The sequence below is a fragment of the Streptomyces sp. NPDC003036 genome, from assembly GCF_040611175.1.
Classification (GTDB): Bacteria; Actinomycetota; Actinomycetes; order Streptomycetales; family Streptomycetaceae; genus Streptomyces.
Genome location: NZ_JBEXNO010000016.1, coordinates 56,545 through 111,660 on the forward strand (window position 1 = coordinate 56,545; position 55,116 = coordinate 111,660).

Sequence of the window (55,116 nt, forward strand, 5' to 3'; positions counted from 1 at the left end):
GCCCGTCGTCCGCTTCCGCAGCTCGCGCCCCGACCTGGTGCTGTGCGGTGTCCTGCTCGTCGCGATCCTGCTCGTCCAGGGCTGGAACATCCAGCAGTACCCCACCCTCAGCGACGACGAGGGCACCTACCTCGCCCAGGCCTGGGCCGTGCAGAACGGCCGCGGCCTCGCCCACTACACCTACTGGTACGACCATCCGCCGCTCGGCTGGATGCAGATCGCCGCCCTCACGTGGATCCCGTCGCTCCTCGCCCCCGAGTCGATGACCGTCGCCTCCATGCGCTTCGCGATGCTGCTGGTCGCCGCCGCGTCCGCGGTGATGCTGTACGTGCTGGCGCGCCGCCTGTGGCTGCCGCGCTGGGCCGCCGGTCTCGCCATGGCGCTGTTCGGGCTGTCCCCGCTCTCCGTCGTCCTCCAGCGGGAGATCTTCCTCGACAACCTCGCCGTGATGTGGATGCTGCTGGCCTTCTGCCTCGCCGCCTCGCCCAGCCGCCACCTCTGGCATCACTTCGGGGCCGGGCTCGCCGCCGCCGTCGGCGTCCTCACCAAGGAGACGATGCTCGTCGTCCTGCCGGCGCTGCTGGTGACGATGTGGCGCCACAGCCACCGCGACACCCGCAAGTTCGCCGTCACCGGCGCCATCACGGCCTGCGTGCTGATCGGCCTCACCTACCCGCTCTTCGCGCTCCTGAAGGGCGAGCTGCTGCCCGGCGCCGGACACGTGTCGCTGTGGGAGGGCATCACCTACCAGATGAGCCGCCCCGGCTCCGGCTTCATCCTCACCGAGGGCACCGGCTCCCACGGCGTCCTGGAATCCTGGCTCTACTACGACCGGGTCCTGCCGCTCGGCGGCCTCGCCGGCGCCGCGCTGCTCCTGGCCACCGTCCGCTGGTCGGTCACCGCGCGGGCGCTCGCCGGACCCGCGCTCGCGGTCGCCATCCTGGCGCTCGTCGCGATGCGCCCCTCCGGCTACCTGCCCGCCATGTACGTCATCCAGGCGCTGCCCTTCCTCGCCCTGGTGCTGGCCGGGGGAGCGGCGAGCGTCGCCCACGCCGTCCTGCGCAAGGGCCGCCCGCTGCCGAAGCTGCTGCCCGTGCGCCGGACGGCCGCCGTCCTGCTGGCGGCCGCCGCCGCGGTGTACGTCGTCCCGCGCTGGTACGACGGAGACCGCACCGCCATGACCGCCGACGCCAACGCCCCCTACCGGGCGGCCGCCTCCTGGCTCGCCCGCGAGGTCCCCGACCCGGCGCGCACCCGCGTGCTCGTCGACGACGCGCTCTGGCTCGACCTGGTCCACGCCGGGTACGAACCCGGGCTCGGTGCCATCTGGTTCTACAAGGCCGACCTCGACCCGGCGGTGACGAGGACCATGCCCGACGGCTGGCGGGACCTGGACTACGTCGTCGCCTCCCCGACCGTACGGCGCGACGCGCGTGACCTGCCCAACGTCAGGGCGGCGCTGGAGCATTCGACGCCGGTCGCCACCTTCGGCGAGGGCGAGGAGCGGATCGAGATCCGGAAGATCGGCGAAGACCGGAGCGCCGGGGCCCGGACCACCGAAGACCGGACCGAAGAGGCCCGGACCACCGGAGCGGAGGCCCCTTGACCATCCAGCCCACCGGCGCCGAGCGCGTCGCCCCGGTCACCGGGGACGTACCCCGGCCGGGAGCCCTCACCGGCGTCACCGTCGTCATTCCCACCTTCAACGAATCCGGCAACGTACGGGAGCTGCTGCGCCGCATCGCCGACGCCGTGCCCCACCGCGTCCCGTGCGAGGTCGTCTTCGTCGACGACTCCACCGACGACACCCCCGCCGTGATCGCCGACGCCGCGCGGGACTGCGCCTTCCCCGTCTCCGTCCTCCACCGCGACACCCCCGAGGGCGGCCTCGGCGGCGCCGTCGTCGAGGGCATCAAGGCCGCCACCGCCGAGTGGGTCGTCGTCATGGACGCCGACCTCCAGCACCCGCCCGCCCTCGTCCCCGAGCTCCTCGCCACCGGCGAGAAGCAGGACGCCGACCTGGTCGTCGCCAGCCGCTACCTGCCCGGCGGCAGCCGCGCCGGACTGGCGGGCGGCTACCGCGTCGCCGTCTCACGCGGGGCCACCTGGCTCGCCAAGGGGCTGTTCCCGCGCGCCCTCGCCGGCATCAGCGACCCGATGAGCGGCTTCTTCGCCATCCGGCGCAGCGCGGTCACCGCGGACGCCCTCAAGCCCCTCGGCTACAAGATCCTGCTGGAGCTGGCCGTACGGTGCCGGCCGGCCGGCGTCGCCGAGGTGCCGTTCGTCTTCGAGGAGCGGTACGCCGGCGAGTCCAAGTCCACGGCGAAGGAAGGCCTGCGGTTCCTGCGCCACCTCGTCGAGCTGCGCACCGCGTCGCCGCTCGCGCGCATGGCCGCCTTCGGACTGATCGGCCTCACCGGCTTCGTACCGAACCTCGCCGCCCTGTACGTCCTGACCGGTGCCGCCGGGGTGCATTACCTCCCGGCCGAGATCCTCGCCAACCAGCTCGGCGTCGCCTGGAACTTCCTCCTCATCGAGGTGCTGCTCTTCCGCGACCGCCGCCACCACCGCCACTGGGCGGACCGCGTCGGCCGCTTCGCGCTCCTCGCCAACGCCGACCTCGTCCTGCGCATCCCCCTGATCGCCCTGTTCGTCGGGCAGCTCCACCTGGCGGTGCTGCCCGCCACCGCCCTCGCGCTGCTGACCACCTTCGTCCTGCGGTTCGCGGGGACGGAGGCGCTGGTCTACCTTCCGCGCACCGCGCGCCGGGCCCGCACAGGAAGGAACGTCCGTTGACACCGACCCCTCGACGACGGCGCGGAGCGGCGCTGCTCGCCATCGGCGCCATGACCTCCGGCCTGCTCCTAGCCGCCCAGCACCCGGCCGCCGCCGGGATCAACCTCATCAAGAACCCCGGCTTCGAAACCCCCGGCACCGGCCACGACGGCATGCCGTCGTGCTGGTCCAAGTCCGGCTGGGGAGACAACGACGTCACCTTCACCACGACCACGGACGCCCACTCCGGCACCGGCGCCATGAAGGTGGAGCTGACCCGCCGCGTCGACGGCGACCGCAAGGCCCTGATCACCGAGTCCGACGCCTGCGCCCCGCCCGTCGTCGCCGACCGGCAGTACGACCTGTCCCTCTGGTACAAGTCGACGACCCCCGACACGGCGATCACGCTCTTCCGGCACGACACCACCGCGGGCTGGCAGTACTGGACCGACCTCAAGACCCTCCCGATGGCCGGCGCGTACACCCGCGCCGAGGTGCGCACGCCCGTCGTGCCGCCGGGCACGGACCGGATCGCCTGGGGCGTGTCCGTCTTCGGCACCGGCAGCGTCACCACCGACGACTACGTGATGGAGGAGGTCGCGGCCCCCGCGCCCGACCCGGTCTGTACGGGCACGGCCGAGGAGTGCGCCAAGGGCAAGTGGGAGGTCCTCGCCACCAAGAACCCGGTCCGCTCCATGCACTCCGTCGTCCTCCATGGGGGTACCTCCCAGGCCGGAGGCTCTGGGGGAGGCAAGGTGCTGCTGATCGCGGGTTCCGGCAACGACCCGGAGATGTTCAAGGCGGGCACCTTCACCTCCGCCGTCTACGACCCGGCCAACGGCTCCTTCAAGACCATCCCGACCCCCGTCGACATGTTCTGCGCCGGCCATGTGCAGCTGTCCGACGGCCGGGTGCTGGTCATGAGCGGCAACAAGGGCTACCCGTCCGCCGACGGAAAGATCGGCTACCAGGGCCTGAAGGACTCGTACGTCTTCGACCCGGCGACCGAGTCGTACATCAAGACGAACGACATGCACGACGGGCACTGGTACCCGTCGGCGACGATCCTCGGCAACGGCGACGTGATCTCCTTCGGCGGCCTGAAGGAGGACTCCACCGGCAATGTGACGGCGGAGAGGTTCTCCGCCGCGCAGAACAAGTGGCTGCCGGTCAACGAGGTCAAGCAGACCTGGTCGTACTGGGGCCTGTACCCGTCGATGATCCTCATGCAGGACGGCCGGTTGTTCTACTCCGGCAGCCACACCTTCGGCAACGGCACCCCCGGCACCGGCGCCTCCATCTACGACTACGACAAGAACACCATCACCGACGTGCCGGGCCTGCGGAACAAGGACGAGCGCGACGAGTCCGCCAGCGTGCTGCTGCCCCCGGCGCAGGACCAGCGGGTCCTGACCATCGGCGGCGGCAACAACGAGCGCAACCCCGCCGCCAACCGCCTCACCGACATCATCGACCTCAAGCAGCCCAACCCGGCCTACGTCGCCGGCCCGCCCATCCCGCAGGGCCTGGTCGACCAGGGCGCGGGCAAGCGCCCGCAGACGGGCGACGAGGGCAAGATGTACGTCTCGGCGGTGCTGCTCCCCGACGGCAAGGTCCTGGAGACCGGCGGCGCGCTGCACGACCGGGCCGACCCGGTGTACGAGGCGTCGCTCTTCGACCCGGCCACCGACACCTACCAGGCGGGCATGGCCGCCGACCCGGTCCCGCGCGGCTACCACTCCTCGGCGTTCCTGCTGCCCGACGGCCGGGTGATGGCGGTCGGCGACAACCCCGGCAACGGCTCGTACAACCACGACGTGTCGGTCTACACGCCGCCGTACCTGCTCAAGGGCCCGCGCCCGAAGATCACCTCGGTCATCGACAGCCGCTGGAACTACGGCGACACCCAGCGGATCACGGTCGACCGGCCGATCGCCAAGGCGGAGCTGATCCGCCCGGCCGCCGTCACGCACTCCTCCGACCCCAACCAGCGCTTCGTCGACCTGCCGCTGTCCGTCATCGACGACCGGACCGTCGACCTGAACGTCACCGGGAACCCGAACCTCGCCCCGCCCGGCTGGTACATGCTCTTCGCGGTCGACGCCAACGGCATCCCGTCCATCGCCCAGTGGGTGCACCTCGGCGGACCCGCGGCGATGGCGGCGGAGGCGGAGAAGTCGGCGCACGTCCACGACTTCGCCGGCGATCTCGCCGCCGCGCCGAAGAAGCCGCTGAAGAAGCGGGACGCGGCTCCGGTCAGCCCGCGGATAGCGGGGTGCGACCGGCACTACGGCTCGGCCGGGGTGTGCGTGCCGACGGCGTTCCCGGCGTCGGTGAAGGCGACGACGAAGGCCCGCTGCGACTGGCTGGCGGCGCACGACTACGGCCGCCTGCAGGTCAACGGCAAGGACGACCCGCTGCGGCTCGACCCGGACCGGGACGGCCTGGCCTGCGGAAAGGGGGACTCCGCTACAGCGAAGGGCCGCCGCTGAGCGTGTCGAACGCACGGTCGATGAGCGTGATCAGATCGTCCCGCTGATCGCGCTCCGCCCAGTGCAGCAGCACCTCGCGCAGAGCGCCCATGACGGCGGCGGTGAAGACCCGCACTTCGAGGTCGTCCGCCGCCCGCCCGGTGCGGTCGGCGAGAACACGGGACAGCAGCTGGGAGGTCTCGGCCATGGTCTCGGTCATCCGGGCGCGTACGGCCGGGACCTCCACCAGCAGCCGGGCGCGCTGCCGCATCTCCTCCGGCTCGCGCTCCAGGAGGTCGGCCGCGGCCTGCGTGATCACGGCACGGAGCGACCGCAGCGGCTCCTCGCCGACGGGCCGGGCGCGCAGCGCCGCCTCGATGACCGGGTCGTACTCATCCGTGAGGACGATGTCCTCCTTGGCCGGGAAGTACCGGATGACCGTGCTGGGCGAGACCTCCGCCGCCTGGGCGATCTGGTCGATGGTGGTCGCCTCGTACCCCCGCTCGGCGATCAGCCGGTAGGTGGCCCGTCTGATCGCGATGCGGGTCTTGAGCTTCTTGCGCTCCCGCAGGCTCATGGGGGGACGCGCGGTGAGGAGCGAGGTGCGGGCGGCCATGGAACCCATTGTTCCGGTCATTCTCCCGGCGTTACGCGTGCTGGTACGCCACCAGCGAGATCCCCACGTAGTGGGCGACGAACGCCGCGAGCGTGAGGGAGTGGAACACCTCGTGGAAGCCGAACCACCGCGGGGACGGGTTCGGCCGCTTGATGCCGTACACCACGCCGCCCGCGCTGTAGAGCAGGCCGCCGACGACCACCAGGACCAGCACGGCGACGCCGCCCTTGTGCAGGAAGTCCGGCAGGAAGAAGACGGCCGCCCAGCCCATCGCGATGTAGCACGGCGTGTACAGCCAGCGCGGGGCGCCGACCCAGAACACCCGGAAGGCGATCCCCGCCACCGCAGCCGCCCAGATCGCCCACAGCAGCACCCGCCCGGTGGAGTCGGGGAGGAGGAGCAGCGTCAGCGGGGTATAGGTGCCCGCGATGATCAGGAAGATATTGGCGTGGTCGAGCCGGCGCAGTACGGCGGTGGCGCGCGGGCCCCAGTCGCCCCGGTGGTACAGCGCGCTCACGCCGAAGAGCGCGCAGGCGGTGAAGGCGTAGATGCCGCACGCGATCCGGCCGCGCGTGGAGTCGGCCAGCGCGGTCAGGACGATGCCGGCGATCAGCGCGGCGGGGAACATCCCGGCGTGCAGCCAGCCACGCAGCTTCGGCTTCAGCACGCTCTGTGTTATCTCGGTCACGTCGTCAGTGTCATCGGGCATGGCCGCTGCAGTCATGTCGGAATGCTACCGACGCCTCCGTACGTGGGGTGTTGGAGGCCGATGAGGGAGGTGTGGGGGCGTAATGAGTGGCAATGCTCACGTGAGAGGCCCTCTGGACATATGCGCACCGGACGCGGATGATCAGATGAGTGCGGTCGGCACCGGATGAGCGCCAGGAGATCAATGCCGTGAAGCATCCGGGTCGCAGCCCCCACGGGGCAGACAACCTCAAACCCCTCAACAAGGAGCAATCGTGGCGCGCGACAACGCGGCTCCCTCCACCGTCGTCCCCACCAACCACCGGGAACTGATCTCCTGGGTCGACGAGATCGCAGCAATCACGCAGCCGGACAACGTCGTCTGGTGTGACGGTTCCGAAGCCGAGTACGAGCGTCTGTGCGAAGAGCTCGTCGCCAAGGGCACCTTCCGCAAGCTGGACCCGACGCTGCGCCCGAACTCGTACTACGCCGCCTCCGACCCCTCCGACGTCGCCCGCGTCGAGGACCGCACCTTCATCTGCTCCGAGAAGGAGGAGGACGCGGGCCCCACGAACCACTGGAAGGCCCCCGCCGAGATGCGGGAGATCTTCACCGGGGACAAGGGAATCTTCCGCGGCTCCATGAAGGGCCGCACCATGTACGTGGTCCCCTTCTGCATGGGCCCGCTGGGGTCGCCGCTCTCCGCCATCGGCGTCGAGATCACCGACTCCGCGTACGTCGCCGTCTCCATGCGCACCATGACCCGCATGGGCCAGGCCGTCCTCGACGAGCTCGGCGACGACGGCTTCTTCGTCAAGGCCGTCCACACCCTCGGCGCCCCGCTCGCGGAGGGCGAGGAGGACGTGCCGTGGCCCTGCAACAGCACCAAGTACATCTCGCACTTCCCGGAGTCCCGCGAGATCTGGTCGTACGGCTCCGGTTACGGCGGCAACGCCCTGCTCGGCAAGAAGTGCTACGCCCTGCGCATCGCGTCCGTCATGGCGCGCGACGAGGGCTGGCTCGCCGAGCACATGCTGATCCTCAAGCTCACGCCGCCGCAGGGCGAGGCGAAGTACGTCGCCGCGGCCTTCCCGTCCGCCTGCGGCAAGACCAACCTCGCGATGCTGGAGCCCACGATCTCCGGCTGGACCGTCGAGACGATCGGCGACGACATCGCGTGGATGCGGTTCGGCGAGGACGGCCAGCTGTACGCGATCAACCCCGAGGCGGGCTTCTTCGGCGTCGCGCCCGGCACCGGCGAGCACACCAACGCCAACGCGATGAAGACCCTGTGGGGCAACGCCGTCTTCACCAACGTCGCGCTCACGGACGACGGCGACGTGTGGTGGGAGGGCATGACCGAGGAGGCGCCCAAGCACCTCACGGACTGGAAGGGTAACGACTGGACGCCGGACTCCGACACTCCGGCCGCTCACCCCAACGCCCGCTTCACCGTGCCCGCCTCGCAGTGCCCGATCATCGCGCCCGAGTGGGAGGACCCGAAGGGCGTGCCGATCTCGGCGATCCTCTTCGGCGGCCGCCGCGCCACCGCGGTCCCGCTGGTGACCGAGTCCTTCGACTGGCAGCACGGCGTCTTCCTCGGTGCGAACGTCGCGAGCGAGAAGACCGCCGCCGCCGAGGGCAAGGTCGGCGAGCTGCGCCGCGACCCGTTCGCGATGCTGCCGTTCTGCGGCTACAACATGGGCGACTACATGGCCCACTGGATCAAGGTCGGCAAGACCGCGGACCAGGCCAAGCTGCCGAAGATCTACTACGTCAACTGGTTCCGCAAGAACGACGCGGGCAAGTTCGTCTGGCCCGGCTTCGGCGAGAACAGCCGCGTGCTGAAGTGGATCGTGGAGCGCCTCGACGGCAAGGCCGAGGGCGTCGAGACCCCGATCGGCATCCTGCCGACGCGCGAGGCCCTCGACACCGACGGCCTGGAGCTGCCCGAGGAGGACCTCGACTTCCTGCTCAAGGTCGACACAGAGGTCTGGCGCGAGGAGGCCGCCCTCATCCCCGAGCACCTCAACACCTTCGGTGACCACACGCCGAAGGAGCTGTGGGACGAGTACCACTCGTTGGTCGCCCGCCTGGGCTGACCGCCGGAAGACCTCGTGGCGGGTCAGCCCGACATCCGCCCTGACCTGTGGGTTCACGAATGACCCGCCGCGACGCAACCGGCCCCCGGAGTCCCCTCAGACTCCGGGGGCCGGGCGTTTTCCCGCCGAGGCGGGTCGGCAGGTGGGTTGGCAGGTGGGTGGCACCCGGCCCGCGCGCCTGAGACGGCCGCGGGCCGGGGCCGATCATGGGGCGCCGGTCAGAGGGCGGCGACCGGGCGGAGCTGCTCCAGCGCGGCGCTGTGCGCGTCCATGCGCTCGGCGGCGAGGATCGCGGCGGCCGTGTCGGCCCGGGAGGCGGCGACGACCAGGGCACGGCCCGCGAGGGTGTGGGCGCGGCGGTGCAGGTCCGCCGGCTCCGCGCCGGTGAGGCCCGCGTGCCGGGCGGGCGGCGCGCCGCGCAGCCGTGCGACCTGCTGGGCGATGCGGTCGGCCGCCGCGTCCTCGCCGAGCTCGTCGGTGACGGCGAGCAGCGCGGCGAGGTGTCCGGCGAGCTGGATGTCCAGCTCCTCCTCGCGCGAGCGGTGCGGGATGCGGTCCTGGGTGTCGCCGGCCATCCGGTGGACCGACTTGGTGCGGATCGGTTCGTACATGGTGGACGGCCTCCTGCTCTTGGACAGGAGACCATCCTACCTTGGATTCTGTCTAAAGTTGAGTTCGCCCTAAGTGCAGGGGTCAGGGCTGGCTGTAGCCGTCCAGGAAGTTCCCGATACGCGTCACCGCGTCCGCCAGATCCGTCGCGTTCGGCAGCGTCACGATCCGGAAGTGGTCCGGCTCGTGCCAGTTGAAGCCCGTCCCGTGCACCACCATGATCTTCTCGGCCCGCAGCAGGTCGAGCACCATCTGCCGGTCGTCCTTGATCGGGTAGACGTTCGGGTCCAGTCGCGGGAAGAGGTACAGCGCGCCCTTCGGCTTCACGCACGTCACGCCCGGGATCTGCATCAGCAGGTCGTACGCCACGTCCCGCTGCTCGAGCAGCCGGCCGCCCGGCTGCACCAGCGCCTCGATCGACTGCCGGCCCTGGAGCGCGGCGGCGATCGCGTGCTGCGCCGGCATGTTGGCGCACAGGCGCATGTTGGCGAGGATCGTCAGGCCCTCGATGTACGAGGAGGCGTGCGCCTTCGGGCCGCACACCGCCATCCAGCCGCTGCGGTAGCCGGCCACCCGGTAGTTCTTCGACATGCCGTTGAACGTCAGCACCAGCAGGTCGGGCGCGATCGCGGCGGTCGGGGTGTGCGTGGCGCCGTCGTAGAGGATCTTGTCGTAGATCTCGTCCGAGCAGACGACGAGGTTGTGGCGGCGGGCGATCTCGGTCAGGCCGCGCAGCATCTCGTCGTCGTACACCGCACCCGTGGGGTTGTTCGGGTTGATGACGACGAGCGCCTTGGTGCGGTCGGTGATCTTGCGCTCGATGTCGGCGAGGTCCGGCATCCAGTCGGACTGCTCGTCGCAGCGGTAGTGCACCGCCGTACCGCCGGCGAGGGAGACGGACGCCGTCCACAGCGGGTAGTCCGGCGCCGGTACGAGCACCTCGTCGCCGTCGTCCAGCAGCGCCTGCATCGACATCTGGATGAGCTCGGAGACGCCGTTGCCGATGTAGATGTCCTCGACGGAGAGGGGGATGCCCTTGGTCTCGTAGTGGCTCATCACCGCGCGCCGCGCGGAAAGGAGGCCCTTCGCGTCGCCGTAGCCGTGCGACTCGCCGAGGTTGCGGAGGATGTCCTCCAGGATCGCGGGCGGGCACTCGAACCCGAAGGCGGCGGGGTTGCCGGTGTTCAGCTTGAGGATCCGGTGACCTGCAGCCTCCAGCCGCATCGCCTCCTCGAGCACCGGACCGCGGATTTCGTAACAGACGTTGGCGAGCTTCGTGGACTGGATCACCTGCATAGCGCGAGCTTACGGCGGTGGCGGATGGGGCGCCTCGTGTTTTCTGCCACTCGGCGCCCGTCCCGGGCCGTCACTGCCGACGGATTCAGCGGATCCGGCGGGGTCGGCGGAGCGCGGATTCAGCGGACGAAGAGGCTCATGCCGTCGACGTCCTCCTCCCAGTCGTCCGCCTCGACGATCTCCTCGACCTCGCCCCTGCATCCGGGGAGCTCGTAGACGATCACGACGTCGTTCGTCAGGTTGTGGACGAGCGGCTCGATGGCGTCGAAGTCGTAGCAGCCGCTCGGGTTCGGCAGCGCGGTGCGGTCGACGTAGAGGGTGCCCTGAGCGCCGAAGGCGGTGGTGGCGCCGGAGACGGCGAGGGCCGCGGCGGCGGCCAGGGTGACACAGACGGTGGCGATGCGGCGCATGGCGCCTCCCTTGGGGTGAGGGGTGGATCGCGTGGATCACCACTCACGGTAGGCGCGCGGACCCGCCCCGCAACCGTGGCTGCTCCGAAGCGAGAGCCCTGACGCCAGCACCTAGGCTGGCCGGTCATGTGGGACATGAGCGCGGTCGGGTACCGCCGACTGGGTGCGGCCGGGGCGGTCGCGGTGGCCGGGGGCGGCTGGGCGGCCGGATCGCTGCCCTCGCGCGACCCGTGGGGCCTGTGGGTACCGCTCGGCACCGCGACGACCGTGGCCGCCGCCGTCCTCGCGTACGCCGGGCTCACCCTCCTGATCGCCGCCTGGTGGGGGTACGGGCGTGCCGCCCGCGAGGTGCCCGTACGCGAGACCCTGCGCACGCTCGGCTGGTGGGCCGGGCCGCTGCTGCTCGCGCCGCCGCTCTACAGCGCCGACGTCTACAGCTACATCGCCCAGGGCGCGATGGTCCTCGAAGGGCACGACGTCTACGGCGCCGGGCCTTCGGTGCTCGACCCGGGCGGGCTCGGCGGGGACGCGGCGGCGAGCGTCGGTGGGCACTGGACCGACACGCCGGCACCGTACGGCCCGGTCTTCCTGGTGCTCGCGCAGGCGGTGGCCTGGGGGACCGGCGGGACGATCGTGCCGGCCGTCCTCGGCATGCGGCTGATCGCCGTCGGCGCGCTGGCGCTGACCGTGTGGGCGCTGCGGAGTCTCGCCCGCGACCGGTGCGGCAGCGAGAGCGCCGCCCTGTGGCTCGGCGCGCTCAACCCGCTCCTGCTGATCCACGTCGTGGGCGGCGTCCACAACGACGGCCTGATGATCGCCCTCATGCTGGCGGGCATGGTGTGCGCCCTGCGCGGCCGCTGGATCCTCGGCAGCGCGCTCGTCGGCCTCGCCGCCATGGTCAAGTCACCGGCCGCCGTGGCCCTGCTCTTCATCGGCGTGATCGTCGCCCGCGCGGCGGCGGGCCCCCGCACCCGGCGCCTCGCCAAGGGCCTGCTGGCCCCCGGCCTGGTCGCCGCGGCGGTCGCCGCCGCCGCGACGCTGCTGACGGGCACCGGCTTCGGCTGGCTCCGCACCCAGGGCGTCGCCGGGACGATCCACACCGCCCTGTCCGCCACCAGCGACCTCGGCCTCGGCCTCGGCGAACTGCTGCACCTGCTCGCGGGCACCGACCCCGCCCCGGTCAAGGCCGCCGTCCAGCAGCTCGGCCTCGCCGCCGCGCTCGCACTCATCGCGTACCTGGCGTGGCGGTCCCTGCGCGGCCTCCTCCACCCCGCCCACGCCCTGGGCCTGGCCCTCCTCGCCCTGGTCGCCCTCTCACCGATGGTGCAGCCCTGGTACCTGCTGTGGGGCATGACCGCCCTCGCCGCCACCGCCACCGCCGCGCCGGACAGCCGGGTCGTGGGCGTCCTCGCCGTCCTGTCGGCCGCCCTGCCGTACGAGACCCAGCCCTCGGGCCACACCCCGGCGTACGGGTTCGTCCTGGCCGGGCTCGTGTGCGTGGCCGGGACCTGGCTGGTACGCCGGGAGCGCCGCGCGCCGGTCAGCGCCTCGTACGCCGCACCGCCCGCCCCGCCAGCACGTCCGTGCGACGGCCGTCCGCGATGACGAAGCGGCCGTCGATCAGGACGTACGGGATGCCCGTCGGCCCGGTGCGCGGGGCGTCGAAGGTGGCGCCAGCCGCCACCGTGTCCGGGTCGAAGAGCACCAGGTCGGCGCGGTGGCCCTCGCGCACCAGGCCCCGGTCGGGCAGCCGCAGCCGGGCCGCCGGGCGGCCGGTCAGGTGGGCGACCGCCTCCTCCAGCGAGAGCACGCCCAGCTCGCGCGCGTACCGCCCGAGGTAGTGCGGGAACGTGCCGTACGCGCGGGGATGCGGCTTGGCGCCGCGCAGGATGCCGTCCGAGCCGCCCGTGTGGGCGCGGTGGCGCATGATCGCGCGCACGTTCTCCTCGTGGCCGACGTGCTGGAGGATCGTCGGGGCGAGCCGGTCCGCGAGCAGCAGGCGGCGGGCCGTCGTCCACGGCTCCTCGCCGCGTGCGTCCGCCGACCGCTGGATGCTCCTGCCGACGTACGCGGCGAGCGCCGGGTCGCCGACGCCCGAGATCTCGACGGTGTCCCACTCGACCGGCACCCCGTGGCAGCCGTCCGAGCCGAGCACTTCGAGGTCGTGGCGGATCCGGGCGGCGGTCGCCTCGTCGCGCAGTCGCGCCAGCGTCGCCTCCGGCCCGCCCTCGCTCGCCCAGCTCGGCAGCAGCGCCATCAGCGTCGTACAGCCCGGCGTGTACGGATACGTGTCGAGGGTGATGTCCGCGCCCTCGGCCAGCGCCGCGTCCAGCAGCGCCAGCAGCTCCGGCGCCCGGCCCTCGTTGACGCGGAAGTTGAGCGTGGCGTGCGCCAGGTGCAGCGCGCAGCCCGCCTCGCGCGCGACCGCGATCATCTCCTCGTACGCCCGCAGCGCCCCGGCGCCGTAACTGCGGTGGTGCGGGCAGTAGTAGCCGCCGTACGCCGCGACCACCCGGCACAGCGCGGTCAGTTCGGCGTCGCGCGCGTACATCCCCGGTGTGTAGGTCAGCCCGGACGACAGGCCGACGGCGCCCTCCTCCAGGCCCCGCGCCACCAGTTCCCTCATCCGCGTGAGTTCGGCGTCCGTGGGCGGCCGGTCGTCCCAGCCCATGGCGTACGCCCGGACCGTCCCCTGCGGGATCAGGTACGCGGCGTTGACCGCGATGCCCTGGCCACCGAAGCCCCGGTCCAGGCGGTCGAGGTACTCGCCGACGGTGCGCCAGTCGAGGTCGACGTCGGAGCCGTCGCCGTTCCAGCCCGCGATGGCCGTGCGGACCCCGTCGAGCGTGCGGTCGTCGACCGGCGCGTACGACAGGCCGTCCTGGCCCAGCACTTCGAGCGTGACGCCCTGTGCCGCCTTCGCGCTGTGGTCGGGGTCGCGCAGGAGGGCGAGGTCGCTGTGGGCGTGCATGTCGATGAACCCGGGCGCGAGCACCAGCCCGTGCGCGTCGAGCACCCGCCGCCCCCGTAGCGGTGGCTCACCGACCCGGCGCAAGGCCGCGATACGGCCGCCGCTGACGCCGACGTCGGCGCGGTACGACGGTCCGCCGGTGCCGTCGACGACGCGTGCGCCGCGTATGACGAGGTCCATGGCCCGTCAGAAAAAGGTACGGATGTAGTCGACCACCGTGCCGTCCGCCTCCACCAGCGGGATCAGCTGCCACTTGTCGAAGGAGGTGCACGGGTGCGACAGCCCCATGCCGACCCAGTCGCCCACCTCCAGGTCCGCCGCCTCCTCCGTCGTCTCCAGCCACGCGTGCTGGTCCGACAGGCGCGTCACCGTGATCCCGGTCGCGGGCCGCACCGACCCGTCGCGCGCCGAGCGCACCACCTGCGCCTCGGGGAGGTGGAGGTCGTACGCCGCGTCCCGCTTGCCCGCGTTCACGAACGCCTGCTCCGCCGTGGGCCGGGACACCACCTGCGCCCACAGGCGGAAGGCGGGCTGGAGAGCGCCCTCCTCGGGGACCCGGTTGAAGGGGGTGAGGTTGCGGTACTGGCCGTCGTCGTGCGACACGTACGCGCCCGACCGCAGCAACTTCAGGACCGGGCGGGACAACGGCGGCAGCTCGGCGAAGACCTCGGCCACCGTGTCGAACCAGGCGCTGCCGCCCGCACTCACCACGATCTCTTCCAGACCGGCGGGGAAGCGCCCCGCCTTGTCGAAGTCGACGGCGAGCGCGGTGAGCCGGCGCAGCCAGGCCCGTACGGACTCGGGCGTGGCGTCCGGCACCTCGCCCTCGTAGCCCGCGACGCCGACCAGGCGCAAGTGGCGGGCCGCGGCGACGGCGTCGCCGACGGCGGCGCAGTCCGCCTCCGTACGCGCCCCGGTGCGCGCGCCATCGCCCGCGCCGAGCTCGACCACGACGTCGACGGGGCGGGCGCTGCCCTCCAGGGCCTCGTCCATCAGCTCGACGCCGCGCACGGAGTCGACGTAGCAGACGAAGTGGACGTCCGCGTCCCCGGCGAGCTCCCGCGCCAGCCAGCGCAGGGCGGCGGCGTCGACGAGTTCGTTGGCGAGGAAGATCCGCCGGATCCCGAACGCCCGGTACACGCGCGCCTGGTGCGGCACCGCCGCCGTGATGCCCCAGGCGCCGTGCTCCAGTTGGCGCTCGAAGAGCCGCGGTGCCATGGAGGTCTTGCCGTGCGGGGCGAAGGCGAGGCCGTGGCGTTCGGAGTACGCCTCCAGGAGCGCGAGGTTGTGCTCGACGGACTCGGCGGAGAGGGCGAGGACGGGCGTGGTGAAGCCGCCGGTGAAGAGGTTGCGGCGCTGGGCCGCCAACGCGCCGACGGTCAGGCCCTCGGCGTCGATCGGCAGTCCCTTGAAGCGGTGGTCGACGCGCTCGTCCCCGAGGTCGTCCGTCATGGGCCCCTCCTTCTGCCGTGGCGTTGCGTGGTGCGCAATGCTCATTGCGTATATCGCTTGACGCTGTCTAACATCCGGCTCAACACCGGGTCAATGGATCCGGATCCGCGTGGCCCGTGAGGAGCCCCCAGCGTGACCGATGTCGTCTGTCTCGGCGAGTCCCTGGTCACCTTCCTGCCCTCCCGGCCGGGCCGCCTCGCCGACGTCCCCTCCTTCACCCGCGCCATCGGCGGCGCCGAGTCCAACGTCGCCTGCGCGCTGGCCGCCGCCGGGCACCGCGTCCGCTGGGTCAGCCGCGTCGGCGCCGACGCCTTCGGCGACCACCTGGTCGCGGCCATCGCGGCGTACGGCGTCGACACCGGTGCCGTACGCCGCGACCCGCACCGCCCGACGGGCGTCTACTTCCGCACGGCGACCGACCGCGCCGACCAGGAGCACGAGGTCGTCTACTACCGCGCCGGATCGGCCGCCTCCGCGATGTCCCCGCAGACCGTGGCGTACGACGACCTCCACTCGGCGCGCGTCCTGCACCTCTCCGGCATCACGGCCGCCCTCTCCGCCGGCTGCCTCGCGCTTCTGCGCGACCTCACCCGGCGGCGGCCCGGTCGCCCGCTCGTCTCCTTCGACGTCAACCACCGCCCGGCGCTGTCCGCCGACCCGGAGGTCCTCCTGGAACTGGCCGGGGGCGCGGACCTCGTCTTCGTCGGCGAGGACGAGGCGGAGGCGGCGTGGGGGCTGCGGGGCGCGGCGGCGATCCGGGAGGTGCTGCCGGAGCCGTGCGTGCTGGTCGTGAAGCGGGGCGGTTCGGGGGCGGTGGCGTTCAGCCGCTGCGCGGGGCCTTTCCCCACCCCGCCGCCCCTTCCCGAAACCGGGGCTTCGCCTCGGACCTTGTACGGCCTTCGGCCGTGTCCTCAAACGCCGGACGGGCTGAATCAGCCCCGCCGGCGATTGAGGCGCGGGGGCCCGGGGGCAGAGCCCCTGGTTCGGGAAGGGGCGGGGTGGGGGACAGCCCCGCGCAGCGGATCCGCACCGGCCGACGCCGTCGTCTTCGTCCCCGCGCCCCGAGTCCGCGTCGTCGCCCCCACCGGCGCAGGCGACGCCTTCGCCGCCGGGTTCCTCTCCGCCACCCTCCGCGGCCTCGACATGCGGCGGCGGCTGCGCCACGGGCACCTCATGGCCGCTGCGGCGCTCACCGTCCCCGGCGACCTCGGGACCCCGCCGAGCACCGCGCACGCGGACCGGCTCGTGGAGCTCGACGACGCCGCCTGGGGGAGACTGCACCTCGGCCCGGGGTGGACGGGGACGACGCCGGGGAACGACCAGGAGGTACCGACGCCATGAGCCAGACCGTCGACCGCGCGCTCAGCATCCTGCCGCTGCTCGCGCGCGGCCCCGCCGACCTCGGGCAGGTCGCGGACGCCCTCGGCGTGCACAAGTCCACGGCCCTGCGCCTGCTGCGCACGCTCCACGAGCACGGCCTGGTCTACCGCCAGGAGGACCAGCGCTACCGGCTCGGCGCCCGGCTCTTCGCGCTCGCGCAGGAGGCCGTCGAGAGCCTCGACGTCCGGGAGATCGCCCACCCGCACCTCGTACGGCTCGGCGAGCAGACCGGGCACACCGTGCACCTCGCCGTGTACGAGGACGGCGAGGTGCTCTACCTCGACAAGGTGGAGAGCCGCTACCCGGTCCGGATGTACTCGCGGATCGGCAAGCCCGTCGCGATCACCGTCGCCGCCGTCGCCAAGCTGCTCCTCGCCGACCTCCCCGAGCCGGAGCGCCGCGCGCTCGCCGCGAAGCTGGACTACCCCATGTACACGGCCCGTTCGATCCCGAACGCCGCCGCCTTCCTCAAGGAGCTGGCGACCGTACGCGAACAGGGCTGGGCCACCGACCTCGGCGGCCACGAGGAGTCCATCAACTGCGTCGCGGCGCCCATCCGGGGCGCCGACGGCCGCGTCGCCGCCGCCATGTCCCTCTCCGCCCCGAACGTCGTCGTCACCGCCGACGAACTGCTCGCCCTGCTCCCGCTGGTGCGCCGCACCGCCGACGCGATCACGCGGGACTACTCCGGCACCACGACCCCGAAGGACGCCGCATGACCGAGAAGACCGCCATCACGCCCCCGACCCACACCGCGCCCCCGGCCGCCTTCTCCCACGGCGTCCGCAAGGGCAACATCCTCCAGGTCGCGGGCCAGGTGGGCTTCCTGCCGGCCGACCCGGCCGCCGAGGGGCAGGCGCCCACGGTCGCGGGTCCCACGCTGCGCGAGCAGACCCTCCAGACCCTGGCCAACGTCGAGGCCGTCCTCACGGAAGGCGGCGCGACCTGGGAGGACGTGGTGATGATCCGCGTCTACCTCACCGCCACGGACCACTTCGCCGAGATGAACGAGATCTACAACGCGTACTTCAAGGACCTGAAGGCGCCCCCCGCGGCCCGCACCACGGTCTACGTCGGCCTCCCCGCCGGCCTGCTCATCGAGATCGACGCCCTGGCGGTCCTGGGCTGAGACGCACGCGACCGCCGTGGCACGGCAGGGAAGTCCGTGCCACAGCGGCCTCGGGGACCACTACGCGCAGTACTGCTGCTCCTTGCCGATCGACCGGTACATGCAGTCCGCGTTCTCGATCAGCTGCAGCACCGCGTCGCGGTTGCGGCTGGTCTCGCGCTCGATCACCTCGTCCGGCGGGTAGAAGCCGCCGCCGCTGGACCCGCGCGGGTACATCTCGAAGGTGTAGCCGAAGATCTTGTGCGCGCCCCACAGGTAGTCGTCGATCGACCCGTCCGTGACGTAGAGGTCGCTCGACTGCTGCGGCGTGTAGCCGTTGCTCGCGGCCATCTTGCGGCCGACCGCGGCGAAGGCGTCCCGGTCGTCCTGGGTCAGGCCGGGGGCGGTGTCGTTGTACGTGTAGCCGTAGGGCCAGAGCACCAGCTCGCTGTACGTGTGGAAGTCGATGCCCGCCTTGATCTGCTGCGTGCCGCCGACGACCCGGGAGCGTACGAAGTCGGCGACGACCTTCACCTCGGGCGCGGACTCGGGGGCCGAGCCGCGGTAGGTCTCGGAGCCGTACGAGCCGGAGGAGCCGCCGCAGCAGCCCCACTTGAAGTTCCAGTTGCGGTTCATGTCCGTGCCGACGGACGTCGAGCCCGCGTTGGGCTGGCGGTTCTTGCGCCAGCTGCGGTAGGAGCCGGAGGCGATGTCGTACTCGCCGCCGTCCGGGTTGAGGTCGGGCACGATCCAGATCTCGCGGTTGTTGACGGCGTTGGTGATCCTGGAGTCGGAGCCGTAGCCGGCGCCGAGCTCGCGCAGGAGGTAGAGCGCCATCTCGACGGTGAGGTGCTCGCGCGCGTGCTGGTGGTGGGTGAAGAGGATCTCGGGCTCGTTCTCGTCCGTCGCCACGTTGTCGCTGATCTTGATGGCGACGATGTCGCGGCCCTGGTAGCTCTTGCCGATGACGCGGCGGCTCATGATGCTCGGGTACTGCTGGAGCCGCTGGCTTATCTCCGCGTTCATCTCGGCGTAGTTGTGGTAGCGGGAGTCGGCGGAGGGGAAGTCCAGGGCGCCGAGGGAGGTGCCGGAGGCCTTGCCGCCGGTCCGGTCGGGCGGCCCGGGCAGCGCGTCGAGCTTGTACCCGAGGGCGCGCAGGCGCCGCGCCTGTTCGGCGTTGGCGCTGACGACGACCGCGTGGGAGTCGGCCTCGTCGATCGAGACGCCGGTGGCGGCGAGGGCGGTGCGCTCGGCGGGGGTGGAGGGGCCGTGGATCTCGTACTGGCGGATGACCTCCTCCGCGGTGGCGGCGGGGGCGGCCGGTGTGCCGGTGCCGGTGGTCGCGCCGGTGCCGGTCGCGGCGCCGAGGGGCACCACGACGGCGAGCGCCAGTAAGGCCGTGAGGGTGGCGGACCTTCTGCCGCGCGAGCCGCGTATGCGAAGTCGCATGCTGAGTCTCCTGGGTGGGGGGTACGGGGTGGCTCTCCCCGTGCGAGGCATCGTCGGGCCATGGCATGACCGCGTCAAGGGTCTGACTCAGGCCAAGGTCGCCCGAGGTCGTCCGGGGGCGCTGCCGCCTCACCCCCGCACGGCCCCTTGCGCGATCACTCCGCACCCGGTTACGTGACCTGACGTCACATGAGCGCGAGGGGAAGGTGGCCGGACATGACCGATGCGGACACGACACGGACGGAGGGGACCGGGGAGGGCGCTTCCGGCGCATCCGCCACCCCGGGAGCCCCCGGATCCCCGGGCACCGCACCCCGCAAGGCGACCTGGCGCTCCATCGGGCCCGGCATCGTCGTCGCCGCCACCGGCGTCGGCGCCGGTGACCTGATCGCCACTCTCATCGCGGGCAGCAAGTTCGGCTACACCCTGCTGTGGGCGGCCGTCATCGGCTGCCTCGTCAAGATCTCGCTCGCCGAGGCCGCCGGCCGCTGGCATCTGGCCACCGGCCGCACCCTTTTCGACGGCTGGCGCAGCCTCGGCGCCTGGACGACCGTCTACTTCGTCGGGTACGTGGCCATCTGGGGCTTCGTCTACGGCGCGGCCGCCATGTCCTCCAGCGCGCTGCCGCTGAGCGCGCTCTTCCCGGGCGTCATGGACCTGAAGTGGTGGGCCGTGCTGTGCGGCCTGGTCGGCCTCGTCTTCGTCTGGTTCAACCGGTACGCCGTCTTCGAGAAGGTCATGACGGTCCTGGTCGGCGTGATGTTCCTGGTCACCGTCTACCTCGCCGTCCGCGTCACCCCGAATCTCGGCGACGCCGTCGCAGGCCTCGCGCCCGTCCTCCCGGAGGGCTCGCTGATCTACACCCTCGGCCTGATCGGCGGCGTCGGCGGCACCATCACGCTCGCCGCGTACGGCTACTGGGTGAACGCCAAGGGCTGGACCGACATCAGCTGGATCAAGGTCATGCGGTTCGACAACCGCGTCGCCTACCTCACCACCGGCGTCTTCGTCGTCGCCATGCTCTTCGTCGGCGCCGAGCTGCTGCACTCCTCCGGCGTCGCGCTCGCCAAGGGCGACAAGGGGCTGCTGGACCTGGGGAAGATCCTGGAGGACCGGTACGGCGCCGCCACCGCCAAGCTCTTCCTGATCGGCTTCTTCGCCACCTCCTTCACCTCCCTCATCGGCGTCTGGCACGGCGTGAGCCTGATGTTCGCCGACTTCGTCGCCCGCTTCCGCACCCGGCACTCGGCACAGGGCGGCGAGGGCGGGGGCGCGGGCGGCGCGGCCGCCGTCGTGAAGCGCGAGAAGTCGCTGCCGTTCCGGGCGTACCTGCTGTGGCTGACGTTCCCGCCGATCAGCCTGCTCTTCCTGGACCAGCCGTTCGGCCTGGTGATCGTGTACGGCCTGATCGGCGCGTTCTTCATGCCGTTCCTGGCGCTCACCCTCGTATGGCTGCTCAACTCCGACCGTACGCCGCGCGAGTGGCGCAACGGCTGGCTGAGCAACGGCATGCTCGTCGCGGCGGGCGTGCTGTTCCTGGTGCTGTGCGTGCAGCAGGTGCGCGAGCTGCCCTGGTAACGCCCCTGGTAGAACTGCGGCATGAGCATGCCGCCCCAGCCGCCCCCTCCGGGCTTCGGCCCCCCGATACCCGTACAGCAGCCCGTACAGCCGCTCCACCCCACCGGCCCCGAGTTCGTCGCGCACGACAAGCACAACTCCGTCATCGTCGACACCTCCGGAGTCGCTCTGGAGGTCAACGGCTACACCATGGACTTCCCGTGGGCGGCGGTCGCGACCGTGCACTTCGCGCCCGCCCCCCACGGCCACGTGCTGATGGTGGCCGTCCGCCACCCCGGCGGCATGCTCTACGAGTGCCGGATCGCCGCGCGCCGCAAGGCCCAGCTCCACCAGTGGCTGGCGGAGCTGGGCCCGGTCCTGCACTACTACCTCGCTACCGGACGGCAGTAGGAAGGCGGCGGTGGCTACGGCAGGTTGTGGACGTGCGGGCCCACCGCGTTGGACCAGGCGTTGCCGGCCGTCGCGTCCCAGTTCGTGGACCAGGTCATCGCCCCGCGCAGCGCCGGGTAGGTCTTCGACGGCTTGAAGGAGCCGCACCCGGTGCCGCGCGTCAGGCAGTCCAGCGCGTTCTTCACGACCGACGGGTCGACGTAGCCGCTGCCCGCGCCACGCGGTGAGGCGGGGACGCCGAGGCCGACCTGGGAGGGGTCGAGACCGCCCTCCAGCTGGATGCAGGCGAGCGCGGTGAGGAAGTCCACCGACCCCTGCGCGTACACCTTGCCGTCGCAGCCGAGCATCGAGCCGCTGTTGTAGTACTGCATGTTGACCACCGTGAGGATGTCCTTCACGGCGAGGGCCGTCTTGAAGTACTCCGTCCCCGTGTTCTGCATGTCGATGGTCTGCGGCGCCATCGTCAGCACCATGCCCGGACCGGCCTTCGCCGACAGCTGGCGCAGCGCCTTCGTCAGGTACGTCGAGTTGATGCCGTGCTCCAGGTCGATGTCGACCCCGCTGAAGCCGTACTCCTGCATGAGGGCGTACGCGCTGTTGGCGAAGGCGGTCGCCGACGCGTCGCTGTTGATGGTGACGTTGCCCTTCTCGCCGCCCACCGAGATGATCACCGACTTGCCGGCGGCCTTCTTCGCGGCGATGTCGGCCTTGAAGTCGGCGACCGAGGCGTAGCCGACGGCCGGGTCGAGGTTGAAGACGATCTGGCCGGGCGTGGCGGTCGAGTCGGCGAACGACACGGCGATGATGTCGTACTGCGCCTGCACGTCACGCAGCTTCTGCACGGTCGCGCCGTTGTCGAAGTTCTGCCAGTAGCCGGTCACCGCGTGGCGCGGCACGGCCGGGTTCGGGTTCGTCCCGCCGCTTGACGTCTTCCCCGTCACCGCCGCCGACTTCGCGGACTCGCCGGCGGCGTTGACCGCGCTGACCTGGAAGCTGTACGCGGTGTTCGCCGCGAGCCCGGTCACGGTCGCCGACGTGCCGGTGACGGTCTGCGCCTTGGTGCCGTCCCGGTAGACGTGGTAGCCGGTGGCGCCCGCGACCGGGTTCCAGCTGAGGGCGACGGACGACGCGGTCACCGCGCCGGTGGTGAGCCCGGCGGGCGTGGCGGGCACGACCGGGTCGGGGTCGCCGCCCCCGCCGCCGTCGGGGCCGAAGACGGAGACGTCGTCGGCGTAGTAGGCGGACTGCCCGTACCAGCCGTGCGTGTAGACGGTCACGGAGGTGGTGTTCGCGCCGGTGGTGAAGCGGGTGGTCAGCTGCTGCCAGCCGGTCGAGCCGGGCGTCCATGTCGAGACGTCGGTGGTGCCGGTGCCGCTCGCGCCGAGGTACGCGTAGCCGCCCTGCACCCACGCGCTGAGCGTGTACGTCGAGTTGGGCTTGACGGCCACGCTCTGGGCGCAGCGCGCGTTGTCCTGGCCGCCGGGCGTGGCCTTCAGGGCGGACACCCCGCCGTGCACGGGGGTGGAGACGGTGGCGCCGCTGCCCGCCGAACAGCTCCAGTGGGCGAGACCGGCCTCGAAGCCGGCGTTCCTGGCGACGTTGACGTCGGCGGCCTGCGCGGTGCCGGCGCCGCCGGTGAGCGCCAGCCCGGACCCGGCGGCGAGCGCGAGCGCGCCCCCGAGCCATCTGCGTGCGCGAATGCGGTCCACTTACTGCCTCCGGTGGGGGAGTCGGGGGTACGGACGGAGAACGGTGGCCACCGCTGCCGTAAAGCTGGTCCAGACCAATCGCGTTGTCAAGGGTTCGGACACGGCTCAAGTCCCGTCCCGCCGTCACCCGTTCGGCTGATTTGGATGACCGGAAGCGGAGGTTGCGCAGCGCCCCGGCGGGGGACGTGGGCCCTGCGGGCCCGCTCGCGTTCCGAAAGGTGTTCTCCGTCACGTAGGACGTGGATAAAGTGCTGCTGCAGGAGCAGCACGGAAGCACGACGTAGCAGTACGTAACTGCGGCTGCCGGAACCCCGGTGGCCGGAGCCGAACGGGGAACCAGCGTGCCGACCGCAATAGCCGTGACCAGCGCCGACCTGGTGCTGCCACCGACCGATCGCCAGACGCCCACCGCGGCGCTGCTGCCACCGCCCGAGACCCAGCCGCTGGACGCCGCGCTCGCCGACATGCAGGCGCTGGTCGAGCGGCACGGCTACGTCGTCGCCCTGTACCCGGCGTCCATCCCGGTCGCGCACCAGCGGCGGCTGCACACCGTCCGCTCGGTCCTGGAGAGCGACCGCATCGCGCTGCTCAAGCTCGACCTGCCACCGCTGGGCGTCGCCGTCCTCGTCCGCCAGCTGCGCCAGCTGTCGGTCTGCGACTTCAGCCCGGGCGTCGTCGCCTCGGCAGCGCGGCTGCTCGCGCACTACATCTACGCGGGGGCGCTGCTCAATTCGGTCACCAAACTGGACCGGGTGCCGGTGAGCCTGAAGACGCACGCCAAGTCGTGGGTGCCCGGCTCGCAGTTCGGGGTGCTCGCCCATCCGAACCCGCAGCTGGTCAAAATCGGCGGCGGTGAGCTCGCCGGACCCGAATTCGGCACCCGGCTCATGGTCGCGAAAGGGCAGGTGCAGTCGGACTGGGTCACCGCGGTCCTCGCGCCCGCGTGGCGGGTCCAGGGTGTTCAGGAATCCCCGCTGCCGGCCGATTCGCCGAGGTGGTGGGGCACCGCGAAGATGATCGAATTCGCGGCGTTCCTGCCCGACACCTCCGTGCTCTACCAGCTGGTCTCCTCGGTACGCCGGGAAACGTGCACCTGGTGCGGGATCGAACTCATCGGAGACCGCTGCGGATTCTGCTCCGCGCCCCTCGTGCCGCCCGAGAACCGAAGTCTGCCCGCCGGTGTCCTGAACCATGGAACACCCATGCGCCACGGGTCGTGACGCGCGCACCGCCGGCTCGGCACGTCCGAATCGCCCGTCGGATCGAAAGTCCGGATCGAACTCCGAATCGCCCGCTCGTCAGCCCCCGTCTCCCACGAGGTTGTCCTGCCCATGAATTCACGGCAACGCCGCGGCGTCATTCTGCTCCTCCTCTCCGTGCTCTGCGCGATCGGCGCTTTCGCCGGAGTTCTCTCGGTGATCAGCGATGTGAATTCGAAGGTGGGGCCGGAGGTGACCGCGTACCGCGTCAAATCGGATGTGGCCGCCTATACGGCCCTCCAGCCGGGCCAGTTCGAGAAGATCAAGATGCCCAAGCGCTGGCTCTCCGACAACGCCGTGACCGACCTCGGCGTACTCGACGGCAAAATCGCCGTCACCCAGCTCCGCAAGGGCTCCCTGCTCCAGAACGACATGATCGTCAAACGCCCGGCGCTGGAGAACGGCCAGCAGGAGATCGCCATCATGATCGACGCGGCCACCGGCGTCGCCGGCAAGATCACCCCCGGCTCGCTCGTCAACATCTTCGCCACCTTCGACGACGAGGGGAAGGGCAAGGGCGCCCTCGCCGAGTCCCGCATCATCGTCACCAACGCCCGCGTCATCGACGTCGGCCGGCTCACCGCCCTGGAGCCGAGCCGTGACGACCGCGGCAGCCGCGCCACCGAGGCCGTGCCCATCACCTTCGCGCTCAACACCCTCGACGCCCAGCGGGTCGCCTTCGCCGAGTCCTTCGCCGTCCACGTGCGCCTCGCCCTCGTCGCGGACGGCAGCCCGACCACCCTGCGCCCCGGCGACGGCACGTACACCCTCGACGAAGACAAGAACAAGTGAGGGCCGGATGACCACACGCATCCTCCCGGCCGTCGGTGACGCCGACGCCGCCCGATCCGTCACCACGCTGCTCAGCCAGCTCCCCGACGCGGAGCCGGCCGGGCCGGTGGGGGACTCGACCTCCCTGCTCGACACCCTGGCCCGGCTCGCCGCCGAGTCGCTGGACGAGCTGCCCGAGGTCGTCCTGGTCCACGAACGGATCGGACCGGTCCCAGCCCTGGAGCTGATCCGGGAGGTCGCCCTCCGCTTTCCGGCGGTCGGGGTCATTCTCGTCACCTCCGACGCCGGCCCCGGCCTGTACTCGGCCGCCATGGACTCCGGCGCCCGCGGCCTGGTCGCGCTGCCGATGTCGTACGAGGAGCTCGCCCAGCGCGTCCAGGCCGCCGCCTCCTGGTCGACCGGCGTACGCCGCCACCTCGGCCACGCCGGCGGCGAGGCCCTCACCGGCCCCGGCGGCACCGTCGTCACCGTCAGCGGCGCCAAGGGCGGCGTCGGTACGACGGTGCTCGCGGTCCAACTGGCGCTCGCCGCCCGCGCCTCGGGCAAGAACACCGCGCTCGCCGACCTCGACCTCCAGGCCGGTGACGTCGCCTCGTACCTGGACGTGCAGTTCCGGCGCTCCATCGTCGACCTCGCCGGCATCCAGGACGTCTCGCCGCGGGTGCTCCAGGACGCGCTCTTCACCCACCCCACGGGCATCGGCCTGCTCCTCGCGCCCGGCGAGGGTGAGCGCGGCGAGGAGGTCGACGAGCGCGCCGTGCGCCAGATCGTCAGCGCCCTGCGCCACCGCTACGAGCTCGTCGTCGTCGACTGCGGCACCTACATGACCGGCGCCAGCGCCGCCGCCATCGAGATGGCCGACCTCACGCTGCTGGTCACCACCCCGGACGTGGTCGCGGTCCGGGCGGCCAAGCGGATGGTGCGGCTCTGGGACCGGCTCCAGATCCGCAAGGCGGAGGAGACGGTCACCGTGGTCAACCGCCACACCCGCAGCACCGAGATCCAGCCGCCGCTCGTCGAACGCATCACGGGCACCCGCGTCGCCCGGACCGCCGTGCCCTCCGGCTTCAAGGAGCTCCAGCCGGCGGTCGACGCGGGGCGGATGCAGGACCTGGAGGCCAAGTCGGCGGTCAAGCAGGCGATGTGGGCGCTGGCCGGGGAGCTCGGACTGGTCAAGGCACCCGAGGGCGTGGAGAAACAGGGAAAGTTCCGGGGCGACCGGGGTTCGATCGGCATGCTTCGTACCAGGAACAAGTGACGGGCGACGGCGACGCCGTCAGACGCCATCAGTGGACCGAGGGGGCACGTTGAGCCATGGCACTCCCACTGGCAAGGACACGTCTCGATGACCGGGGGCAGACGGTCATCGAGTTCACCGGCACGCTGCCACTGATCCTGGTCACGCTGGCGCTGCTCTGGCAGGCGGCGCTCGTCGGCTACACCTTCTCGCTGGCGGGCAACGCCGCGGACAAGGGCGCCCGGGCGGGCACGGTCGGCGGCCAGGACGCCTGCCGGGCCGCGGCGGCCGAGGACATGCCGGGCGCGTGGTCCGCCGCGTACGACTGCGGCGAGGCGGGCGACACGTACCGCGTGGAGGCGCGCGTCCAGGTGCCGCTGCTCTTCCCCGGCGGCTTCAACCTCCCGATCACCGTCCCCGGCGAAGCCGCCGTACCGGTCGAGAGCAGGTGGTGACCATGCGCGCATCCCGTACCTCCGGTAAGGAGCGGGGCCAGGCGGCCATCGAGTACGTCGGCATGCTCGGGCTGCTGCTGTTCGTCGCCATGGCCGTCGTCCAGCTCGGTCTCGCGGTGTACGCGGCCCAGCAGGCGGGCACGGCGTCACGGGCGGCGGCGCGGGCCGTCTCGCTCGACCAGGGCAGCGCGCAGCAGGCGGGCAGGGCGGCGATGAGCGACTGGCTGGAGGCGTCCTTCGAGGAGGCCAGGACGGGGGACGGGGTGCGGGTCACCGCCGCGGTGCGGATCCCGTCCGTCGTACCCGGCCTCTCCCTCGACCCCGTCCGCAAGAGCACCACCATGCCCATGGACCGGTGAGATCGATGCGATCGCCGGGATCGACGAGGGAGTCGAGGGAGTCGAGGGAGTTGAGGGAGTTGAGGACCACATGAGCCTGCGGGCGCGCATCACCAGCCCCGAGCCGGCGAAGGGCCACACCGAGACCGACCACCTCGTCGGGGTCTACCGCACCAAGCTGCTCGAGGAGATCGACCTCGCCGAGATGTCGGCCCTCGCGGCCGCCGAGCGCCGCGCCCGACTGGAGCGGGTGCTCGGGCACATCATCAGCCGCGAGGGCCCGGTCCTCTCCACCGTCGAACGCTCCCAGCTCATCCGGCGCGTCGTCGACGAGGCCCTCGGGCTCGGCATCCTCGAACCGCTCCTGGAGGACGCCTCCATCAGCGAGATCATGGTCAACGGCCCCGACCAGGTCTTCGTGGAGCGCGGCGGCCGGCTCGAACAGCTCCCGCTCCGCTTCTCCTCCACCGAGCAGCTGATGCAGACCATCGAGCGCATCGTCTCCACCGTCAACCGCCGCGTGGACGAGGCCAATCCGATGGTCGACGCCCGCCTCCCCAGCGGCGAGCGCGTCAACGTCATCATCCCGCCGCTCTCGCTCAGCGGCCCGATCCTGACGATCCGGCGCTTCCCCCGGGCGTACACCCTCCAGGAGATGATCGCCCTCGGCTCGCTGGACGAGCACATGATGCTGCTGCTGGCCGGGCTGGTCCGGGCCCGGTTCAACGTGATCGTCTCCGGCGCCACCGGCACCGGCAAGACCACCCTCCTCAACGCCCTCTCCGGCCTCATCCCCGAGGGCGAGCGCATCGTCACGATCGAGGACTCCGCCGAGCTCCAGCTCCAGCAGTCCCACGTCATCACGCTGGAGTCGCGCCCCGCGAACGTCGAGGGCAAGGGCCATGTCTCCATCCGCGACCTCGTACGCAACTCCCTGCGCATGCGCCCCGACCGCATCATCGTCGGCGAGGTCCGCGGCGGCGAGACGCTCGACATGCTCCAGGCGATGTCGACCGGTCACGACGGTTCGCTCGCCACCGTCCACGCCAACAGCGCCGAGGACGCGCTGATGCGCCTCCAGACGCTCGGCTCGATGTCCGAGGTCGAGATCCCGTTCGTCGCGATCAAGGATCAGATCAACAGCGCCGTCGACGTCATCGTCCAGCTCACCCGCAACGCCGACGGCGCCCGCAAGATCACCGAGATCGCCGTGGTCGACTCGCACGGCCGTGAGGAGTACCGGATCGCGACCGTCTGCCGGTTCCACGCCCAGCCGATGACCGCCGACGGCCGGATCCACGGCCACTTCGAGTACTTCCCGCTGCCGCGCAGCACCGCCGAGCGGCTCTACATGAAGGGCGAGGCGATCCCGGCGGCCTTCGGCGTCGCCCAGACCGAGGAACAGCTGGCCCTGCGCAGGGCGGTCGCCTGACCCTCGTCGTACGCCTCACCGTCCCCCGTACGCCCTCACCGTCCCCCCTCCGACATGGACACCCGACATGGACAATCTCCCCCTCCTGACGATCGGCGTGACACTGCTGGCCTGCCTCAGCGCCGTCATCGGCGTGCACGTCTACACCTCGGGCAAGGCCCACCAGCAGGCCCTCCTGGAGCGGATGTCCCAGACCGGCCAGATCGCGCTCCCGGGCCGCCGCCGACGCTTCGCGGGCGTGGACCGCCGACTGCGCCGCACCACCTTCGGCAAGCGCGTCGAACGCAAGATCACGACCACGGGCCTGGACGTGACGGTCGGCGAGTACGTCGTCTACGTCATCGCCGCGCTGCTCGCGCTGTACTTCGTCGTCGGGTCGGTCTTCGCCCCGTTCTTCGGGCTCATCGCGGCCGTCATCGGCCTGTGGGGCGCCAACGCCTTCCTCAACTGGCAGCTGCTCAAGCGCACCGAGGGCTTCATCAACCAGCTCCCCGAGCTCACCCGCGTCCTCGCCAACGCCACCCAGGCCGGCCTGGCGCTCCGCACCGCCATCGCCATGGCCGCCGAGGAGCTCGACGACCCGGCGGGCGAGGAGCTCAAACGGGTCGCCGACCAGCTGGCCGTCGGCCGCACCCTCGACGACGCGCTCGGCGACCTCGTCGAACGGCTCCCCTCCCGCGAGCTCACCGTCCTCGTCACCACCCTCATCCTCTCCAACCGCGCCGGCGGCACCATCGTCTCCTCCCTCCGCAACCTCACCGAGACCCTGGAGGAGCGCAAGGAGACCCGGCGCGAGGTCTCCACCCTCCTCTCCCAGGTCAAGGTCACCGCCGTGATGGTGCCCGTCCTCGGCCTCGGCTTCCTGATGCTCATCAACTCCATGCGGGCGGGCGCCCTGGACGACATGACGGGCGCCTTCGCGGGCAAGGTCGCCGTCATCATCTCCGCCGGTCTGTACGCGCTCGGCTTCTTCCTCATCAACCGCCTCACCCGCGTACGCATCTAGGGGGATGGGTCATGGAACTGCTCCTCGCCGCCATCGCGGGACTCGCCGTGTACGGCGCCTTCCACGGCGTCCGCATGTACCGCGCCGACGCCAAACTCCCCGGCGACCTCGCCATCGCCCTGGAGGTCGGCGCCACCCGCACCACCGCCGCCGGCTCCGCCATCGACCGCATCGGTATGCGCCACGCCCCGCGCGTGCTGCGCATGATGGGCCCCAAGCGCGTCGACAAGGTGCGCCGCAAACTCGACATGGCCGGCAACCCCGGCGGCATGACCGTCGACCGGTACGCCGCCCGCCGCGCCGTCTACATCGGCCTCGGCACGATCTCCGCCCTCGCCATGCTGATGAACGGGCAGCTCGTCCTCGCCGTCCTGCTCTTCGTCTACGGCTGGTTCTGGACCGACGTCGTCATCCGGTCCGCCATCAGCCGCCGCAAGGACGACATCGAACGCACCCTCCCCGACTTCCTCGACGTCCTCGCCGTCGTCGTCTCCGCCGGCCTCGGCTTCCGCCAGGCCCTGGAGCGCGTCGCCGAGAAGTACGAAGGCCCCTGGGCCGACGAGCTGCGCATCACCCTGCGCCAGATGGACATGGGCGTCAGCCGCCGCGACGCCTTCGAGCAGCTGCGCCGCCGCAACCAGTCCGAGCAGGTGTCGATGTTCGTCTCCGCCCTCCAGCAGGGCGAGGAACTCGGCGCGCCGATCGTCGACACGCTCATCCAGATCGCCGACGACATGCGCCGCACGGACGCCCAGAACGCCCGCCGCAAGGCCGCCAAGGCCGTCCCCAAGGCGACGCTCATCGTCACCAGCTTCATGCTGCCCGGCACGATGATCCTCATCGCGGTCGGCTTCTACTACGCGTCCGGCGTCAACTTCGACGACATGTTCGGCGGCAGCTGATGGACGCCCCCTCCCTCGCGCTCCAGGTCAACGCCCTGCAGGCGATGTGCCGCCAGGTCTTCGGCTTCCGGATCGCGATGATCGCGCTCGCCGTCCCCTTCTCCCTGGGCGGCATCGGGGGCGGCGTGGGCAGGTGGCTGGTCGTCGCCGCCGTCACCGTCACCTTCATGGTCTCGTACGCCCTGCTGCGCGACTGGGAGCGGTTCGGCCCCGTCCTGCTGCGCCACCCCTCGCTCCTCGCCGTCGACATGCTCTTCGGCGCGCTGCTGCTGGTGACGGCGTCGCCCGAGTCGACCCTCGCGTACGTCACCATCTGTACGCCGCTCCTGGCGGGCCTCGTCTACGGCTGGCGCGGCGCCGCCTTCTTCGCGGTGTGCCAGTCGCTGGTCCTGGCCGGCGCCTACGGCGTCAGCGACCGTGTCGCGCTCAGCGCGGGGGCGCTGCTGCTGCCGGGCCTGTGCCTCATCACCGGCGCGGTCGGCAGTACGCTGCGGGGCCTCGTCCTCGGCTTCGGGGCCGCCAGCCAGGCGCTGACTGAGGCGCGGGCGCGGCTCGCCGTCAACGAGGCGATCGAGCGGGAGCGGGCCCGCCTCGCCCGCGAGATGCACGACTCCGTCGCCAAGACCCTGCACGGCATCGCGCTCCAGGCCGACGGGCTGGTCGCCCACGCCGACCGGATGGACCCGCCCGCCCTCAAGCGGCAGGCGGAGCAGGTCGCCCGCTCGGCCCGCCGCGCCGCCGCCGAGACCCGCGAGCTCCTCTCCGACCTGCGCCGCGAGTCGGGCCTGGACGGCGGGGTCGACGTCGTCGCCGAACTCGCCGCCGGGGCCGCCGACTTCGGCCGCCGCCACGAGGTGCGCGCCACCTTCCGCCGCCTCGGCACCGTGGCGCCGCCTCCGGTCCCGCAGGCCGTCGCGCGGCAGCTGCTCACCATCGCCTCCGAGGCCATGGAGAACGCCCACCGCCACGCCCACCCCACGTACGTCGACGTCTCGGCGGGCGTGGTCGGCGAGGTCCTGCGTGTGAGCGTGTACGACGACGGGCGCGGCCTCCCGGACGGCACGACGCTCGACGAACTCAAGCGGGCCGGCCACTTCGGGCTCGTCGGCATGGTCGAGCGTGCCGCGTCGATCGGCGCCCGCATCCGCATCGGCCGGGGCCGCGCGGCCCAGGGCACCGAGGTGCGGCTGGACCTCCCGGTACGGGCCCTGACGCCGGGCCCGTCGCCGCTCCCGTACATCCCGAAACAACCCATCGCCACGTGAGAGAGGAGGCGCCCATGCCGACCGAAAGCACCGCGTTCCCCTCGCCCCCCACCCCGCCCGTACTCCGGGTGATAGTGGCGGACGACAACCCGGTGGTCCGGGCGGGCCTGACGGTCCTGCTGTCCGGCCGCGACGACATCGAGGTCGTCGCGGAGGCGGGCGACGGCCGCGAGGCCTACGCCGCGGCGGTCGAGCACCGCCCGGACGTCATCCTGCTGGACGTCCGCATGCCGGGCGTCGACGGCATCTCGGCGCTGCCGCACCTGGTCCGGCTGGCGCCGGTGCTGATGATGACGTACAGCCGCGAGAGCGCCATCGTCCACGAGGCGCTGCGGCTGGGCGCGGGCGGCTATCTGGTCCACGGCGAGTTCACGGCGGACCAACTGGTCGCGGCGGTCCGCGACACCCGCCAGGGCCGCCCCCACTTCACCCCGACGGCCGCCGGAGCCCTCCTGGCCAGGGTCCGCGACGGCACCCCGGCCGCCGAGGCCCCGGGACCGTTGCCGGACGGGCTGGGCGCGGCCTTCACGTCCACCCCTCAACGATCTGCACCCGCACATGCGATTTCGAGCGCATCGGCCCAGGATGCCGCCGCAGTACGGGACTTGACGCCCAGGGGATCTGCTCAAAACCCTTCGCTTCCGCAAGCCAATGTGGCACATTCGTCTCCAGGTGTCCTCACGGAGCTGAGCCAGAGGGAGGTGGAGGTGATGGACCTGATCGCCTCGGGCATGACGAACCAGCAGATCGCCGCCACGTGCTTCATCAGCCCGAAGACCGTCAAGAACCACATCAACCGCATCTTCGCCAAGCTCAACGCCACGAGCCGCGGCGAGGCCATCGCCCTCTGGCACACCCTCCGCCGAGGAGGCCCGGCATGACCCCCCGGACCCAATCCCCCGAATGGGCCCGCGCTTGGGCCCGAAGGCCCATGTGTCCGGGCCCGTCACGGCCGTACGTTCTCGATGTCGCCAGCGAGACCGGCCAGGAGGAAGCCGGTCCCGCACACGGCACCAGGACTCACGCCGGACCCGGAGGGGCACACCATGATGAAGGACGCCACGCTGAAGGCCGTCGCCACGACGCAGGTCTACATCGGGCACTGGGCGAACACGCGCGTCGAGAAGATGAAGGCGCGGAGGGACCGGGGGCAGGGCGCGATCGAGTACGTGGGGATCACGATTTTGGTGGTGGCGATCGTGGTGGCTGTGATGAACACGAAGATGGGCGAGACGATCGCCGGGAAATTCCGCGAGAAGATCAACGAGGTCCTCAACAAGTGACTTGGCGCTCCCAAGAGGCAGGGCAGGCCGCACCGCTGTACATCACAGCGGTTGCCGGCCTGCTTTTTCTTGCGTTGGTCTTCTTCGCCTTCGGCCAGGCGGATGTCACACGCAACGGAGCCCAGTCGGCTGCGGACGCGGCAGCACTTGCTGCCGCCCGAGAGTCGCGCGACCAGTTCGAAGTCGGCTTTCTGGCGAACGTCCTCGATCCTGGCTACCTCGAAGACGTGTTCAACGGTGACGTGATCGGCACGGCGAACGGTTGCACTGCCGCCGCCTACTACGCAGGGCAGAACAAGGCGGACGTCCAAGGCTGCCGTTGGGCGGCCGGCGGTCGCTGGGGCTTCACCGTGGAGGTCAAGTCTCAGGAGTCCATGGGCACCAGTGTGATCGAGGGGACAGACAAGGAGCACGCGACGACCAAGGCTACGGCCTTGGTCGAACCCCGCTGCAGCTTCGAACGCCACACGCAGGACGACAAACCGGACGACGGGGGCGACGGGGGAGCCGCCCCAAAGCCGGTTTCCCCGGGCGAGCTCGTCTGCGATGGTGTGACGTGGGATATCGATCCGGAGAATCTCAAGCTGCTGCCCGATATTGCCGACCTCTTCACCGTCAGGCTGGCCGAGGACTGACCGCATATGACGAGCGCAAAGGAAGAGTAAGTATGACTATTGGGTACGCAGGAGCCGTGCGCCGTGCCGGCGTCGCAGCTCTACTAGCGACGACCCTGGTCTTCACCGTGGCAGCGTGTGGCGGCGGTGGTGACGGGAGCGAGGCCCAGGGTGACAAAACCAAGGGCTCAACCGCTCCAGCAGGCAGTACGGGCTCTCCGGCTAGTGACGGCAAGACGGTGCCGGACACCACTACGGTGCTCGTAACGGCCAAGGGTGACAAGGGTGTGGACATGGTTATCCACACGGCGAATCGGGACAGTGGCGGCTTTCTCACTGTGAGCGGTGAGTTCAAGAACACGAGCGGCAACCTGTTCAGCGTCCCACCCCAGTGGAACGGTATGGAGAAAGACGTGGCTGCGTCGGGCAACTCTTTGGCGGCCATGACGTTGGTGGACTCCAAGGAGAAGAAGCGCTACTACGTGCTACGTGACACCGACAACCGCCCGCTCACCACGACTGGTTACGACCCTGCCATCAAGGCGGGCGAGAGCTTGCCATTCTTCGCCCAGTTCCCGGCCCCGCCGAATACGACGACCTCGGTCGACCTGCAGTTCGTCGGATTCCCCAACACGCCGATCGAGATCTCCTGATGACCGGCACCACCACCCCCCAGAGAACCGCCGCCCGCCTCGCGGTGACCGCCCTCTCCGGGGCGCTCGCCTTCGGGCTGGGGCTCGCCCCCGAGGCGCTGGCCGAGGACAGCCCGTACCCGTCCGCGTCCGCCGCGCCCCCGGTGCAGGTGGACGCGAACGACGCCGACCTCAAGCTGCCCGACGGCGCGACCCTCGCCCCGCCCAAGGTGCTCGACATCAAGTCGGTGGTCGAGGACCTCGCCGGTGAGGAGCGCCGCGAGGACACCAACGCGGACATCAAGTTCGCGCTCCAGGCGGAGGTGCTGTTCGGCAAGGACAGCGCCGCGCTGTCCGGCAGCGCGAACGCCCGCATCGCCGCGATCGCCGCCGAGATCAAGAAGCAGGACGCCAAGCGGGTCCGCGTCTTCGGCTTCACCGACAACCTCGGGTCGTCGGCCCACGGCGACGTGCTGTCCAAGCAGCGTGCCGAGGCGGTGCACAACGTCCTGTCGAAGGAGCTGGCCGCCGACGGCATCACCTTCGAGATCCGGGGCTACGGCGAGCAGTACCCGATCGCCGACAACAGCACGGAGGAGGGCCGCAAGAAGAACCGCCGCGTGGAGGTCTCCTTCCAGCGCGGCACGGCAGGCGACTAGAAGGGCACCGGGCCGCGCCTTCGGGTGCGGCCCGGCCCCGTCTGTACGTTCCACCTCGCACCCCCGTCCCGCCGCATAGGCTGGACGGGTGACCGAGATCTGGAACCCCACTGATCCCGGCGTCCTGCGGCTGCCCTCCGGGCGCCTGGTCCGAGGCCGTGCGCTGCGCCGGCCGCTGCCCGCAGGGCCCACGCCGACGTACGCCGTTTACCTGCTGGGCAAGCAGCCCCCCGAGGTCCCGTGGGAAGCCGGGTGGCTGCGCTGGCCCGACTTCCGGCTGCCCGGCGACCGGGCACAGGCCGCGGCCGTCCTCCGCGAGGCGTGGAAGCGCGCCGCCGACGAGCGCGTCGAGATCGCCTGCGGCGGCGGTCGCGGACGTACCGGTACCGCGCTGGCCTGCCTCGCGGTGCTCGACGGGGTCCCGGCCGACGAGGCCGTGGAGTACGTACGCCGGAACTACGACCGCCGCGCCGTCGAGACGCCCTGGCAGAAGCGTTACGTCCGCCGCTTCGCCGACTGAGCGCGGCGCAGGTCCCGTACGAGCACGACCCCGGAGACGAGGACGATCGCGAGGCCGGCCGCGACGAATCCGGGCCCGGACGCACCCGCCTGGTACTCGCGCAGCGCACCGGCGAGGAGCATGAGGCCGGTGAAGAGGCCGAGCGCGGAGATCAGCGTGTCGATGCGTGTGGTCACCCGGACATCATCGGCGCCAACAGGCGGGCGTGCATAGGGCCGTGGGCCGCCCGGTGCCGAAAGTGCCTGGCCGGCGGCGCCGAGTGCCGGTAACGTCCGGGCTTCCGCCCCCGACTCCAGAGAGCGAAGCCATGTCCCTCCAGCCCGAGACGACGACCCTGTGGCGCCCCACCGGCCCCAAGGAGCTCGCGCTCGTCGAGGAGCTGGAGTGGCGCGCCTGGCCGCCCCGGCTTCCGGAGCAGCCGATCTTCTACCCCGTCCTCAACGAGGACTACGCCATCCGCATCGCGCGCGACTGGAACGTCCAGCACGACGGGGCCGGCTTCGTCACCCGCTTCGACGTCGAGTCGGACTTCCTGACCCGCTACCCGGTCCAGCAGGCCGGCGGTCGCACCATCCTGGAGCTCTGGGTTCCGGCGGAGGAGCTCGACGACTTCAACGCGCACATCGTCGGCACGATCGAGGTCGTCCACGAGTTCCGCTGAGCCGCGCGGCCTTCCGCCGACCGCCCGTGACCCCGCACGTGGCGTGCGGCGGCTACAGCAGGTGGTCCGCCTTGCCCGCCTTGATGTCGCGGATGAGGCTCCGCAGCGCCTCGCGGCTGTCGGTGAGGTAATGGTCCTCCTCGCCGAGGACGGCGATGTAGGCGTTGCCGTCGTCGTCGGTGCCGAGGCGGAAGCAATTGTTGCCCTCGGCGCAGAACGGTTCTTCCCAGTGGATCTCGTCCATACGGGTCTCCTCAGAGATGACGTGCGATCGCGTGGATGAAGTCCCGTGACTGCTTCGGCGGCAGAGAAGCCTCCTCCATCCACTCCAGGTGTGCGCGGTACGTGGCTAGTTGCGCCTCCGCATGTATGAACTCCGGGCCGTGTGCGGAATCGAGCTGCACGGTGTCGAGCTGCGGCACAGCCCCCTCCGCGTAGAGCAGCGCCTGGCCCGCACCAGGGAAGACGCCGCGCTCGACCGGGACAACGCGCAGCTCGATGTGGTCGTGGTCGCTCATGGCGACAAGGTGGTGCAGCTGGGCGCGCGTGACGTCGCGGCCGCCGAACCGCATGCGGAGCGCCGCCTCGTGGACGTAACCGACGTACTGGAGGGGGACTTTTCGGTCGAAGACGCGCTGGCGCTGCATGCGGTGGGCGACTCGGAGTTCGACCTCGAGAGGTGAAAGCGGGGGAAGGGCGGCGCTGAAGATGGCTCTTGCGTAGGCCTCGGTGCTCAGGAGCCCGGGAAGGTGAACGATCTGTGCCGTGCGTACGCGTACGGCGTGCCACTCCAGTTCGGCGACGTCCAGCAGGCCTTGGGGCAGCGAGCCCCGGTACTGCTCCCACCAGCCTCGCTTCCGCTCGATGGCCATGGCGGCCAGCGCGTCGACGTAACTGTGGTCCGTGCAGTCGTAGTTGCATGCCAGCGTGCGGATCCGGTCGGCGCTGATGGCTCGGATACCGGACTCCATGTTGGAGATCTTCGTACGGTCCAGGCCGAGCAGTCCGGCGGCGTACTCGGTAGTGGCCCCTGCGGCAACGCGCATCTTGCGCAGCTCCGCACCCAGTCGCTTCTGGCGTTCCGAAGGTGAAGGTCGGGTCACAGGATGCCTCTCCCGGCGGGTGGTCGGGGTCAGTTTGCCGGTGGACGGGTGTCCAGGTCCATCGTGAGGGGTAATTGCCACAAAACTGATGGCACAGGTGTCAAACACTGCTCTACATTCAGTAACGCGCTGCTCACGCTGCCGAGATGAGTGCAGGTGCATCACGCGTGCCTGCCCGCAGCCTCCGGCCCTGGGAGGGGTGGGCATGCGTCAGGGACACAAGCCGCCGCTCGAACGCCTCCACAGCCGTCAGCCGTCGCCAGTCAGGACAAAGGAGTCCGCCATGCCTCCGACCCTGCGCACCGCGCTCTGCCCCGTCACCGTCGCCTTCCCGCGTTCGCCCGCGCGGCCACCCTGTAAGGAGGCGGTTGCCCTCAGCCTGACCCTGCCGGGAGAGCCGCACTGCGCCCGGGTGGCGCGGGAGTCCGTGCGGGCCGTGCTGCGGACGCACGGGCTTGCGGCGTACGCCGATGACGGGGCTCTCGTCGCCAACGAGCTCCTGGTCATCGCGGGCAAGCTGACGCCCGGCAAGGATGTCTACCTGTCCCTGCGGTACCGCGCCGGCGCGCTCAGGTTCGTCGTATGGGACCAGCATCCGCGCCACCGCGATCCCGAGGCCCTGACTCTCTGCGAGGAGCGGCGGCGCCGACAGCTCTGGTTGCTGGACTTCCTCGTGCACGAGCGCGGCGGCGACTGGGGGGTGGGCGAAGCCCAAGCGCAGGGGCGAGGGACCAAGTCCTGGGTGAGCTTGCCGCTCACGGAGGAGTAGGCCGGGCCCATGCGACGCGCACCACCTGCTGCCAGCCCTCCCCGCATGGAAGCCATCGTCCCGGTGCCGTCCCCCGCCGGCATCCCCTGTGGACAACCGCCTGAGATCCTGTCGGCATGAGCCATCTGGTGACGTTCGACAGTGACACGTGGAGTGTGGGCCAGGACGTGCTCGTGGCCTCCCTGGCGGCGGAGTGGCCCGACGCCACGGTGCGCCGCAGGGAGCTGCCCGACGGCTACGAGGTCGGCGACATCGAGTGGGAGCTGCGGCGCGGCGACGCCGAGCTGGAGGGCCGCTCCTACGTCGACGGGCGCGGCGTGACCCTGGACGGCGACATCCGCCTGGTCGCCGAATTCGCCCTCTGGTACCGCAAGCTCGTCCCGGCCGGCACCGACCTCGTCTTCTGCGACCAGGGCTACCACTTCGACGTCACCATCGACGCGACCACGACGCATGACGACCTGGTGGACGCGGCCGGGGAGTAGCGCCCCAGGCCGCGAATGAGACCGCCCCTGGGCCCCTGGGCCCAAGACTTCGGCGGGCCGCGCTCCTACCGTCGGCCGTATGTCGTGTCGTCGTCGGGTACTGGCGTGGCGGATGCCGCGCACCGAGGCTCGCCTGCTGGGGCTGCGCCGGGCGCAGTCGGGGCAGTCGACGCTGGAGTACGTCGGGCTGGTCGCGGTCGTCGTGGCGATCGTCGGTGCGCTGCTGGCCACCGGGCTCGGGCCGACCATCGCCGCCGAGCTGCGGACGCAGGTGTGCCGCGTCACCGGCGGTGACAACTGCGGGGGGAATGCGGATACGGGGCAGCCGGAAGCACAGGATCCACCCGGTGACGGCGATCCCGCCGACGACGATCCCAGCGGGCCGAAACCCGCCACGGACGACAACGGCAAGTCGCCCGAGCAGCTCGCCTACGAGCAGGCCCTGAAGGAGCTTCAGGACGCCCAGGCGGCCGAGAAGGCGGATCGCGGCAAGGCCGTCGCGGCGGCGAAGGAGCTCGCCAAGATCCTCGCCGAGGAGCTCGGCATCACCGACGCCCTGGACTGCATCACCAAGGGGGACATGGGCGCCTGCACCGAGACGCTCATCAACGTCCTCACCAGTCTCGTCGGTGGCGCGGTCGGCAAGCTGGCCGCGAAGTACGGCGCGCCGTGGAAGTGGAAGCAGGCCGTCGAGCTCGTACGCAGACTCAAGAAGCACGGTGGCGACCTCTACGACGGCCTCACCGGCCTCATCAAGAACCGCAAGAAGGTCGCCGACGCGCAGGACAAGCTCGACGACGCCAAGAAGAAGTGGGACCCCGACAAGCAGAAGGAACCGAAGAAGCCCATCACCTGCCCCGTCGGGCACAGCTTCCCGCCCGGCACCCGGGTGCTCGTCGGGGGCGGGCTCAGCGTGCCGATCGAGTCGGTACGCGTCGGGGACCAGGTCCTCGCGACCGACCCGGTCACCGGGCTGACGACCCTGCGCACGGTCACGCGTACGTTCACGACGTACGACGACAAGGACTTCACCCGGCTGACCACGGCCACCGGCACGGTCACCGCCACCGACACGCACCCCTTCTGGCTGGTGGGCCCCGGGCGCTGGGTGGACGCCGGCGACATCCGGCCCGGTGCGGCGCTGCGTACGCCGGCCGGTGAGGTGCTGCCGGTCACCGCCGTCGAGCGCTACACGCAGCGGCGGACCACCCACGACCTGACGGTCGCCGGCAGCCACACGTACTACGTCGCCGTCGGTGCGCGGGGTGCGTCGCTCGTCCACAACAACGACTGCGTGGATCAGGCGCTGCTCGACGAGATGAAGGACCAGGGCGTCAAGTTCGACCCGGAGAAGGTGCTCCGGGCGGAGCGGAACGCGGACGGGAAGATCGTCTTCCTGGAGGAGGGCAACTCCCGCGCCGGCCTCAAGCACATCCTGGAGGAGCACGCGGACGACTTCGAGCGGGCCGGGGTCGCCAAGGAGGACATCCCCGACCTGGTGATGGCGGCGGCGACCAAGGGCAAGAAGGTCGGGTACCAGGGCAAGGGCGAGGGCCGGCCCGTCTACGAGGTCGAGTTCCAGGGGCAGAAGCGGCGCGTGGCCGTGACTGTCGGGAACAATGGGTTCGTCGTCGGGGCGAACCCCAAGAGCGTCGGATGAGTCGGATGGTGGGTGGCACGATGAGCAGCGGCAAGACGGTGCGAGTGGCGGCGGACTACGACTGCCATCCGGTGTGGCTCCGGTCCGACGAGGGTCTGGACAACATCGCCCCGGCCGACCTCCCGGTGAGCCGCGAGCTCCAGGAGGACCTGGAGCGGTGGGGCGACGCGTTCGACGCCACGCTGGACCGCGACGACCCGATGGCGTCGGGCTTCCGTTCGCCGCAGGACGAGGAGGCCTTCGCCGCCCGGGGCGCGGAGCTCGCCCGCCGGCTTCGGCGGGAGCTCGGCACGGGGTGGCAGGTCACGTACTTCGACCTGCGCGACGGGCGTGACACCGACGTCGGGCCCTGATCCGCAGCGGATCCGGCCGTGCTCTACAACTTCCTGACCGTGCACCGGCCGGCCCCCGCCGACATGGCGGCGGCGCTGGCCGGTGCGGTCGGCGTACCGGTGACGGACGTGGACGTCGCCGCCGAGGACGCCGATCCCGAGGGCCGGAACTGGGACGCCCCCGTGCTCTGCGGCTACCGCGCGGTCCGTGGTGACCTCGCCCTCTCCTGGGACGTGTACGTCTCCGACGAGGCCGTCCCCGACGCGCCCGACGAGCCGGCGGCGGCCCGCCGCGTCGCCGCCGCGACCGGGACGACCGTGCTGTATCCGGCGACGGACCTGGTGAACCCCTCGGCGTACTGGGCCGCCACGCCCGAGGGAACGGTCGCCCGGGCTCGGCTGTACGAGTCGGACGACGACGAGCCCGTCCTCACCGTCGACGCCGTCGAAGCGCCGGTCCCGCAGCTGCCCGCCGCCCGCGTGGAGCCGCTGCCCGAGGCACGCCAGTCGGCTCCGGACACCTCGACATAATCGACCGCATGTCCGTGCACAGAGAGCAGACCAGCGGGGCCGCGCCCGCTTTGTGGGGGTACGCGGCGGTGCGGCTCGTCGGTGTGGCGGTCCTCGCGGTCGCCGCCGCCGTCACCGGTGAGGACGCCCTCCACCGGCTCAAGGGGCGCTGGGACTCCGTCTGGTACGTACGCATCGCCGAGCACGGCTACGGGCACGAGGTCCGCCTCCCCGACGGAAGCGTCCACTCCGACCTGGCCTTCTTCCCCCTGCTGCCCGCCCTGGAGCGGGGCCTCGCGGCCCTGTCGCCCCTCGGGGCCGACGACGCCGGGCTCGTCGTGGCGTGGGCGGCCTCGCTCGCCGCCGCGTGGGGCATCTACGCCGTCGGCGCGCACCTCGCGGGGCCGCGCGCCGGGGCGGTGCTGGCGGTGCTGTGGGGGGTGTACCCGACGGCGTTCGTGCAGTCGATGGCGTACACCGAGACCCTCTTCACCGCGCTCGCCGCCTGGTCGCTGTACGCCGTGCTGCGCGGACACTGGATCCGGGCCGGCGCCCTGTGCGTGCTGGCCGGGCTCACCCGCCCCTCGGCCGCCGCGCTGATCGCCGCGCTCGGCGTCACGGCGGTGGTGACGGTCGTACGCGAGCGGCGCCTCACGCTCCGGATGGCCGCCGGCGTGCTGCTCGCGCCGCTGGGCTGGCTCGGTTACATCGTCTTCGTGGCCGTACGGAAGTCCAGCCCCACCGCGTACTTCGACGTCCAGGCCGCCTGGGGCAACAGCATCGACGGAGGCGTGGCCCTCGGCCGCTTCGTCTGGCGCAACCTCACCGGGCCGCAGCCGCTCGCGGGGGTCGGGCTGTGCGCCGCGCTCGCGCTGCTGGGCTGGGTGGTGTGGCTGTGTGTCCGCCAGCGCCAGCCGCTGCCCGTGCTCGTGTACGGGCTGGCCGTCGTCGTCATCTCGCTCGTCGGCGCCGCGTACTTCGGCTCCCGCCCGCGCCTGATCATGCCCGCCTTCCCGCTGCTGCTCCCGGCGGCGGTCGCCCTCGCCCGCCTGCGCGACCGGAACCTGGTGCTCGTGCTGGCCGGGCTGGCGCTGGCGTCGGGGGCGTACGGGGCGTTCACGCTGCTGGGGGCCGGGCCGCCGTAGGCGCTTTGGGTCCGTGGACCCATGCGCCCGGCGGAACGGCGTTGCTAGCGTCCGCTCATGACCAGGCGTACGGAACGTACGGCACGAGCGGTGGCCGCCGCCCTCGCGGCGGTGGTGCTGGCGGCGTGCGGGCCCGACGACCCGAAGAAGCCCACGAGCACGGGCTCGGGGACGAGCGGGAGCCCCGCCCCCAACCCGGCCCCGACCGCCCCCGCCACTCCCGCCCCCGGCACCTCCGCCCCGGCTGCCGGGAACCCCGGCACGCGCAGGCCCCTCACCGCAGCCGAGCTCGACCGGGCGATCCTCGCCACCGCCGACGTACCGGGCTACACCGTCGGCCCCATGGACCCGCCGCCCGCGCAGGGCGAGACGCCCGCCAAGGAGGCGTGCGCGCCGCTCACCTCCCTGCTCAACGGCAAGCCCGAGCCGGCCGCGCAGGCGTCCGCGTACCGCCAGATCACCGGCGCGAACCCCGAGAGCCGCCCCGCCGTCTCCGTGTTCCTCACCACCCACGGGGACCAGGGCGCGGCCACCGTCCTCAACCGGCTGCGCGCCGCCGTGACGGCGTGCCGCGACGGCTTCACCACTACCGGACCGACCGGCCCCTCCACGTACCGGAGCGTGCGCGCGCTGCCTCCCGTGAAGGCGGGCGACGACGGCCTGGCGTACCAGCTGACGGCGGACTTCGAGGGCGATCCGGTGCCGCTGGTCTTCCACGTCGTGCGCTCGGGCGCCACGGTGGCGACCTTCTACACCGCGAACCTCGAAGGTCCGAAGACCCCGGAGGTGCCGGCCGCCCTGATCACCGCTCAGGCGGCGAAACTGCGCTGATCGCCAGCCGGACCCCCGGCCGCAGGCCCCACCGCTCCATGGCCCCCGCCTCCGCCTCCAGTACGTGGCGGGCGCGCGGGCGCGGCAGGCCGAGACGGCCGGGCGGCATGGTGGTGACGGCGAGGACGTTCAGCTCCCGGTCCAGGTACGCGACGTCGATGGCGAACCGCATCCGGAAGGTGTGGACGCTGTTGCACGGCGTCAGGAGCATGGCGCCGTCGATGCCGTCCCGGCCGAGCAGCCCGCGCCGGCGGGTGCCGTACGAGGCGGCGACCTCGACCGCGACGGCCGCGTGGTCGCCCGCGACCGTCAACCGCGCCGTGCCGTTGCGCCATTTCGCCGTGGTCCTCGTGGTCCCCATGGAGCAGGACCGTAGCGGGGGCGACGGCGTACGGGAATGGGCCCACGGGCCCATGACCGAGGCCCGGTGCCGCCCTAGGGTTCGCTGCGTGTACGCCACGCTGATCGCCGTCGCCGCCCTGTGGGGCGCCGCCACCGGGCTGCTCCTGCCGCGCGCCGCGTACCGGCTGTCGGTCGAGCCGGAGGAGACGTGGCGCGACACCTGCCCGGCCGGACACCCCTTCACCGGACCGGCGCGCGGCTGGGTCGGCCTCGCGCGCTGCGCGCCCTGCGGCGCGACCGTGCCCGAGGCCGCGGCCGCCCTGCCCTCCGGCAACGCCCTCCCCCTCGGTACCGCCCTCGCGTGCGCCGTGCTCGCCGCCGCGACCGGGCCGCGGCCCGAGCTCGCCGCGTGGCTGCTGCTCGCGCCGTTCGCCGTGCTGCTCGCCGCCGTGGACGCGCGCGTGCACCGGCTGCCCGACCGGCTGACGCTGCCGCTCGCCGGAGCGGCCGCCGGGCTCCTCGGGGCCGCCGCGCTGCTGCCCGGGCACGCCGGGTCGTGGCCCTCCGCGCTGCTCGGCGGGCTCGCCCTCGGCGGCGCGTACTTCACGCTGTTCCTGATCCACCCGAACGGCATGGGCTTCGGCGACGTCAAGCTCGCGCTGTCGCTCGGGGTCGCCCTTGGGTGGTACGGCTGGGACATCCTCCTCGCGGGCGCCTTCGCCGGGTTCCTCTTCGGCGCGGTGTACGGGATGGGGCTGGTGCTCCTGCGGCGGGCGAGCCGCAAGAGCGCGATCCCGTTCGGGCCGTTCATGATCGGTGGGGCGCTGGTGGGGCTGCTGCTCGGCGCGTTCACCGCCTCCTCCGCGCCATGGTGACTGGCAAAATGCCGGGTATGCGCACAGACCCGGTCAATGTCACCGAGGCCCTCGCCTCCTTCGACGACGTCTACAGCCCCCGCATCGTCGCCCGCATGAACGACTACGACGTACGCGTCGCCCATGCCGCCGGCGAGCACGTCTGGCACGTCCACGAGGAGACGGACGAGTTCTTCCTGGTCCTGGACGGGCGGTTCGAGATCGCCCTGCGCGGCGCCGCCGACGGCGCCGAGCGGACGGTCGTCCTGCGGCGCGGTGACACCTTCGTCGTACCGAAGGGGACCGAGCACAGGCCGTCGGCGCCGGAGGGCGCGGACATCCTGCTGTTCGAGCCGTCCGGGACGGTGTCCACCGGCGACCGCCACGAAGGAAAGCTGCCGGACCACGTGGACAGCACCACGGGCCACGCCCTCACCTGAGCCGCGGCGCCCGCCGCCTAGCATCCGCCATATGCGGACATTCCCCACTCAAAAGGTCTCGCCGCCGCCCGCCGCCCCCGCCACGGCGCACCCGGCCGCCACCCCCCGGCTCCTCGCCTGGGGGTGGGCCGCCGCGCTGTGCGCGCTGTACGCCACCGTCGCCGTACGCCGCCACCAGCTGCTGCGCACCACCGGCTACGACCTCGGCATCTTCGAGCAGGCCGTACGGGCGTACGCCGAACTCCGCGCCCCCGTCGTGCCCTTGCGCGGCGAGGGCTTCAACCTCCTCGGCGACCACTTCCACCCGCTGCTGGCCGTCCTCGCGCCGCTCTACCGCCTGTGGCCGTCGCCGCTGTGCCTGCTCGTCGCCCAGTCCGCGCTGCTCGCCCTCGCCGTCGTCCCGCTCGCCCGCTGGGCCGCCCGCGCGCTCGGCCGCCGCGCGGCGCACGCCGTGGCCGCCGTGTACGGGCTGAGCTGGGGCATCGCGTCGGCGGCCGCCTTCGACTTCCACGAGGTCGCCCTCGCCGTACCGCTGCTCGCCTTCTCGCTCGAAGCGCTGGCCCGGCGGCGCTGGCGGGCGGCCGTCGCCTGGGCCGCGCCCCTGCTGCTGGTCAAGGAGGACCTGGGCCTCACCCTCGCCGCCATCGGTGCGTACATCGCGTGGCGCGGCGGCCCGCGGCGGCTCGGCATCGCCACCGCCGTGGCGGGGCTCGCCGGGTCGGCCGTCGAGATCCTGGTCCTGCTGCCCGCCCTCCACCCCGGCGGCGCGTACGCCCACGGCGGGAACCTCGGCGGCAACCCCGGTGGCTCCGGCGGCCCCGGCGAAGGCCACGGCTCCCTCCTCGCCGCCCTCGCGCACGCCCCCCTCGACGCCCTGCGCCCCGACATCAAGGCCATGACCCTGGTCCTGGTCTTCGCGCCGTCCGCGCTGCTCGCGCTCCGCTCCCCGCTCGCGCTGATCGCCGTACCGACGCTCGCCTGGCGCATGCTGTCGCAGAACGCCTTCCACTGGGGCACAGCCTTCCACTACAGCGCCGTGCTCATGCCCGTCGTCTGCGCCGGGCTGATCGACGCGCTCACCGTCTGGCGCCGCACCGGCCACCCGCTGGCCGCCCGCCACGTGCGCGCCTCGCTCGCCACCGCCCTCGCCGTGACCCTGGTCATGCTGCCGTCGTTCCCGCTCGCGCTGCTCGCCCAGCGCGCGACCTGGCGCACGACCCCGCACGTCGAGGCGGCCCGCGCGCTGCTCGCGAGGATCCCGGACGGCGCGACCGTCGCCGCGTCCAACCGGCTGGTCCCGCAGCTGACCTCCCGCTGCACGGTCGTCGTCTTCCCGACCTTCCCGGTGGCGGGGAAGCTGTACGAGTACGACAGGAAGCGCCTGCCGCGGCCCACCGCCGAGTGGATCGTCTTCGACCGCCGGCCCCCCGAGGCGTGGCCGTACCGGACCGGGCACTGGCCCTACCCGATCAAGCAGCAGCTGGCCGAGCTGGCCGCGGCCGAGAAGCGGTACGGCTACCAGCGCGTCGCCCAGCGTGACGGCATCACGCTCCTCCGACGGGAACAGCGGGAACACCGGGGATAGACGGGAGGCCGTCAGGGCCGTCAACGCGGCGCCTCCGGAGCCGGGTCCCCCTTGGGGGGTACAGCCGCGGCGCCCGCCTCCAGGGGCCCCCGCCGTGTCCGCAGCGCGGTCCCGTGTTTTCGGAGCGTAGTGGCGGCCTGTCGCGGCACGCAGCACGTCTCACGAAGGGTTATGGTGGAAACCCCCCCTCGGGCCGGTCCGTATCCCCCCCACGGACCGGCCCGTTTTCCGTTCAGCCGCGCGCCGCCCAGATGTTGGTGCCGGCGGTGTCGACCGCGTACGAGTCGATCTCCTTCAGCTCCTCCTCGCTGAGCGGCGCCCCGCCCAGCGCCGCGATGTTCTGCTCCAACTGCGTCACGCTGGACGCGCCGATGAGCGCCGACGTCATCCGCTCGTCGCGCAGCACCCAGGTCAGCGCCAGCTGCGCGAGCGACTGCCCGCGGCGGCGCGCGATCTCGTCCAGGCCGCGGAGCCGGCGGACGACCTCGTCGGAGAGGAGGTTCGGGTCGAGGGACTTGCCCTGCGTGGCCCGCGAACCCTCGGGGATGCCCCTGAGGTACTTGTCGGTGAGCAGGCCCTGGGCGAGCGGCGCGAAGGCGATGCAGCCCATGCCCGCCTCCTCCAGGGTGTCGAGGAGGCCGTCCTCCTCCGTCCAGCGGTTGATCATCGAGTACGACGGCTGGTGGATCAGCGCCGGAACGCCCATCTCCCGCAGCAGCCGCGCCGCCTCGGCCGTCTGCTCGCTGCTGTACGAGGAGACGCCGACGTACAGCGCCTTGCCCTGCTGCACGGCGGAGGCCAGGGCGCCCATGGTCTCCTCGAGCGGGGTGTCCTTGTCGAAGCGGTGCGAGTAGAAGATGTCGACGTAGTCGAGGCCCATCCGCCGCAGCGACGCGTCGAGCGAGGACAGCAGGTACTTGCGGGAGCCCCACTCGCCGTACGGGCCGGGGTGCATCAGGTACCCGGCCTTGGTCGAGATGACGAGTTCGTCACGGTACGGCGCGAAGTCCTGGGCGAAGATCTTGCCGAAGTTCAGCTCGGCGGAGCCGGGCGGCGGCCCGTAGTTGTTCGCCAGGTCGAAGTGGGTCACACCGAGGTCGAAGGCGCGGCGCAGGATCGCGCGCTGCGAGGCGAGCGTGCGGTCGTCGCCGAAGTTGTGCCACAGTCCCAGCGAAACGGCGGGCAGCTTCAGGCCACTGCGGCCGGTGCGGCGGTACTCCATGGAGTCGTAGCGGTCACCGGCGGGTCGGTATGCGGGGGTATCAGTCACGTCCCTCTCCTTATCACGGACCTGTGGCGGGCCGGGTTGGGCCGCCGTGACCCCCGCGCAGTAATGTGGCGGCCTCGGGGACAGCGGCGGTGAGCCGGAATCGATCCCCCTGGGCCGACGCCGTTGCGGGCCCGCACGCAAATCGAGAGGTGAGATCGGTGAACTTGCGCGACCTGGTGTACAGGCTCTACGCACGCCGGGTCGAGGGCCGCCTCGACCACGCCCAGGTGCCGAAGCACATCGGCGTCATCCTCGACGGGAACCGGCGGTGGGCGAAGGCGTCCGGCGGCACTCCGGAGCAGGGCCACAAGGCGGGCGCGAGCAAGATCCAGGAGCTGCTCGGCTGGTGCGCCGAGACGGACGTCGAGGTCGTCACCCTGTGGATGCTGTCCACCGACAACCTCAACCGGCCCGAGAAGCAGCTGGTGCCGCTGCTCGGCATCATCGAGAACGCCGTGCGCGACCTCGCCGCCGACGGCCGCTGGCGCGTCCACCACGTCGGCACGCTGGACCTGCTGCCGGCGCGGACGCAGGCCGTCCTGAAGGAGGCCGAGGAGAAGACCCGCGACCACACGGGCATACTCGTGAACGTCGCCGTGGGCTACGGCGGCCGCCAGGAGATCGCGGACGCGGTCCGCTCGCTGCTGCTGGCGCACGCGGAGAAGGGCACGAGCTTCGAGGAGCTCGCCGAGATCGTCGACACCGACCTCATCGCGGAACACCTCTACACCCGCGGCCAGCCCGACCCGGACCTGGTCATCCGCACCAGCGGCGAGCAGCGGCTGTCGGGCTTCATGCTCTGGCAGAGCGCCCACTCCGAGTACTACTTCTGCGAGGTCCACTGGCCGGCCTTCCGCAAGGTGGACTTCCTGCGCGCCCTGCGCGACTACGCCGCCCGCCACCGGCGCTACGGCACCTGACGGCACCGCCGCACCACGGCACCGACATCCCGCACCCAGGTGGTGTCCCCAGGACACCCGGCGTTCATCGACGCGTCGTCATATGCCATGGCATGGACCTGCGGTAGCGCGGGAATACCCCTCCCAGAGTGAGCGGCACTCAAGCCCGCTCGCCCGGGAGGCCCTTTGCACCAGGACGACCGTGCACCCCGTGTACGGACGACGCGGAGGGCCGGAGCTCGGCCCGCGCAAGGTGGCCGGAGCCCGGCTCCATCTCCCGCGACGCCGCCGCCGTCGCCGAAGCCGCCGTCGCCGCCGCCGTCGCACCCCGACCTCATGCACCTCTATCAGAGGGGGTCCGTCCTACCGTGGTGACCAGCACAAAGCGCCGCCTCAACGACAGGCGCACCTACGTCCTCGACACCAGCGTCCTGCTGGCCGACCCCGGTGCCATGGCCCGTTTCGACGAGCACGAGGTCGTGCTCCCCGTCGTCGTGGTCACGGAGCTGGAGGCCAAGAGGCACCACCCGGAGCTCGGCTACTTCGCCCGGCAGGCGCTGCGCCTGCTGGACGACCTGCGGGTCCGGTACGGCCGCCTCGACGCCCCGCTGCCGATCGGCGAGCTCGGCGGGACCCTGCGTGTGGAGCTCAACCACTCGGACCCCGCCGTCCTCCCGGCCGGCTACCGCCTCGGCGACAACGACTCGCGGATCCTCGCCGTCGCGCGCAACCTCCAGGCCGAGGGGTACGACGTCACCGTCGTCTCCAAGGACCTGCCGCTGCGCATCAAGGCGTCGTCGGTCGGCCTGCTCGCCGAGGAGTACCGCGCCGAGCTCGCCATCACCGACTCCGGCTGGACCGGCATGGCGGAACTGCCCCTCTCGGCGGACCAGATCGACCTCCTGTTCACCGAGGAGTCGCTGTACGTCCCCGAAGCGGTCGGACTGCCGGTGCACACCGGTCTCGTCCTGTCGTCGGAGCGCGGCAAGGCGCTCGGCCGCATCGCGCCCGACGGGAACGTGCGCCTGGTGCGCGGCGACCGCGAGGCGTTCGGCATCCGGGGCCGCAGCGCCGAGCAGCGCATCGCGCTCGACCTGCTCCTCGACCCGGACGTCGGCATCGTCTCGATGGGCGGCCGCGCCGGTACGGGCAAGTCGGCGCTCGCGCTGTGCGCGGGCCTGGAGGCGGTCCTGGAGCGGCGGCAGCACCAGAAGGTGATGGTCTTCCGGCCGCTGTACGCCGTCGGCGGGCAGGAGCTCGGCTATCTGCCGGGCACCGAGGCGGAGAAGATGGGCCCCTGGGCGCAGGCGGTGTTCGACACGCTGTCGGCGGTGGCGGGCAAGGAGGTCATCGAGGAGATCCTCAGCCGCGGGATGCTGGAGGTCCTGCCGCTCACCCACATCCGCGGGCGGTCCCTCCACGACGCGTTCGTCATCGTGGACGAAGCCCAGTCCCTCGAACGCAACGTGCTGCTGACCGTGTTGTCCCGTATCGGGTCGAATTCCCGGGTCGTCCTGACGCACGACGTGGCCCAGCGCGACAACCTGCGGGTCGGCCGGTACGACGGAGTCGTCGCCGTCGTCGAGAAACTGAAGGGCCATCCGCTCTTCGCGCACGTGACCCTGACCCGCTCGGAGCGCTCGCAGATCGCCGCGCTCGTGACCGAAATGCTGGAGGACGGGGTAGTTTGATCCGCGAATGCCCGTAATGGGCTACAGCAGTTGGCGCCGCCCGGCAAAGCGCGAGAGCTTAGCCGGGCGGCGTCGTGTCGCGCGCCCCCTTCTGTAAAACCTTTGCCGGAAAGGGCGTGTGAGCTTTCCCACGCAACGAATAATTGCCTTGCGGTGTCGCGGTCGGGCAGAGTCTTGCTTCCGTCAGGCCCCGCATACGGCACACCTGTAACAACTCAAGACCTGTTCGCCGTATGCCGCCCGAGCACCACGCGGCACTCCCGCAAGGGAGTTGCCCACCGGGCCCGTGTCCCCCGTGACCCAGCAGTGGGGGGACCAGCGCCAGGGGCACGATTTCGCCCGCGAGGTCACCTAAGCGGGCGATGCTGGAAGGAAACCGTGTGAGCCGGATCTCGGTCCGGGGATTCGCAGTGGCGTCTGCCACCGCGGTCACCACTGTCGGCGCCGTCGTCGGTGTTGCCTCGGGCAACGCCCAGCAGCCGGAGAACAACTTCGAGGCCGCTGCCGCCGACGCGACGCTCCTTGCGGACATCCCCGTCGGCCAGCAGGCCCAGGTACAGGTCTCGTCGCTGACGCAGCAGGCCGAGGCCCAGGCCGCCGCCGCCGACTCCGCCGCCCAGAAGTCCGCCGAGGAGGCCGCCCGCATCCAGGCCGCCAAGGACGCCCAGGCGAAGAAGGAAGCCGCCGAGGAGAAGGCCGAGAAGGAGCGCAAGGAGCGGGAGGAGCGCGAGGCCAAGGAGCGCGCCAGCCGCGACGAGGTGCGCTCGGCCTCCAGCTTCGCGACCCAGTCGTCGTACAGCGTCGCCGAGGTCCAGGCGATGGCCCGTCAGATGATCCCGGGCGACCAGTTCCAGTGCTTCAGCAACATCGTGGACCACGAGTCCGACTGGAACTACCGCGCGACGAACCCGTCCTCGGGCGCGTACGGCCTCGTCCAGGCGCTCCCGGGCTCCAAGATGGCGTCCGCCGGCGCGGACTGGCAGACCAACCCGGCCACCCAGATCAAGTGGGGCCTGAACTACATGAACGACCGCTACGGCAGCCCGTGCGGCGCGTGGAGCTTCTGGCAGGCCAACCACTGGTACTAGGTCGTCTCCGCAGGCCGCCGTCAAGGCCGCCCGCCCCGCGCGACTCCGCGAGCCCCTCACCGTCCTACGGTGAGGGGCTTCGTGCGTGTACCGTCGAGGAGCCCGTACTCCCGGGGGAGCGGTGGGGGGAAGAGAGAAGATCATGTCGAAAGTGCCAGGGTGGCTGGGCCGGCTGGGCGCCGGTCTGACCCGGATGGGGCGGCTCCTGGAGGAGCGCCGCCGAGCCGAGAGCGAGTCCGGCGAACCGGGTGGCCCCGGCGTGCCCGCCGGTCCGGGCGGCCCCGGCTTCCCGGGCGCGGCCGGCGCGGCCGCGGGTGCCGGTGGCACCGGCGCGCCCGGTGGTTCCGGCGAGAGCAACGGTTCCGGTGAGAACGGCGCGCAGGCGCCGGGGAGCGTTCCGGCCCCGCCCGCGTACGCCCCCGCCGTCGCCGCCCGCCCCGATCCCGTCGACGCCATCCCGTGGGGCATCCGCGTCGCGGCCGAGGCCGGCTGGCGGCTGCTCGTCCTCGCGGGCGCGCTCTGGGTGCTGATGAAGGCCATCAGCAACGTCCAGCTGGTGGTGCTCGCCTTCGTCGCCGCGCTGCTGATCACCGCCCTGCTCCAGCCCACCGTGGCCCGGCTGACGCGCTGGGGCCTGCCGCGCGGGCTCGCCACCGCCGTCACGGCCATCACGGGCTTCGTCATCATGGGCCTCGTCGGCTGGTTCGTCGTCTGGCAGGTGCTGGACAACCTCGGCGACATCTCCGACCGCCTCCGGGACGGTATCGACGAGCTGAAGCGCTGGCTGCTGAACAGCCCCTTCCACGTCACCGAGCAGCAGATCAACGACATCGCCAAGAACCTCAGCGACACCATCGGCACCAACACGGAGGAGATCACCACCGCCGGCCTCCAGGGCGTGACCGTGCTGGTCGAGGTGATCACCGGCATCCTGCTGACGATGTTCTCGACGCTCTTCCTGCTGTACGACGGGAAGAAGGTCTGGAGCTGGGTGCTCAAGCTGGTGCCGGCGCAGGCGCGTCCGGGCGTCGCGGGTGCCGGTCCGCGCGCCTGGCGCACCCTCACCGCGTACGTACGCGGCACGCTGATCGTGGCCCTCATCGACGCCGTCTTCATCGGCCTCGGCATCTACTTCCTCGATGTGCCGCTGGCCGTGCCGCTCGGCGTGCTCATCTTCCTCTTCGCCTTCATCCCGCTGGTGGGCGCGGTGATCTCCGGTGCCCTCGCGGTGATCGTCGGCCTGGTCACCCAGGGCGTCTTCACGGCGCTGATGGTGCTGGTCGTGGTGCTCGCCGTCCAGCAGATCGAGGGCCACGTCCTCCAGCCGTTCATCCTGGGCCGCGCGGTGCGGGTCCACCCGCTCGCGGTCGTCCTCACGGTCGCGGCGGGCGGTCTGATCGCCGGCATCGGCGGCGCGGTGGTCGCGGTCCCGCTGGTCGCGGTCACCAACACGGTCGTCGGCTATCTGCGGGCGTTCAGCTACGAGCAGGCCCTGCGGCACGCGCCGCCGGGGGAGCCGCAGGTGGCGCCGCCGGTGTAGCAGGGATACGCGGACACGACGAAGGGGCCCACCGACTCGCAGGTCGGTGGGCCCCTTCGTACGCGTACGGCTGACTACTCCGCGAGGACGGCCTCGGCGTCGAGCGTCGCGCCGACCGCCTGGATCACCGAGGCGATCTTGAACGCCTCCTGGATCGTGTCGCGCTCCACGCCGGCCTTGCGCAGCACCTGCTCGTGGGAGTCGAGGCACATGCCGCAGCCGTTGATGGCGGAGACGGCGAGCGACCACAGCTCGAAGTCGACCTTCTCCACACCCGGGTTGCCGATGACGTTCATCCGCAGACCGGCGCGCATCGTGCCGTACTCCGGGTCGGAGAGCAGGTGGCGCGTGCGGTAGAAGACGTTGTTCATCGCCATGATCGCGGCGGCGGACTTGGCGGCCTGGTACGCCTCGGGCGAGAGGTTCGCCTTGGCCTCCGGCTCCAGCTCGCGCAGGACCTTCGGCGAGCGCGAGGCGATCGCGCAGGCGAGGACCGTGCCCCACAGCTGCTGCTGGGGGAGCTCGCTGTTGCCGATGACCGAGCCGAGGTTCAGCTTCAGGTCCTTGGCGTAGTCCGGTATGGCGGACTTCAGTTCGTCGAGAGCCATGTCAGAGGGTCGCTTTCGTCACTCGCCGGAGAGCAGCTTGACCGGGTCGAGGGTGTCCTCGCCCTTGGTCCAGTTGCAGGGGCACAGCTCGTCGGTCTGCAGGGCGTCCAGCACCCGCAGGACCTCCTTGGGGTTACGGCCGACGGAACCGGCGGTCACCATGCAGAACTGGATCTCGTTGTTCGGGTCGACGATGAAGACGGCACGCTGCGCGAAGCCGTCCTCGCCCTCGACGCCGCAGTCGCGCATGAGCTCGTGCTTCGAGTCCGCGAGCATCGGGAAGGGCAGGTCACGCAGGTCGGCGTGGTCCTTGCGCCAGGCGTGGTGCACGAACTCGGAGTCGCCCGAGACGCCGAGGATCTGGGCGTCGCGGTCGGCGAACTCGTCGTTCAGCTTGCCGAAGGCGGCGATCTCGGTGGGGCAGACGAAGGTGAAGTCCTTCGGCCAGAAGAACACCACGCGCCACTTGCCCTCATAGGCCTTGTGGTCGATCTGCGCGAACTCCTTGCCGCTCTCGAGCGACACGCAGGCGGTCAGGTCGTACGTGGGGAACTGGTCACCGACAGTGAGCACACGCTCTCCTTGCAGCGGGGAAGTCCCTTTTGAGGTCTTCCGTGGGGGTTGGACGGAGCCCCAGCATGGCACGGCGTGCATTGATCAGTGAAATAGCTAGACTGGGTCGTGTTGATCGAAGGTGGTTATCAGTGGTGTCCGTATATAAGGGTAAGCAGCCCAGTCTGGCCCAGCTCCGCGCGTTCGTGGCGGTGGCCGAGCATCTGCACTTCCGGGACGCGGCGGCGGCGATCGGGATGAGCCAGCCGGCGCTTTCGGGCGCGGTTTCGGCCCTCGAAGAGGCACTCGGTGTCCAGCTGCTGGAGCGTACGACACGCAAGGTGCTGCTGTCCCCGGCGGGTGAGCGGCTCGCGGTACGGGCCAAGGCCGTGCTGGACACGGTCGGTGAGCTCATGGAGGAGGCGGAGGCGGCCCAGGCGCCCTTCACCGGGGTACTGCGGCTCGGCGTGATCCCGACCGTCGCGCCGTACCTGCTGCCGACGGTGCTGCGTCTGGTGCACGAGCGCTACCCGGAGCTGGACCTCCAGGTCCACGAGGAGCAGACCTCCTCGCTCCTGGAGGGCCTGGCGGCGGGGCGGCTCGACCTGCTGCTGCTCGCGGTGCCGCTGGGGGTGCCGGGCGTCACGGAACTGCCCCTGTTCGACGAGGACTTCGTCCTCGTCACGCCCGAGGGGCACGAGCTGGGCGGCCGCGACGACATCCCGCGCGAGGCCCTGCGCGAGTTGCGGCTGCTGCTGCTGGACGAGGGGCACTGCCTGCGCGACCAGGCGCTGGACATCTGCCGCGAGGCCGGCCGTCAGGACGGCGCCGCCGTCACCACCACCGCCGCGGGCCTCTCCACCCTGGTGCAGCTGGTCGCGGGCGGCCTCGGCGTGACGCTGCTGCCGCGCACGGCCGTGACGGTCGAGACCGGCCGCAACGACCGGCTGCTGACCGGCCGGTTCGCCGATCCCGCGCCGTCGCGGCGGGTCGCGCTGGCGATGCGTACGGGCGCGGCGCGCCAGGCCGAGTTCGAGGAGCTGGCGGACGCGCTGCGCGGGGCGATGGCGGACCTGCCGGTACGGATACTTCCGGAAGACGGGCACTAGATGAATGAGCCCGATGTTTGTGCTGGCCGTGACCATGGCGAAGGACGCCTGTTGGCTTTGGTGTGACTCCTGGCCTGGACGCCCTTCTGGGGCACCTGTTCCGCTACCTCTCCTAGCAGTCCGCCTACAACGAATGCCTCAACGCCGCCGGGCCACTGATCTCACACGCGGTCGAGACCCTGGCCGGACAGGTGCCCACCTGGGACGGCGGCTTGTGGCTGATCGAGTCGACGCCGGTGCCGTGC

Annotated in this window: 57 protein-coding genes and 1 pseudogene (2 of these 58 cut by a window edge); 42 read left to right on the forward strand and 16 right to left on the reverse strand. The window is 71.5% G+C overall.

Annotated features, from left to right (window positions below):
• The 3 genes in view from ABZX67_RS14260 to ABZX67_RS14270 are tightly spaced (at most 50 nt apart) and all read left to right on the forward strand, a layout consistent with a single transcriptional unit that may run on beyond the window.
• Positions 1-1,606 carry the 3' portion of a phospholipid carrier-dependent glycosyltransferase gene (locus tag ABZX67_RS14260; protein ID WP_355359032.1) on the forward strand. It extends 101 nt beyond the left edge of the window, so the window shows 1,606 of its 1,707 coding nt (coding positions 102-1,707); its start codon lies off the left edge, out of view; the stop codon is at positions 1,604-1,606.
• Positions 1,603-2,796 (forward strand): glycosyltransferase family 2 protein, encoded by a 1,194-nt coding sequence (locus ABZX67_RS14265; RefSeq protein WP_355359035.1) that lies wholly within the window; start codon positions 1,603-1,605, stop codon positions 2,794-2,796. Before ABZX67_RS14260 ends, ABZX67_RS14265 begins: the two co-directional genes overlap by 4 nt.
• A 50-nt stretch (positions 2,797-2,846) precedes the next feature.
• On the forward strand, positions 2,847-5,267 hold the full coding sequence (locus ABZX67_RS14270; protein ID WP_355359282.1) for a galactose oxidase-like domain-containing protein: 2,421 nt from the start codon (positions 2,847-2,849) through the stop codon (positions 5,265-5,267).
• Here the strand turns inward: ABZX67_RS14270 and ABZX67_RS14275 are convergent.
• Positions 5,245-5,862, reverse strand: coding sequence for a TetR family transcriptional regulator (locus tag ABZX67_RS14275; protein ID WP_355359038.1), 618 nt, complete (start codon positions 5,860-5,862; stop codon positions 5,245-5,247). The two genes, ABZX67_RS14270 and ABZX67_RS14275, sit on opposite strands and share 23 nt — an antisense overlap.
• A 31-nt stretch (positions 5,863-5,893) precedes the next feature.
• Entirely contained in the window at positions 5,894-6,586 is a 693-nt protein-coding gene (locus ABZX67_RS14280; RefSeq protein WP_355359041.1) for a hemolysin III family protein, read from the reverse strand.
• A 238-nt stretch (positions 6,587-6,824) separates the two neighbouring features.
• Between ABZX67_RS14280 and ABZX67_RS14285 the strand changes: the two genes are divergently transcribed.
• Positions 6,825-8,651 carry a phosphoenolpyruvate carboxykinase (GTP) gene (locus ABZX67_RS14285; protein ID WP_355359044.1) on the forward strand — a complete coding sequence of 609 codons (1,827 nt, stop codon included), beginning with the start codon at positions 6,825-6,827 and terminating at the stop codon, positions 8,649-8,651.
• 218 nt (positions 8,652-8,869) lie between these two features.
• Here ABZX67_RS14285 and ABZX67_RS14290 read toward each other — a convergent pair whose 3' ends face one another.
• From ABZX67_RS14290 to ABZX67_RS14300, 3 genes are all read right to left on the reverse strand, one after another.
• Positions 8,870-9,262 carry a hypothetical protein gene (locus ABZX67_RS14290; RefSeq protein ID WP_355359047.1) on the reverse strand — a complete coding sequence of 131 codons (393 nt, stop codon included), beginning with the start codon at positions 9,260-9,262 and terminating at the stop codon, positions 8,870-8,872.
• 82 nt (positions 9,263-9,344) lie between these two features.
• Positions 9,345-10,556, reverse strand: a complete 1,212-nt coding sequence (locus tag ABZX67_RS14295) for a pyridoxal phosphate-dependent aminotransferase (protein ID WP_355359050.1) — start codon at positions 10,554-10,556, stop codon at positions 9,345-9,347.
• Positions 10,557-10,675: 119 nt separating this feature from the next.
• Positions 10,676-10,966, reverse strand: coding sequence for a hypothetical protein (locus ABZX67_RS14300; protein ID WP_355359053.1), 291 nt, complete (start codon positions 10,964-10,966; stop codon positions 10,676-10,678).
• A gap of 126 nt (positions 10,967-11,092) precedes the next feature.
• On the opposite strand from ABZX67_RS14300, the gene mptB reads away from it, so the two are divergent.
• Positions 11,093-12,571, forward strand: coding sequence for a polyprenol phosphomannose-dependent alpha 1,6 mannosyltransferase MptB (gene mptB / locus ABZX67_RS14305; protein ID WP_355359056.1), 1,479 nt, complete (start codon positions 11,093-11,095; stop codon positions 12,569-12,571).
• On the opposite strand, the gene ABZX67_RS14310 is transcribed toward mptB, so the two are convergent.
• On the reverse strand, positions 12,507-14,117 hold the full coding sequence (locus ABZX67_RS14310) for a D-aminoacylase (RefSeq protein ID WP_355359059.1): 1,611 nt from the start codon (positions 14,115-14,117) through the stop codon (positions 12,507-12,509). The two genes, mptB and ABZX67_RS14310, sit on opposite strands and share 65 nt — an antisense overlap.
• 6 nt (positions 14,118-14,123) lie before the next feature.
• Complete coding sequence (locus ABZX67_RS14315; RefSeq protein ID WP_355359062.1) at positions 14,124-15,389, reverse strand: alanine racemase; 1,266 nt, start codon at positions 15,387-15,389, stop codon at positions 14,124-14,126.
• Positions 15,390-15,521: 132 nt separating this feature from the next.
• On the opposite strand from ABZX67_RS14315, the gene ABZX67_RS14320 reads away from it, so the two are divergent.
• From ABZX67_RS14320 to ABZX67_RS14330, 3 genes are read left to right on the forward strand one after another with little or no spacing between them, the layout of a single operon-like run.
• Entirely contained in the window at positions 15,522-16,730 is a 1,209-nt protein-coding gene (locus tag ABZX67_RS14320) for a sugar kinase (protein ID WP_355359065.1), read from the forward strand.
• Positions 16,727-17,488, forward strand: a complete 762-nt coding sequence (locus ABZX67_RS14325; RefSeq protein WP_355359068.1) for an IclR family transcriptional regulator — start codon at positions 16,727-16,729, stop codon at positions 17,486-17,488. Before ABZX67_RS14320 ends, ABZX67_RS14325 begins: the two co-directional genes overlap by 4 nt.
• Complete coding sequence (locus ABZX67_RS14330; protein WP_355359071.1) at positions 17,485-17,898, forward strand: RidA family protein; 414 nt, start codon at positions 17,485-17,487, stop codon at positions 17,896-17,898. Before ABZX67_RS14325 ends, ABZX67_RS14330 begins: the two co-directional genes overlap by 4 nt.
• 60 nt (positions 17,899-17,958) lie before the next feature.
• On the opposite strand, the gene ABZX67_RS14335 is transcribed toward ABZX67_RS14330, so the two are convergent.
• Positions 17,959-19,326: a M14 family metallopeptidase gene (locus tag ABZX67_RS14335; RefSeq protein WP_355359074.1), complete on the reverse strand. Its 1,368-nt coding sequence runs from the start codon at positions 19,324-19,326 to the stop codon at positions 17,959-17,961.
• 216 nt (positions 19,327-19,542) lie between these two features.
• Between ABZX67_RS14335 and ABZX67_RS14340 the strand changes: the two genes are divergently transcribed.
• Both ABZX67_RS14340 and ABZX67_RS14345 read left to right on the forward strand, forming a co-directional pair.
• Positions 19,543-20,904, forward strand: a complete 1,362-nt coding sequence (locus tag ABZX67_RS14340) for an Nramp family divalent metal transporter (protein WP_355359077.1) — start codon at positions 19,543-19,545, stop codon at positions 20,902-20,904.
• A 21-nt stretch (positions 20,905-20,925) separates the two neighbouring features.
• Positions 20,926-21,294, forward strand: coding sequence for a hypothetical protein (locus tag ABZX67_RS14345; protein WP_355359080.1), 369 nt, complete (start codon positions 20,926-20,928; stop codon positions 21,292-21,294).
• 14 nt (positions 21,295-21,308) lie between these two features.
• Here ABZX67_RS14345 and ABZX67_RS14350 read toward each other — a convergent pair whose 3' ends face one another.
• Positions 21,309-23,003 carry a glycoside hydrolase family 18 protein gene (locus ABZX67_RS14350; RefSeq protein WP_355359083.1) on the reverse strand — a complete coding sequence of 565 codons (1,695 nt, stop codon included), beginning with the start codon at positions 23,001-23,003 and terminating at the stop codon, positions 21,309-21,311.
• Between the two features lie 359 nt (positions 23,004-23,362).
• Here ABZX67_RS14350 and ABZX67_RS14355 point away from each other — a divergent pair, with 359 nt between their 5' ends.
• The 15 genes from ABZX67_RS14355 to ABZX67_RS14425 all read left to right on the forward strand — a co-directional run bounded on the left by ABZX67_RS14355 (position 23,363) and on the right by ABZX67_RS14425 (position 35,397).
• Positions 23,363-24,223, forward strand: coding sequence for a hypothetical protein (locus ABZX67_RS14355; protein ID WP_355359285.1), 861 nt, complete (start codon positions 23,363-23,365; stop codon positions 24,221-24,223).
• A 111-nt stretch (positions 24,224-24,334) separates the two neighbouring features.
• Positions 24,335-25,054, forward strand: coding sequence for a Flp pilus assembly protein CpaB (gene cpaB / locus ABZX67_RS14360; protein ID WP_355359086.1), 720 nt, complete (start codon positions 24,335-24,337; stop codon positions 25,052-25,054).
• 7 nt (positions 25,055-25,061) lie between these two features.
• Positions 25,062-26,312: an AAA family ATPase gene (locus tag ABZX67_RS14365; protein WP_355359089.1), complete on the forward strand. Its 1,251-nt coding sequence runs from the start codon at positions 25,062-25,064 to the stop codon at positions 26,310-26,312.
• A gap of 56 nt (positions 26,313-26,368) precedes the next feature.
• Positions 26,369-26,746, forward strand: coding sequence for a TadE family protein (locus ABZX67_RS14370; RefSeq protein WP_355359092.1), 378 nt, complete (start codon positions 26,369-26,371; stop codon positions 26,744-26,746).
• 2 nt (positions 26,747-26,748) lie between these two features.
• Positions 26,749-27,105, forward strand: a complete 357-nt coding sequence (locus ABZX67_RS14375) for a TadE family protein (protein WP_355359095.1) — start codon at positions 26,749-26,751, stop codon at positions 27,103-27,105.
• A gap of 70 nt (positions 27,106-27,175) precedes the next feature.
• Positions 27,176-28,516, forward strand: coding sequence for a CpaF family protein (locus ABZX67_RS14380; protein WP_355359098.1), 1,341 nt, complete (start codon positions 27,176-27,178; stop codon positions 28,514-28,516).
• A 67-nt stretch (positions 28,517-28,583) separates the two neighbouring features.
• A complete protein-coding gene (locus tag ABZX67_RS14385) occupies positions 28,584-29,522 on the forward strand; it encodes a type II secretion system F family protein (RefSeq protein ID WP_355359101.1) in 939 nt (312 codons plus the stop codon).
• 11 nt (positions 29,523-29,533) lie between these two features.
• The gene (locus ABZX67_RS14390; protein WP_355359104.1) at positions 29,534-30,424 is read left to right on the forward strand and encodes a DUF5936 domain-containing protein; all 891 of its coding nucleotides are present in this window, start codon (positions 29,534-29,536) and stop codon (positions 30,422-30,424) included.
• Entirely contained in the window at positions 30,424-31,689 is a 1,266-nt protein-coding gene (locus ABZX67_RS14395) for a histidine kinase (protein WP_355359107.1), read from the forward strand. The genes ABZX67_RS14390 and ABZX67_RS14395 overlap by 1 nt, the downstream gene beginning before the upstream one ends.
• Positions 31,690-31,703: 14 nt before the next feature.
• Entirely contained in the window at positions 31,704-32,570 is an 867-nt protein-coding gene (locus ABZX67_RS14400; RefSeq protein ID WP_355359110.1) for a response regulator transcription factor, read from the forward strand.
• Between the two features lie 165 nt (positions 32,571-32,735).
• A complete protein-coding gene (locus ABZX67_RS14405) occupies positions 32,736-32,972 on the forward strand; it encodes a hypothetical protein (protein WP_355359113.1) in 237 nt (78 codons plus the stop codon).
• On the forward strand, positions 32,969-33,607 hold the full coding sequence (locus ABZX67_RS14410) for a pilus assembly protein TadG-related protein (protein WP_355359116.1): 639 nt from the start codon (positions 32,969-32,971) through the stop codon (positions 33,605-33,607). The genes ABZX67_RS14405 and ABZX67_RS14410 overlap by 4 nt, the downstream gene beginning before the upstream one ends.
• A gap of 32 nt (positions 33,608-33,639) precedes the next feature.
• Positions 33,640-34,239, forward strand: coding sequence for a hypothetical protein (locus ABZX67_RS14415; RefSeq protein WP_355359119.1), 600 nt, complete (start codon positions 33,640-33,642; stop codon positions 34,237-34,239).
• The gene (locus ABZX67_RS14420) at positions 34,239-34,877 is read left to right on the forward strand and encodes an OmpA family protein (RefSeq protein WP_355359122.1); all 639 of its coding nucleotides are present in this window, start codon (positions 34,239-34,241) and stop codon (positions 34,875-34,877) included. Before ABZX67_RS14415 ends, ABZX67_RS14420 begins: the two co-directional genes overlap by 1 nt.
• 88 nt (positions 34,878-34,965) lie before the next feature.
• Complete coding sequence (locus tag ABZX67_RS14425; protein ID WP_355359125.1) at positions 34,966-35,397, forward strand: protein-tyrosine phosphatase family protein; 432 nt, start codon at positions 34,966-34,968, stop codon at positions 35,395-35,397.
• On the opposite strand, the gene ABZX67_RS14430 is transcribed toward ABZX67_RS14425, so the two are convergent.
• Positions 35,373-35,573 carry a hypothetical protein gene (locus tag ABZX67_RS14430; protein ID WP_355359128.1) on the reverse strand — a complete coding sequence of 67 codons (201 nt, stop codon included), beginning with the start codon at positions 35,571-35,573 and terminating at the stop codon, positions 35,373-35,375. The two genes, ABZX67_RS14425 and ABZX67_RS14430, sit on opposite strands and share 25 nt — an antisense overlap.
• A 131-nt stretch (positions 35,574-35,704) precedes the next feature.
• On the opposite strand from ABZX67_RS14430, the gene ABZX67_RS14435 reads away from it, so the two are divergent.
• Positions 35,705-36,058 (forward strand): hypothetical protein, encoded by a 354-nt coding sequence (locus ABZX67_RS14435; RefSeq protein ID WP_355359131.1) that lies wholly within the window; start codon positions 35,705-35,707, stop codon positions 36,056-36,058.
• A gap of 52 nt (positions 36,059-36,110) precedes the next feature.
• On the opposite strand, the gene ABZX67_RS14440 is transcribed toward ABZX67_RS14435, so the two are convergent.
• Both ABZX67_RS14440 and ABZX67_RS14445 read right to left on the reverse strand, forming a co-directional pair.
• Entirely contained in the window at positions 36,111-36,302 is a 192-nt protein-coding gene (locus ABZX67_RS14440; RefSeq protein ID WP_355359134.1) for a hypothetical protein, read from the reverse strand.
• 10 nt (positions 36,303-36,312) lie between these two features.
• Positions 36,313-37,161 (reverse strand): helix-turn-helix transcriptional regulator, encoded by an 849-nt coding sequence (locus ABZX67_RS14445; protein ID WP_355359137.1) that lies wholly within the window; start codon positions 37,159-37,161, stop codon positions 36,313-36,315.
• 283 nt (positions 37,162-37,444) lie between these two features.
• Between ABZX67_RS14445 and ABZX67_RS14450 the strand changes: the two genes are divergently transcribed.
• From ABZX67_RS14450 to ABZX67_RS14480, 7 genes are all read left to right on the forward strand, one after another.
• Positions 37,445-37,930, forward strand: coding sequence for an ATP-binding protein (locus tag ABZX67_RS14450; RefSeq protein ID WP_355359140.1), 486 nt, complete (start codon positions 37,445-37,447; stop codon positions 37,928-37,930).
• A 116-nt stretch (positions 37,931-38,046) separates the two neighbouring features.
• The gene (locus tag ABZX67_RS14455) at positions 38,047-38,415 is read left to right on the forward strand and encodes a hypothetical protein (RefSeq protein ID WP_355359143.1); all 369 of its coding nucleotides are present in this window, start codon (positions 38,047-38,049) and stop codon (positions 38,413-38,415) included.
• A gap of 79 nt (positions 38,416-38,494) precedes the next feature.
• Positions 38,495-40,075 (forward strand): polymorphic toxin-type HINT domain-containing protein, encoded by a 1,581-nt coding sequence (locus tag ABZX67_RS14460; RefSeq protein ID WP_355359146.1) that lies wholly within the window; start codon positions 38,495-38,497, stop codon positions 40,073-40,075.
• Between the two features lie 20 nt (positions 40,076-40,095).
• A complete protein-coding gene (locus tag ABZX67_RS14465) occupies positions 40,096-40,428 on the forward strand; it encodes a hypothetical protein (protein WP_355359149.1) in 333 nt (110 codons plus the stop codon).
• 18 nt (positions 40,429-40,446) lie between these two features.
• On the forward strand, positions 40,447-40,938 hold the full coding sequence (locus ABZX67_RS14470) for a hypothetical protein (protein ID WP_355359152.1): 492 nt from the start codon (positions 40,447-40,449) through the stop codon (positions 40,936-40,938).
• Between the two features lie 8 nt (positions 40,939-40,946).
• Positions 40,947-42,062: a hypothetical protein gene (locus ABZX67_RS14475; RefSeq protein WP_355359155.1), complete on the forward strand. Its 1,116-nt coding sequence runs from the start codon at positions 40,947-40,949 to the stop codon at positions 42,060-42,062.
• 57 nt (positions 42,063-42,119) lie between these two features.
• Entirely contained in the window at positions 42,120-42,893 is a 774-nt protein-coding gene (locus ABZX67_RS14480; RefSeq protein WP_355359158.1) for a hypothetical protein, read from the forward strand.
• Here ABZX67_RS14480 and ABZX67_RS14485 read toward each other — a convergent pair.
• Positions 42,865-43,254: a DUF192 domain-containing protein gene (locus ABZX67_RS14485; RefSeq protein ID WP_355359161.1), complete on the reverse strand. Its 390-nt coding sequence runs from the start codon at positions 43,252-43,254 to the stop codon at positions 42,865-42,867. The genes ABZX67_RS14480 and ABZX67_RS14485 overlap by 29 nt on opposite strands.
• Positions 43,255-43,342: 88 nt before the next feature.
• Here ABZX67_RS14485 and ABZX67_RS14490 point away from each other — a divergent pair, with 88 nt between their 5' ends.
• Genes ABZX67_RS14490 through ABZX67_RS14500 form a run of 3 tightly spaced genes read left to right on the forward strand, consistent with a single transcriptional unit; the run spans position 43,343 to position 46,114 of the window.
• On the forward strand, positions 43,343-44,110 hold the full coding sequence (locus tag ABZX67_RS14490) for an A24 family peptidase (RefSeq protein ID WP_355359164.1): 768 nt from the start codon (positions 43,343-43,345) through the stop codon (positions 44,108-44,110).
• A gap of 17 nt (positions 44,111-44,127) precedes the next feature.
• On the forward strand, positions 44,128-44,529 hold the full coding sequence (locus ABZX67_RS14495; RefSeq protein ID WP_355359167.1) for a cupin domain-containing protein: 402 nt from the start codon (positions 44,128-44,130) through the stop codon (positions 44,527-44,529).
• A gap of 31 nt (positions 44,530-44,560) precedes the next feature.
• Positions 44,561-46,114, forward strand: coding sequence for a DUF2079 domain-containing protein (locus ABZX67_RS14500; RefSeq protein ID WP_355359170.1), 1,554 nt, complete (start codon positions 44,561-44,563; stop codon positions 46,112-46,114).
• A 232-nt stretch (positions 46,115-46,346) separates the two neighbouring features.
• Here ABZX67_RS14500 and mgrA read toward each other — a convergent pair whose 3' ends face one another.
• Positions 46,347-47,384 carry an L-glyceraldehyde 3-phosphate reductase gene (mgrA, locus tag ABZX67_RS14505; RefSeq protein WP_355359173.1) on the reverse strand — a complete coding sequence of 346 codons (1,038 nt, stop codon included), beginning with the start codon at positions 47,382-47,384 and terminating at the stop codon, positions 46,347-46,349.
• A gap of 158 nt (positions 47,385-47,542) precedes the next feature.
• Between mgrA and ABZX67_RS14510 the strand changes: the two genes are divergently transcribed.
• From ABZX67_RS14510 to ABZX67_RS14525, 4 genes are all read left to right on the forward strand, one after another.
• Positions 47,543-48,304 carry an isoprenyl transferase gene (locus tag ABZX67_RS14510; protein ID WP_355359176.1) on the forward strand — a complete coding sequence of 254 codons (762 nt, stop codon included), beginning with the start codon at positions 47,543-47,545 and terminating at the stop codon, positions 48,302-48,304.
• A 347-nt stretch (positions 48,305-48,651) separates the two neighbouring features.
• Positions 48,652-49,974, forward strand: a complete 1,323-nt coding sequence (locus ABZX67_RS14515; RefSeq protein ID WP_355359179.1) for a PhoH family protein — start codon at positions 48,652-48,654, stop codon at positions 49,972-49,974.
• A gap of 380 nt (positions 49,975-50,354) precedes the next feature.
• Positions 50,355-51,062 carry a transglycosylase SLT domain-containing protein gene (locus ABZX67_RS14520; protein ID WP_355359182.1) on the forward strand — a complete coding sequence of 236 codons (708 nt, stop codon included), beginning with the start codon at positions 50,355-50,357 and terminating at the stop codon, positions 51,060-51,062.
• Between the two features lie 142 nt (positions 51,063-51,204).
• Positions 51,205-52,602 (forward strand): AI-2E family transporter, encoded by a 1,398-nt coding sequence (locus ABZX67_RS14525; protein WP_355359185.1) that lies wholly within the window; start codon positions 51,205-51,207, stop codon positions 52,600-52,602.
• 74 nt (positions 52,603-52,676) lie between these two features.
• Here ABZX67_RS14525 and ABZX67_RS14530 read toward each other — a convergent pair whose 3' ends face one another.
• Together ABZX67_RS14530 and ABZX67_RS14535 are read right to left on the reverse strand one after the other, a co-directional pair.
• Positions 52,677-53,210: an alkyl hydroperoxide reductase gene (locus tag ABZX67_RS14530; protein WP_355359188.1), complete on the reverse strand. Its 534-nt coding sequence runs from the start codon at positions 53,208-53,210 to the stop codon at positions 52,677-52,679.
• Positions 53,211-53,228: 18 nt separating this feature from the next.
• Positions 53,229-53,783 (reverse strand): peroxiredoxin, encoded by a 555-nt coding sequence (locus tag ABZX67_RS14535; protein ID WP_355359191.1) that lies wholly within the window; start codon positions 53,781-53,783, stop codon positions 53,229-53,231.
• 131 nt (positions 53,784-53,914) lie between these two features.
• Here ABZX67_RS14535 and ABZX67_RS14540 point away from each other — a divergent pair, with 131 nt between their 5' ends.
• Both ABZX67_RS14540 and ABZX67_RS14545 read left to right on the forward strand, forming a co-directional pair.
• Positions 53,915-54,871: a LysR substrate-binding domain-containing protein gene (locus ABZX67_RS14540; protein ID WP_355359194.1), complete on the forward strand. Its 957-nt coding sequence runs from the start codon at positions 53,915-53,917 to the stop codon at positions 54,869-54,871.
• Positions 54,872-54,987: 116 nt separating this feature from the next.
• Positions 54,988-55,116 (forward strand): annotated as a pseudogene (locus ABZX67_RS14545) (IS982 family transposase) (its annotated part continues 120 nt past the right edge of the window); the annotation flags it as partial.

What these genes read in the sequence shown, in the direction of transcription:
- ABZX67_RS14290 (WP_355359047.1), bottom strand. Translation starts at nt 9,262, where the DNA reads ATGTACGAACCGATCCGCACCAAGTCGGTCCACCGGATGGCCGGCGAC.
- ABZX67_RS14450 (WP_355359140.1), top strand. Translation starts at nt 37,445, where the DNA reads ATGCCTCCGACCCTGCGCACCGCGCTCTGCCCCGTCACCGTCGCCTTC.
- ABZX67_RS14325 (WP_355359068.1), top strand. Translation starts at nt 16,727, where the DNA reads ATGAGCCAGACCGTCGACCGCGCGCTCAGCATCCTGCCGCTGCTCGCG.
- ABZX67_RS14330 (WP_355359071.1), top strand. Translation starts at nt 17,485, where the DNA reads ATGACCGAGAAGACCGCCATCACGCCCCCGACCCACACCGCGCCCCCG.
- ABZX67_RS14315 (WP_355359062.1), bottom strand. Translation starts at nt 15,389, where the DNA reads ATGACGGACGACCTCGGGGACGAGCGCGTCGACCACCGCTTCAAGGGA.
- ABZX67_RS14435 (WP_355359131.1), top strand. Translation starts at nt 35,705, where the DNA reads ATGTCCCTCCAGCCCGAGACGACGACCCTGTGGCGCCCCACCGGCCCC.
- ABZX67_RS14380 (WP_355359098.1), top strand. Translation starts at nt 27,176, where the DNA reads ATGAGCCTGCGGGCGCGCATCACCAGCCCCGAGCCGGCGAAGGGCCAC.
- ABZX67_RS14295 (WP_355359050.1), bottom strand. Translation starts at nt 10,556, where the DNA reads ATGCAGGTGATCCAGTCCACGAAGCTCGCCAACGTCTGTTACGAAATC.
- ABZX67_RS14395 (WP_355359107.1), top strand. Translation starts at nt 30,424, where the DNA reads ATGGACGCCCCCTCCCTCGCGCTCCAGGTCAACGCCCTGCAGGCGATG.
- ABZX67_RS14460 (WP_355359146.1), top strand. Translation starts at nt 38,495, where the DNA reads ATGTCGTGTCGTCGTCGGGTACTGGCGTGGCGGATGCCGCGCACCGAG.
- ABZX67_RS14495 (WP_355359167.1), top strand. Translation starts at nt 44,128, where the DNA reads ATGCGCACAGACCCGGTCAATGTCACCGAGGCCCTCGCCTCCTTCGAC.
- ABZX67_RS14335 (WP_355359074.1), bottom strand. Translation starts at nt 19,326, where the DNA reads ATGCGACTTCGCATACGCGGCTCGCGCGGCAGAAGGTCCGCCACCCTC.
- ABZX67_RS14475 (WP_355359155.1), top strand. Translation starts at nt 40,947, where the DNA reads ATGTCCGTGCACAGAGAGCAGACCAGCGGGGCCGCGCCCGCTTTGTGG.
- ABZX67_RS14480 (WP_355359158.1), top strand. Translation starts at nt 42,120, where the DNA reads ATGACCAGGCGTACGGAACGTACGGCACGAGCGGTGGCCGCCGCCCTC.
- ABZX67_RS14390 (WP_355359104.1), top strand. Translation starts at nt 29,534, where the DNA reads ATGGAACTGCTCCTCGCCGCCATCGCGGGACTCGCCGTGTACGGCGCC.
- ABZX67_RS14415 (WP_355359119.1), top strand. Translation starts at nt 33,640, where the DNA reads ATGACTATTGGGTACGCAGGAGCCGTGCGCCGTGCCGGCGTCGCAGCT.
- ABZX67_RS14530 (WP_355359188.1), bottom strand. Translation starts at nt 53,210, where the DNA reads ATGGCTCTCGACGAACTGAAGTCCGCCATACCGGACTACGCCAAGGAC.
- ABZX67_RS14370 (WP_355359092.1), top strand. Translation starts at nt 26,369, where the DNA reads ATGGCACTCCCACTGGCAAGGACACGTCTCGATGACCGGGGGCAGACG.
- ABZX67_RS14310 (WP_355359059.1), bottom strand. Translation starts at nt 14,117, where the DNA reads ATGGACCTCGTCATACGCGGCGCACGCGTCGTCGACGGCACCGGCGGA.
- ABZX67_RS14385 (WP_355359101.1), top strand. Translation starts at nt 28,584, where the DNA reads ATGGACAATCTCCCCCTCCTGACGATCGGCGTGACACTGCTGGCCTGC.
- ABZX67_RS14400 (WP_355359110.1), top strand. Translation starts at nt 31,704, where the DNA reads ATGCCGACCGAAAGCACCGCGTTCCCCTCGCCCCCCACCCCGCCCGTA.
- ABZX67_RS14405 (WP_355359113.1), top strand. Translation starts at nt 32,736, where the DNA reads ATGATGAAGGACGCCACGCTGAAGGCCGTCGCCACGACGCAGGTCTAC.
- ABZX67_RS14345 (WP_355359080.1), top strand. Translation starts at nt 20,926, where the DNA reads ATGAGCATGCCGCCCCAGCCGCCCCCTCCGGGCTTCGGCCCCCCGATA.
- ABZX67_RS14275 (WP_355359038.1), bottom strand. Translation starts at nt 5,862, where the DNA reads ATGGCCGCCCGCACCTCGCTCCTCACCGCGCGTCCCCCCATGAGCCTG.
- cpaB (WP_355359086.1), top strand. Translation starts at nt 24,335, where the DNA reads ATGAATTCACGGCAACGCCGCGGCGTCATTCTGCTCCTCCTCTCCGTG.
- mptB (WP_355359056.1), top strand. Translation starts at nt 11,093, where the DNA reads ATGTGGGACATGAGCGCGGTCGGGTACCGCCGACTGGGTGCGGCCGGG.
- ABZX67_RS14485 (WP_355359161.1), bottom strand. Translation starts at nt 43,254, where the DNA reads ATGGGGACCACGAGGACCACGGCGAAATGGCGCAACGGCACGGCGCGG.
- ABZX67_RS14375 (WP_355359095.1), top strand. Translation starts at nt 26,749, where the DNA reads ATGCGCGCATCCCGTACCTCCGGTAAGGAGCGGGGCCAGGCGGCCATC.
- ABZX67_RS14525 (WP_355359185.1), top strand. Translation starts at nt 51,205, where the DNA reads ATGTCGAAAGTGCCAGGGTGGCTGGGCCGGCTGGGCGCCGGTCTGACC.
- ABZX67_RS14340 (WP_355359077.1), top strand. Translation starts at nt 19,543, where the DNA reads ATGACCGATGCGGACACGACACGGACGGAGGGGACCGGGGAGGGCGCT.
- ABZX67_RS14420 (WP_355359122.1), top strand. Translation starts at nt 34,239, where the DNA reads ATGACCGGCACCACCACCCCCCAGAGAACCGCCGCCCGCCTCGCGGTG.
- ABZX67_RS14280 (WP_355359041.1), bottom strand. Translation starts at nt 6,586, where the DNA reads ATGACTGCAGCGGCCATGCCCGATGACACTGACGACGTGACCGAGATA.
- ABZX67_RS14440 (WP_355359134.1), bottom strand. Translation starts at nt 36,302, where the DNA reads ATGGACGAGATCCACTGGGAAGAACCGTTCTGCGCCGAGGGCAACAAT.
- ABZX67_RS14270 (WP_355359282.1), top strand. Translation starts at nt 2,847, where the DNA reads ATGACCTCCGGCCTGCTCCTAGCCGCCCAGCACCCGGCCGCCGCCGGG.
- ABZX67_RS14465 (WP_355359149.1), top strand. Translation starts at nt 40,096, where the DNA reads ATGAGCAGCGGCAAGACGGTGCGAGTGGCGGCGGACTACGACTGCCAT.
- ABZX67_RS14455 (WP_355359143.1), top strand. Translation starts at nt 38,047, where the DNA reads ATGAGCCATCTGGTGACGTTCGACAGTGACACGTGGAGTGTGGGCCAG.
- ABZX67_RS14300 (WP_355359053.1), bottom strand. Translation starts at nt 10,966, where the DNA reads ATGCGCCGCATCGCCACCGTCTGTGTCACCCTGGCCGCCGCCGCGGCC.
- ABZX67_RS14365 (WP_355359089.1), top strand. Translation starts at nt 25,062, where the DNA reads ATGACCACACGCATCCTCCCGGCCGTCGGTGACGCCGACGCCGCCCGA.
- ABZX67_RS14500 (WP_355359170.1), top strand. Translation starts at nt 44,561, where the DNA reads ATGCGGACATTCCCCACTCAAAAGGTCTCGCCGCCGCCCGCCGCCCCC.